This is a genomic window from Kordia sp. SMS9 (assembly GCF_003352465.1).
In the GTDB taxonomy this organism is placed as follows: domain Bacteria; phylum Bacteroidota; class Bacteroidia; order Flavobacteriales; family Flavobacteriaceae; genus Kordia.
Genome location: NZ_CP031153.1, coordinates 3,304,281 through 3,361,951 on the forward strand (window position 1 = coordinate 3,304,281; position 57,671 = coordinate 3,361,951).

At 35.1% G+C, this 57,671-nt stretch carries 29 protein-coding genes (2 of these 29 cut by a window edge); 27 read left to right on the plus strand and 2 right to left on the minus strand.

Features of this window, described 5'->3' with window-relative positions; translation table 11 throughout:
- A protein-coding gene (locus KORDIASMS9_RS14230; RefSeq protein WP_114903479.1) for a non-ribosomal peptide synthetase crosses the window boundary here: on the plus strand, positions 1-569 show its 3' end. It extends 5,455 nt beyond the left edge of the window; only the last 569 of its 6,024 coding nucleotides appear in the window; its start codon lies beyond the left edge, outside the window; it ends in the stop codon at positions 567-569.
- A gap of 10 nt (positions 570-579) precedes the next feature.
- A complete protein-coding gene (locus KORDIASMS9_RS14235) occupies positions 580-1,257 on the plus strand; it encodes a hypothetical protein (RefSeq protein WP_114903480.1) in 678 nt (225 codons plus the stop codon).
- 325 nt (positions 1,258-1,582) lie between these two features.
- On the opposite strand, the gene KORDIASMS9_RS14240 is transcribed toward KORDIASMS9_RS14235, so the two are convergent.
- Positions 1,583-2,602 carry a LacI family DNA-binding transcriptional regulator gene (locus KORDIASMS9_RS14240; protein WP_114903481.1) on the minus strand — a complete coding sequence of 340 codons (1,020 nt, stop codon included), beginning with the start codon at positions 2,600-2,602 and terminating at the stop codon, positions 1,583-1,585.
- 159 nt (positions 2,603-2,761) lie between these two features.
- Here KORDIASMS9_RS14240 and KORDIASMS9_RS14245 point away from each other — a divergent pair, with 159 nt between their 5' ends.
- The 8 genes from KORDIASMS9_RS14245 to KORDIASMS9_RS14280 all read left to right on the plus strand — a co-directional run bounded on the left by KORDIASMS9_RS14245 (position 2,762) and on the right by KORDIASMS9_RS14280 (position 14,841).
- Positions 2,762-5,380 (plus strand): TonB-dependent receptor, encoded by a 2,619-nt coding sequence (locus KORDIASMS9_RS14245; RefSeq protein WP_114903482.1) that lies wholly within the window; start codon positions 2,762-2,764, stop codon positions 5,378-5,380.
- A gap of 87 nt (positions 5,381-5,467) precedes the next feature.
- Complete coding sequence (locus KORDIASMS9_RS14250) at positions 5,468-5,821, plus strand: glutaredoxin family protein (protein ID WP_114903483.1); 354 nt, start codon at positions 5,468-5,470, stop codon at positions 5,819-5,821.
- Position 5,822: 1 nt separating this feature from the next.
- Positions 5,823-7,139 (plus strand): MFS transporter, encoded by a 1,317-nt coding sequence (locus tag KORDIASMS9_RS14255; protein WP_114903484.1) that lies wholly within the window; start codon positions 5,823-5,825, stop codon positions 7,137-7,139.
- On the plus strand, positions 7,136-8,311 hold the full coding sequence (locus tag KORDIASMS9_RS14260) for a glycoside hydrolase 100 family protein (RefSeq protein ID WP_114903485.1): 1,176 nt from the start codon (positions 7,136-7,138) through the stop codon (positions 8,309-8,311). The genes KORDIASMS9_RS14255 and KORDIASMS9_RS14260 overlap by 4 nt, the downstream gene beginning before the upstream one ends.
- Positions 8,311-9,249, plus strand: a complete 939-nt coding sequence (locus KORDIASMS9_RS14265) for a carbohydrate kinase family protein (RefSeq protein WP_240321186.1) — start codon at positions 8,311-8,313, stop codon at positions 9,247-9,249. The genes KORDIASMS9_RS14260 and KORDIASMS9_RS14265 overlap by 1 nt, the downstream gene beginning before the upstream one ends.
- A gap of 602 nt (positions 9,250-9,851) precedes the next feature.
- Positions 9,852-11,870, plus strand: coding sequence for a fibronectin type III domain-containing protein (locus KORDIASMS9_RS14270; protein WP_114903486.1), 2,019 nt, complete (start codon positions 9,852-9,854; stop codon positions 11,868-11,870).
- A gap of 373 nt (positions 11,871-12,243) precedes the next feature.
- Positions 12,244-13,509, plus strand: coding sequence for an O-antigen ligase (locus KORDIASMS9_RS14275; RefSeq protein WP_205317994.1), 1,266 nt, complete (start codon positions 12,244-12,246; stop codon positions 13,507-13,509).
- Between the two features lie 243 nt (positions 13,510-13,752).
- Positions 13,753-14,841 carry an SDR family oxidoreductase gene (locus tag KORDIASMS9_RS14280; RefSeq protein ID WP_114903488.1) on the plus strand — a complete coding sequence of 363 codons (1,089 nt, stop codon included), beginning with the start codon at positions 13,753-13,755 and terminating at the stop codon, positions 14,839-14,841.
- A 1-nt stretch (position 14,842) separates the two neighbouring features.
- Here the strand turns inward: KORDIASMS9_RS14280 and KORDIASMS9_RS14285 are convergent, their stop codons facing one another.
- Positions 14,843-16,459 carry a C25 family cysteine peptidase gene (locus tag KORDIASMS9_RS14285; protein ID WP_162819968.1) on the minus strand — a complete coding sequence of 539 codons (1,617 nt, stop codon included), beginning with the start codon at positions 16,457-16,459 and terminating at the stop codon, positions 14,843-14,845.
- A 289-nt stretch (positions 16,460-16,748) separates the two neighbouring features.
- Between KORDIASMS9_RS14285 and KORDIASMS9_RS14290 the strand changes: the two genes are divergently transcribed.
- The 17 genes from KORDIASMS9_RS14290 to KORDIASMS9_RS14370 form a co-directional block, all read left to right on the plus strand.
- Positions 16,749-17,123 (plus strand): hypothetical protein, encoded by a 375-nt coding sequence (locus KORDIASMS9_RS14290; protein ID WP_114903490.1) that lies wholly within the window; start codon positions 16,749-16,751, stop codon positions 17,121-17,123.
- A 20-nt stretch (positions 17,124-17,143) separates the two neighbouring features.
- On the plus strand, positions 17,144-18,034 hold the full coding sequence (locus KORDIASMS9_RS14295; protein ID WP_114903491.1) for a T9SS type A sorting domain-containing protein: 891 nt from the start codon (positions 17,144-17,146) through the stop codon (positions 18,032-18,034).
- A gap of 9 nt (positions 18,035-18,043) precedes the next feature.
- A complete protein-coding gene (locus KORDIASMS9_RS14300; RefSeq protein WP_114903492.1) occupies positions 18,044-18,796 on the plus strand; it encodes a hypothetical protein in 753 nt (250 codons plus the stop codon).
- Positions 18,796-19,665, plus strand: coding sequence for a matrixin family metalloprotease (locus KORDIASMS9_RS14305; RefSeq protein WP_114903493.1), 870 nt, complete (start codon positions 18,796-18,798; stop codon positions 19,663-19,665). The genes KORDIASMS9_RS14300 and KORDIASMS9_RS14305 overlap by 1 nt, the downstream gene beginning before the upstream one ends.
- A 181-nt stretch (positions 19,666-19,846) precedes the next feature.
- The gene (locus KORDIASMS9_RS14310; protein ID WP_114903494.1) at positions 19,847-20,707 is read left to right on the plus strand and encodes a hypothetical protein; all 861 of its coding nucleotides are present in this window, start codon (positions 19,847-19,849) and stop codon (positions 20,705-20,707) included.
- A complete protein-coding gene (locus tag KORDIASMS9_RS14315; protein WP_114903495.1) occupies positions 20,704-21,498 on the plus strand; it encodes a hypothetical protein in 795 nt (264 codons plus the stop codon). The genes KORDIASMS9_RS14310 and KORDIASMS9_RS14315 overlap by 4 nt, the downstream gene beginning before the upstream one ends.
- A 78-nt stretch (positions 21,499-21,576) precedes the next feature.
- Entirely contained in the window at positions 21,577-21,840 is a 264-nt protein-coding gene (locus KORDIASMS9_RS14320; RefSeq protein ID WP_114903496.1) for a PqqD family protein, read from the plus strand.
- A 1-nt stretch (position 21,841) separates the two neighbouring features.
- Positions 21,842-22,279 carry a S24/S26 family peptidase gene (locus KORDIASMS9_RS14325; protein ID WP_162819969.1) on the plus strand — a complete coding sequence of 146 codons (438 nt, stop codon included), beginning with the start codon at positions 21,842-21,844 and terminating at the stop codon, positions 22,277-22,279.
- Positions 22,263-23,333 carry a nucleotidyltransferase family protein gene (locus KORDIASMS9_RS14330; RefSeq protein WP_114903498.1) on the plus strand — a complete coding sequence of 357 codons (1,071 nt, stop codon included), beginning with the start codon at positions 22,263-22,265 and terminating at the stop codon, positions 23,331-23,333. The genes KORDIASMS9_RS14325 and KORDIASMS9_RS14330 overlap by 17 nt, the downstream gene beginning before the upstream one ends.
- Positions 23,330-24,922: an ABC transporter ATP-binding protein gene (locus KORDIASMS9_RS14335; RefSeq protein WP_114903499.1), complete on the plus strand. Its 1,593-nt coding sequence runs from the start codon at positions 23,330-23,332 to the stop codon at positions 24,920-24,922. Before KORDIASMS9_RS14330 ends, KORDIASMS9_RS14335 begins: the two co-directional genes overlap by 4 nt.
- 6 nt (positions 24,923-24,928) lie before the next feature.
- Positions 24,929-26,305, plus strand: a complete 1,377-nt coding sequence (locus tag KORDIASMS9_RS14340) for a glycosyltransferase family 2 protein (protein ID WP_114903500.1) — start codon at positions 24,929-24,931, stop codon at positions 26,303-26,305.
- A complete protein-coding gene (locus KORDIASMS9_RS14345; RefSeq protein ID WP_114903501.1) occupies positions 26,295-26,810 on the plus strand; it encodes a hypothetical protein in 516 nt (171 codons plus the stop codon). Before KORDIASMS9_RS14340 ends, KORDIASMS9_RS14345 begins: the two co-directional genes overlap by 11 nt.
- Positions 26,807-27,724, plus strand: a complete 918-nt coding sequence (locus tag KORDIASMS9_RS14350) for an endonuclease/exonuclease/phosphatase family protein (RefSeq protein WP_162819970.1) — start codon at positions 26,807-26,809, stop codon at positions 27,722-27,724. Before KORDIASMS9_RS14345 ends, KORDIASMS9_RS14350 begins: the two co-directional genes overlap by 4 nt.
- A gap of 549 nt (positions 27,725-28,273) precedes the next feature.
- A complete protein-coding gene (locus KORDIASMS9_RS14355) occupies positions 28,274-31,570 on the plus strand; it encodes a non-ribosomal peptide synthetase (protein WP_114903503.1) in 3,297 nt (1,098 codons plus the stop codon).
- A gap of 2 nt (positions 31,571-31,572) precedes the next feature.
- Positions 31,573-49,149 (plus strand): non-ribosomal peptide synthetase, encoded by a 17,577-nt coding sequence (locus tag KORDIASMS9_RS14360; RefSeq protein WP_114903504.1) that lies wholly within the window; start codon positions 31,573-31,575, stop codon positions 49,147-49,149.
- Between the two features lie 10 nt (positions 49,150-49,159).
- Positions 49,160-50,749 (plus strand): MBL fold metallo-hydrolase, encoded by a 1,590-nt coding sequence (locus tag KORDIASMS9_RS14365; RefSeq protein ID WP_114903505.1) that lies wholly within the window; start codon positions 49,160-49,162, stop codon positions 50,747-50,749.
- Positions 50,750-50,772: 23 nt separating this feature from the next.
- Positions 50,773-57,671, plus strand: partial view of a non-ribosomal peptide synthetase gene (locus KORDIASMS9_RS14370; protein WP_114903506.1) — the 5' portion only. 193 nt of this gene lie beyond the right edge of the window; the window shows 6,899 of its 7,092 coding nt (coding positions 1-6,899); the start codon lies at positions 50,773-50,775; the stop codon falls past the right edge of the window.

Below are 57,671 nucleotides of genomic sequence, written 5' to 3' on the forward strand. Positions count from 1 at the left end.
GAGTTTGGGGATATCTACTATCAAAGTACAACGGCACAACTGATGTAGTTTTTGGAACATTAGTTTCGGGTAGATCTGATGAAATTTTTAATGTAGATAGCATCATAGGATTGCTAACAAATTTAATACCTGTTAGACTTTCTTATACAGAAAAAGACAAGCCTTCCGATATATTGAAAGCTTTGCAAAAATCTTGGATACATAGTTTATATCACCATCACATAGATTTTTCAGAAATAGAAAAAACAGTCGCTACAAATAATACGCTAATAAACAATGTATTGACATTTCAAAATTTTCCAACAGATGAAATTTTTGCAGAAGAAAGTCAAACTCAAACCAATCAAGAAGCGACCAATGCTGAAATCGAATTGACCAGCGCTTATGAGCGTTCTTCTTTTGATTTTAACATAGAAATAAAACCCACAAAAAACGAAATGCTTATAGAGTTTAGTTATGACGGGATCGTATATAATTCAGGAGAAATACAAAATCTCATTCACGATTTCGAAGATACTATAAAGCATTTTGTTCAAAATTCAACAAGTCATTTAAAAGTAAGAAACTAATAAAAAAACAATGGAAAAAGTATTTCAAGACATCACAGACTTTGAAAGAAAAAAGCAAGACTTTAAAAAAATAGGATATATAAAGTTTACTTCTTTTTTTATGAAAGAAACATTTTCATCCTTGTTAAAAGAGTCAAACACATTACTGGAATCGCATGCAAAGCGAAAAGACTTTCAAATGGAAGAAACGAACAATTCTCCTAGAAAAATTAGTACAGTCTCAGGGCATGTAATTCAAGAAGAATCTAAATTTATAACAGAATTATATAACAACGAGTCACTTATTGAATTCCTTGAAGAACTGTCGGGAGTTAAGTTATACATTACGCCCGACATTTCAGACAGACACGCAATTCATAAACTACACAAAAAAAATGATGTACATGGAGGTCATATAGATACCTATCCGTTTGTTTTAATAACATGTTTGGAAGCGCCTACAGAAGATGGAGGAGGAGAATTAGAATTTGTTCCGTACTCAACAAACTTAGATGATTTAGGAACCAAAAAATCAATTATAGATGCTATAAAAACAGGCGATAGTTACTTTATGCATGCAGGAATGTCGGTACATCGTGTTTTGCCTTTGCGAGAAAATACAAATAGAACCGTACTGGTTTTTACCTATGCAGATGAAATTTCTAAAGACATAAAATTATCATATTCTACAGATCAGCTTTATAATTAATTAAAAAATACTACGTTTGGAGCTTACCGTAATGGAATAGCTATAACTTGAGCTAAGTGAAAAGTAAAAATCAGCACATAAAAACACTTAAAAAAACGAATCTCAGACTTATATAATACCAATTTTACTATAAGATGCGATTTAAGAAGCGAAGTTACTTTGGCAGTATAGAATGCTGTGAATGATTTGCATAGCCGTAGCTACGGAAAGTATTCGCAAAGAACTAAACTGCAAATGAACGAGCTTATAAACATCATTTTATGTGTAAATTGGTATTACATCACAAATTGAAGGTACGTAGTAAGTAAAAAAGCTCAAAAGAAAATCATTTCGTAGAATTACGCTTCACCAAACTCGTTTCCAACTCAATAATTTTAGGAATGCGATCCTTTTTCTTTTTCTTAGCTTTTAGTTCTTTGTATAATTGTTTAAATGCCATTTTACCCATTTCAACCCCTGGTTGATCTATAGTAGTTAACGAAGGCGTAATGGCTGAGGACATAAACCAATTGCTAAATCCTACAATAGAAATATCTTCAGGAATATTAACACCTTTTCTATTAAACTCCGTAATAGCGCCAATGGCAACCAAATCGGTATTTACAAAAATTCCGTCCACATCAGGATGTTCTCTCAATATTTTTTGCGCAAACATTTCTCCAACTTCAAAGGTCATGTGGTCAAAAATATACACCAACGAAGGATCATACGTCATTCCATTGTCTTCCAAAGCTTTCTTATAGCCTAAAAAACGATCAATTGAATTCTGTGGTAACAACGGACCTCTAAAATGTGCAATACGTTGGCAACCTGTATCAATTAAGTGTTGTGTTGCCATATACGCCGCTTTTCGATCGTCAATAATCACTTTCGAACAATTCACCAGCTTGGCAATCTTATCAAACATTACCAACGGTTTTCCTTGATCTATCACATCGTTTAAATGTTTAAAATCTGCCGTGCCGTTTGCTAACGAAATCAAAATGCCGTCTACACGCTTATTCATCAACAAATCTATTTGCTTCTTTTCAAGTTCGTACGATTCGTTCGATTGTAAAATAATCACCAGATAGCCTTTTTTCTCAGCCTGACTCACAATGCCTTTAATCACATTCGAAAAAAAATGATGTACAATTTCGGGAATAATCAATCCAATCGTATTGGACGTTTCCGTTCGTAAATTCACTGCAAAAGCATTCGGTTTATAATTCAAGGTTGTTGCCAACTCCTTGACCAAGGCTTTTGTCTTTTTACTGACATCTGGATAATCTTTCAAAGCTTTTGAAACGGTCGTAACTGAAATCCCTAAATGTTCAGCAATATCTTTTAAGGTAACTGGTTTCATAAAAACGAATGTAACTTTTTTATTTAAAGAAAGTACAAATTACGAAATCGAAAACGTTTTCGGTAAAATCGAAAACGTTTTCGATGAAAAAAATGCAAAAACATATGCCTAGAAATATAATTTAGTGAAAAATTAATCCCAAAAACTATTAATAATACAATGAAAAACGATACTAACTTAAAGAGACTTTGTACATTTTTGCTGTTTTTTATAGCAACGGTGTCATTTGCTCAAACCAACATTTCAGGTACTGTTAATGACCAAAAAGGAATGCCAATTCCTGGCGTAAATGTTGTGCTAGACGGAACAACTAAAGGCGCAGTTTCAGATTTTGATGGAAAATTTACCATCACCAATGTAGAAGATGGTTCGTACACCTTAAAAGCTTCTTCTATCGGATATGCAACGTACACGCAATCTGTAACAGTAGCAGGAAGCGAAGTGATTTTAAAAATTACCATGGCGGAAGATACAGAGTCACTAGACCAAGTAATTATTACAGGTGTGGTAAATCCGCGCTCAAAAATTGAATCAAGTATCTCGGTAACTAGTATGCAACCTGCAACGATAAAACAATCGGCACCGAGAACCACAGCAGAAATTTTTAGAACCATTCCTGGGATACGAGCAGAATCTTCAGGTGGAGAAGGAAACGCAAACATTGCCGTACGTGGTGTGCCAATCTCATCTGGAGGATCTAAATATGTACAATTGCAAGAAGATGGTTTGCCAGTATTATTATTTGGAGACATCGCTTTCGGAACCGCAGATATTTTTACGCGTTTCGATTATAATGTAAAAAGAATAGAAGCCATTCGTGGTGGATCGGCCTCAACACTAACATCCAACGGTCCAGGTGGTATCATCAACATCATTAGTAAAACTGGAAAAAATGAAGGTGGTGCTATCGGAACAACGTTCGGAGTTGACTTTAATTCGTTTAGAACCGATTTCGATTACGGAACACAAATAGGAGAAGGATTGTATTTACATACTGGCGGATTTTACCGTGCAGGAGAAGGCATTAGAGAAACTGGATTTACAGCAAACAATGGAGGACAATTAAAAATGAGTCTAACAAAAGAGTTTGAAAATGGTTCGGTTCGTGTGTATGCAAAATACCTAAACGATAGAGCAGCAGCATATTTGCCAATGCCAATCCAAGTAACAGGAACCAATAGCGATCCAGATTGGAGCAATGCACCTAATTTTGACGCTACTAGAGGTTCATTACACAGCGCAAATTTAACACAAACATTGAGCTTAGGAGCAGATGGGCAACGTCGTCGTGGCGATGTAACCAATGGAATGAATCCAATCTCTACTTCGGTAGGAATTCAAGCAAATTTTGACTTAGGAGACGACTGGAAAGTTGCTAATAATGGGCGTTTCTCTTCAAATCGAGGAGCGTTTGTATCGCCTTTTCCAGCGGAAGTTGCTTCGGCTTCTGCGATAGCTGATTCTTTTGGAACGGGTTCAACATTGCAATTCACGGACGGATCTGCCGTAGCAGGAAACAGTCTCGTAGCAAGAATTCACATGTTTGATGTAGAATTGGACAACTTCAATAACTTTATGAACGATTTAAAACTTTCAAAATCGTTTGACAATGTCGACGTAACGGTTGGATACTTTAAATCGATTCAAGACATTTCAATGTCGTGGTTGTGGAACTCGTATTTGCAAGAGGTAAATGATGACAATGCACGTTTAATTGATGTATTTGATGCAACCAACGCACCATTGAGTGAAAACGGATTGTACGCGTATGGTGTTCCTTTTTGGGGGAATTGCTGTCAGCGTAACTATGACACGCAATACAATGTTTCAGCTCCTTATGTAAATGTAACGTTGGAAGCTTCTGAAAATTTTACCGTAGATGCAAGTTTACGTTATGATAGTGGACGCGTTTCAGGATCATTCACAAACAGTGTACAAACGGTTTTTGATGTCAACAACGATGGAGTTATTTCCGCACCAGAACAAAGTGTTTCTACCATTGACAATGCAAATCCTACTGCGGTCGATTATGATTACGACTATGTTTCGTATTCCTTAGGTTTAAACTATAAATTAAACGACACACAAGCTGTTTTCGGACGTTACAGTCGTGGTGCTTCTGCCAAAGCCGATCGTATCTTATTCTCAGGATTAGACTATTTAAACGGCGATCGTATCAACGCTTTAGATTTCATCAATCAGGCAGAAATAGGATACAAGCGCGGTTTTGAAAACGGAGCTATTTACGCAACAGCATTCTACGCAAAAACTGAAGAAGAAGGCGGATTTGAAGCTTCAACCAATACGATCATAGAAAACGATTACAAATCATTGGGTATAGAAGTAGAAGGTTTCTACAGATTTGATGATTTCAGTTTACGCGGAGCCGTAACTTGGACAGATGCAGAAGTTGATTCCGGTGACAACGCAGGAAACACACCAAGAAGACAACCAGATTTCATCTACAACATCATTCCAGCGTATGATTTTGGGAAAGAACGTCAAAACTCTGTTGGATTGAGTTTCATTGGACAATCAAAAGCTTTTGCACAGGACAATAACGAATTGGTAATGCCAGGATTCTTAATTGTAAACAGCTTTATCAATGTAGGAATCACAAAATCACTAAACGTAAACTTAGCGGCAAATAATATTTTTGACTCTTTGGGAATCACAGAATCAGAAGAAGGAAGTATTGTTGAAGGACAAACAAATATTGTAAGAGCAAGACCACTTCCAGGAAGATCGATCTCTCTTACATTACAATACAAGTTTTAATTATTTGAATACCATAAGTTTTTTAATTAGTTTAAAAGAGTTGATGTCAATCGATATTGGCTCTTTTTCTCATCAAATACGCATCACATGAAAAACCTACTTTTTACTATAGTTTGTATCACTTTTGCGTATGCAAATACTGTAAAAGATATTGTTAAGAGTGATGAAAGCAAACACAAAATCACAAAAACTATTATTGTATATGGAAGTGATACCTGTCATTTTTGTGTAGACACTAAACAATTTCTAAAAGATAAAAAGGTAACTTTTACGTACTTTGATGTAGATGTGAACAATGAAAAACTACAAGAAATGTTACAAAAACTCCGCAAGGCAAACATACCAGTTTCAAATTTGAGTTTACCCGTAATAGATAAAAACGGAGAAATTTTTACCAATAGCGAACCTTTTGAAGCATTTCTTGAAAAAATAATACAATAGCATGACGTTTAAGAAACCCAAGCTAAGTTTTTGGCAAATTTGGAATATGAATATTGGATTCTTCGGAATTCAATACAGTTTCGGATTGCAACAAAGTGCCGTAACTCCCATCTATGACTTTTTAGGAGCCGATCCGTCAGAAATTCCAATACTACATTTAGCAGGACCTGTAACAGGCTTGTTAGTACAACCTATTATTGGTGCGTTGAGCGACAAAACTTGGCATCCAAAATTTGGAAGAAGAAAACCATATTTCTTTATTGGTGCAATGATATGTAGTATCTGTTTGTTAGCATTCCCATTCAGTAGTTCGTTGTGGATGGCAGCAGGTTTACTCTGGATTTTAGACGTAGGAAACAATACCGCTATGGAGCCGTATCGTGCCTTTATTGCCGATAAACTCGATGCCGAACAACAACCTACAGGCTTTCAAATGCAAAGCTTTTTTACAGGTTTGGGACAAGTATTATCAAACGTATCACTGTTCATATTCCCAATGATTTTTATTGGAACCACAGGTGCATTACCAACGTGGGTATATGCGTCGTTCTTTTTAGGTGCTATCTGTTCCATTGGTTCTATACTTTGGACGATGAAAACAACGTCCGAAATTCCACCAACGGAAGAAGAATTGGCAAAATTAAAAAGTGAAAAACGAAGTGTATTTCAACCGTTTATAGAAATATATGAAGCCATTGGCGATATGCCAAAAGTAATGTGGCAATTGGCGTTAGTATATCTATTTCAATGGTATGCTCTGTTTTGTTATTGGCAAAATTCCTCTAAAAGTATTGCACTTTCGGTTTGGAATGCCACACCAAAAAGCAATCCTGAAGCGTATGAACAAGCCGCGAGTTGGACAGGTTTGGTAAACGGTTGGTACAATGCAGTGACGTTCTTAGTAGCATTTGCCTTGGTAGGTTTTGCCAAAAAATACAGTCCAAAAATGGTACATGCAAGCTGTTTATTGCTTGCTGCGATCGGATTTTTAATATTTCCGCACATTGGCGATAAAAACCTATTATTCTTTGCCATTACTGGATTTGGAATTGGTTGGGCAAGTATCATGGGAATTCCATATTTAATGGTGGTTCACGACATTCCAAAAGAACGTTATGGCGTGTATATGGGAATCATAAACATGATGATTGTCATTCCAATGATTCTTCAAACGGTATCTTTTGGCTATGTGTTAGAAAACTTTCTAGGAAACGATCCGCGAAATGCGATTACGTTTGCAGGTGTTTTGCTCATCATTAGTGTGTTCTGTACGTTATTAATCAAAAACAAAGCAAAATCTAACCTTGCTACGGAATGATGAATTCATCTAACATACAAGCGAAAAAATTACTCTTTAAAGCGCGTTCGGAAAGAGGCTTTTTGGCGAGTGCCGAAAATATTACGAATTACAAACGTATTTGGGCGCGTGATGGCGTTATTTGTGGATTGGCAGCTTTGTTAGATGGAGATGAAGAATTGATAGAAACGTTCAAGAAAACGCTACAAACGCTGGCAAATTATCAACATGCGTTGGGACAAATTCCTTCGAATGTATATTTTAAAGAAACAAACGAAGTTGAACTAAGTTTTGGCGGATTGGCAGGTAGAGTCGATACCATTTCTTGGTTCATCATTGGTGTGTGTAATTATTGTTGGATGCAGAATGATGATGATTTTCTATCAGAAGTATTTCCCAACATAGAAAAAGGCTTGCAACTGCTTGAAGCATGGGAATTTAACAACAACGATTTGCTATACGTGCCACGATCAGGAAATTGGGCAGACGAATACATTACGGAAGGACATACATTTTACGATCAAGTGTTGCGTTTATGGGCGTTGCGATGTGTGCAAAAATTACGTCCATCAGCAAGCTATCAATCCAAAATAGATTGCATCACAGAAAAATTAGAAGGAAACTACAGAAAAAACGATTATCAAACACCATTTCATCCAAAAGCCTATCAAAAACTCTCTGCGACTTCGTATTGGATGGCTTCAGTGAATCCGTCAGGATATCAGACCATGTTTGATGCGTTTGGAAACTCCATCGCACAGTTACTAAAATTGGGCGATTCTACATTTCAAAAACGATTGACAAATTATACAGAAACCTTGCGAGAAAGTTTGCCATTACAATTGCTGCCTGCGTTTTGGAAACCAATAAAAGAAGCGGATGACGATTGGAAATTGCTTGTGAATAATTGTAAATATGAGTTTCGAAATCATCCATACGAATTTCATAATGGCGGAACGTGGCAAATGATCAATGGTTTTTATGGAATGAGTTTGGTAAGTCAAAACTATGTGGAAAACCCAAAGCACGTATTAAAAGCCATACAACGCTTAAATGCGGAAGAAAATGATGGGTTTTATGAAAATTTCAACACGAAAACGGGAAAAGCGATCGGAGTGCCGCAATGTACTTGGAGTGCTGCAGGAGAATTATTGTTAGAACAATACATTAACGGAAAAAGATTATTAGTTTGATCACACAAAAAAATATAGACATACTCTGCATAGGAGAAGCGTTGATTGATTTCATTGGACATCAAGATGATGTTTTGATCAACAATACGCGTGATTATCACAGATACTTAGGTGGATCGCCTACCAATGTTGTGATGAATACGGCGCGTTTAGGACTAAAATCAACCCTAGTTGCTACGATTGGCGCGGACGGATTGGGAAGTTACGTGTTGGAACGATTGCAAGAAATGAACATTCAGATTGCATATGTAAAACAAATAACGGAACATCCAACTTCCGTAATCTTCGTATCTCGATCTAAAGAAACACCTGATTTTATTCCGTACAGAAGTGCCGATTTTTTAATTACGGAAGATCAAATTCCTACACGTTTATTACAACAAGCGAAAATATTCCACACTACGTGTTTTGCATTGAGTAAAAATCCTGCACAGACAACCATCATTAACAAAGCAAAAGAAGTTTATGATTTGGGTGGTAAGTTAAGTATTGACATTAACTATTCTGAAAAAATTTGGAAAGATAAAGAAAATGCACTGGAAATTTTGACCAAATATTGCAGCTACAATCCATTAGTAAAAATTAGCGAAGACGACATTGCTCGGTTGTTTGGTAAAGAAACTTCTCATGATGAAGTATTTACTTTTTTTCATAACTCAGGCGTTGATATAGTATGTTTAACCCTCGGAAAAAATGGTGTAAAGCTTTCTCAAAGGAATAAAGAACTTATTGTAATGCCAGCCATAAAAATTAATAAAATAATGGATGCTACTGGCGCAGGCGATGCTTTTTGGTCAGGATTTTTATTTGCATATTTAAAAGAAAATTCAATTCAAAAGTGTTTGCGTATTGCCTTGCAACTTGCAGCTTTAAAACTTCAAAATGTAGGTAGGTTGCCTAATAACATCAATATACTCTCTGAATTATTGAAAAAATAGACGCATAGCGCATTGTTTAAGCGTTTTGATTTTGATAGAAATTGATAGTTTTTTTATACTCTTTATTTTTCAAATCATTGACAATCAGTATTGGTATAAGCGAGTTTTTGTGTTTAAAACTTTCTTTGTAATTTGAAATGTAGGGACAGAAGTTTATACTGAGTATAGACGAAGTGAACTCAGTTTTTCATCCATCACATAACTTTTTTTAAAATGAATGAGTTATGTCGTTTTAAGGACTTTTTTATTTTTAAAAAAAATACTGTTTTTGGCTAGGACTGCCTGTATTAAGCGATTTAGTCGCTGAAAATATTTACATCGTCATCAAGTAGCATCAAATGTGTAGCTTAGCTTTTCTAAGTACTTGAATTGTAAAATTCTATCCGTATACACTCACATAACTACTCTTTTTAACCTGTTGATAGTACTAGAAAATCATTTTCATCATTAGAAAGTTTTGAATCGTAGTGTATTTAGAAATCATGACATTTTTTTGGGTAACAAAACTTTTATGTGAACACTTACTAATGAATCGATTCATATAGGCAAAACCTGAAGCCTATTTACAAATTAAGTAAGGAATAACATTTTAAATTAAAATTATGAAAAAAAGCCATTTGTATGTATTGCTATTAGCTTTCTCTTTGATCATACAAGGATGCCAAGAAGAAGAAATTTTACTGGGCTCATCTCTTGAGAAATCAGGAAGAAGCGACAACGCAGATATTTCTAAGAAGTATTTGGATTACGGAAATAGGTTGACCAATGTGTTAACTAGTTTACTGAAAGACAAGAAAACGCTTTCCGAAGTGTTAGGAGCAAATTCTGAAAAGAAGAAAGGAAAAACTGAAATGTTAGTAACCGACCTTTTCCAAGCTAAAGTTGACGATGGGAGAGCGACAGGTATGGATGCATTTGCATCAGAATTATCTCGAATGGAAAAAATTTCCCTCAAAGATGCAAAAGAGTATTTATTGTCAAACTCGCGGATCATGCCAAATGTTATTGTAGCGGTACGAAATAATATTTCTTCTCCGACTGACGCATCTTCCGTAGCTTCTTCGATTACTCCAGATCAATTGACATTAGATAAAGTTGTTTTTGTCGATGGCAATCACAGAGTTGGGAACCATCTTTTTGGATATGACAGTTCTTCAACTAGAGTAGAAGTCATAAATGAAGTTTTTTTAACGGTACAAATTAGTGAACGACACGACAGTCAAGGGAATTCACTTATGCATCACGATAACCCATTTTTCTTTGATCCATCGGGTCCAGTAGGTCCTTTAGGATTTTTAACACCATCACAAGTTTGTGACGTAGACGACATTCCTGAACCAGACGGTCCATGTGATACGCCAAGTGTACCGACTAATTTTACGGTAACCATGCAAGATGGTTTTATACAAATTACATGGAATGGCGATTTGGAAGAAGCAGGAACTTGGAATCGGTATGTTCTTGAGCGACGCAATCCAGTAACTGGTGAAATAAAACTATTTCCTATTTATTCTTGTGGATATACAAGCAGTCAATACCTTGTAACAGATACTGATTTAACTCCAAGTACAACCTATATTTACAGAGTACGAAGTGTTAGAATGCGAAAGTTCCCTTTTGGCTCACCAGAAGATTACTGTCGTTCAGAGTGGACAAATTCTATAACGGTAGCTACAGATGCTAGTTTAATTGTAGACCCTGTTGCTAATTTTGAAACGAGAAACTTTAACGAAGGAACTATCGACTATTTTTGGAGTCCACCAGAAAGTTATCAATCTACAGGATATAAAATTGAAGTATCCGTAGATGGATCTAACAACTCTTGGTCAAATATTGAAGACATACCGGATCTTCTCACAGTAAGTCATTCGGAAGGACATCCGAACAGTTGGAAAGGAAATCGTCAACATTTTAGAATTCGAAACAAATTAGGAGCCAATTTTTCGTTACCAGTATACGACGTTGTGTATCCTGCATGGAGAAGTAGTGGCGATCGCGTACGAATTAGCGAAATAAATATTCCAGATATTACGGTGTTTGAATTACCAGAATTAGGAAATCCAGAAATCTTTGTGGCTTCAACTATTGCAACAGATGAAGACTCAGGAACTAAAACATCAGAAGCCTTAGTTGGTTTAACACCAAAACTTGCTGAGCTTATTAGCCTTCCTCCACCGTTTGATTATTTTCAGATTATTATACCTTTTGGTAATGATTATGTTCCATCAGTATCAAACCCTATCTATGCGCATCAAATTCCATATGCAGCAAACATTCTTTTAATTCAAAACTCAACACCAATAACATTGATAAACAATTGGTATGGAGATTATTATAACAAAGTACTTTTTGTAAATATTTCAGAAACAGATACAGGAGAAATTGTCACAGAAACCTCTACAGTATCAAAGGAAGTTGAAGCAAAAGGAACGTTTAAAATTGGAAAAAAAGATGTGTTTGATGTAGGACTTGATATTGGCGCTAAGAAAACAACCGATGTTACGTTTGATTATCCAGATAGAACCTTATCAATGGGATCTTTCGATTTATTCTTTTGGGAAGAAATTAATAGAAATTACGGGTTGCAAGGCTCAAATATTGTTATACGAATTACAAACTAACGTACTAACAACTTAAAAGTATACAATGAAAGCACAATCTATAGTTCATACTAATTTCACAAATATCATACTGTGTATTGTGCTTTCATTTTTTATAGTGCTGAATCCACTTTGGAACACAGTCAATATTTCATACTTTATTATTGGTTTGTTGTGTGTTTTTTTATGCTTTGTAAAAAGCACTAGATATAGTACAACTGAAAACATATTTCTTTATATTTCATTTGGAGTTTCGTTACTTTTACTATATGTAAATCAATATACTGATATACTAGGAATTTCACTATTTCTATTTTTTTCAATACTCATTTGCAAAAAAATAAGTGCAAATCTTTTGTTGCTATTATTGATTCCAATCGCTGCAATATTGCTATTGAAATCTGTTTTTTACATTCAGATTAATGGTGTTTCTACCCTAAACGGATTCTATGTAAATGCTTCACTGTTAATTATTTGTGTGTCGATTTTAAAGAGAGAAAAAATCAATCTAGCTACCACAATTGTCTTGCTTATTTTTACAGTTGTATTCATCATTATAAAATCACGTTTGGGTTTTATTGCAACTTGTAGTTTGTTGCTTTTTAAAATTTTCACACATTATAAAACAGTACGTTTTAGAGTGATAAGCATTGTCATTTTCGTATCAGGATTAATTCCGCTTTTACTTACTAAACAGATATCTATTACAGGTAGAATGCACATCAATACCTTTATTTTAGATCATTTAGATACCGTAAAGTTCTTTGATTACAATCCGTTTACCAATTGGTATAATCATACGATTATCAATCATAATGCACGTGAAATGAGTCAACTAATTGGTGAAGTATACAATGTTGCTTTTAATGATTATTTACAAATACTCATTCAATATGGAATCATTCCCTTTGGTTTGTTCGTAGCACTTAACCTCTATATATTCTATATTTTATTAAAAAGAAAAAAAGGATTGTATGCCGTTTGTTTTCTCATCATACACTTAATGCTGCTTACTAGTTACCCTTTGTTTATGCCTGCTAGTTTCTTCTTTTTACTGCTGTTTTACATTGAAATTGGAACAAAAGAGAAGGTATTCAAACTAAATATTCTTCCTAAAAACACACTATTTACAAATGCTAGTGCACTAAAGTTGATCACAATTTTCTTGTTTATTGCATTAAGTGCTGTGTATTATTACCCAAAATATGTTTTGTTTGAAAATGTACAAAAAGGAGTTTCTTTAAATAATTTACTTGATTCTAAACTCACAAAACATGCTTTTAAAAATAATGAAATTAAATATTGGGTAGCAAAAGAATATATAAGTAAAGATTCCAAAAACGCAAAACGTATATTTTTATACTTACATGATAAGTGTCTTTCTTATAACATGCTCTTATTAACAGGTGAAGTTTTTGAGCATTTGGGAGCATATGAAGAAGCTGTTACCTATTATGAAAAATCGCATGTGGTACGACCTTTTACCTTAATGCCCATTTACAAACAACTTTTAATCAACGATCATTTAAAGAAAAAAAATAAGGTAGATGAGTTAGTAAATTTTTATAAAAAGATGCAATTAAGAGTCGATAATGACCAAACTGACATCATGAGAAAAGAAATTAATGGAATCCTTAAAAAGTATGCCTTTTATGAATGAAAATATGATCTTAACAATAGAAGTAGTACCTAGATTAACTGAAATTAAACATTTTTCGAACTCCTTTGGTTTTTCAAACAACTCATATTCAAAAGTATACGTTAGAAGCTTCTTTCGTGGTATTTAGTAAAATGGTTAAAAAAAGTTTTGAGAATACAGCCGCAAAATAAAGAATATTCACAGTTGTGCATTCGTATTTGATTTATTTATTGTAAATTAAATTTTACAAAAAAATATCAGTAAATGAATATTATTCTCACAGGAGTTACAGGAACCCTTGGCTCTCAAATTTTAATACAGTTATTAAAACAGGAAAAAGTGAAAAATTGTTTTCTTTTGGTTCGAGAAAAAAATGGAAAAACACCGCAGGATCGCATACAGAATATTTTTCATGATATTTTTCAAAATGACTCAAATGATGAAATGCGGTCAAAAATTAAGATTTTTAATTCATCCGATTTTTTCACACCTTCTTATCTTACTAAAACAGCGATTAACTATTTTATTCATGCTGCGGGATATGTCAATTTATCTATTGACATTCGAGAAAAGGCAAAAATATTTGAAGAGAATTTAGCGTTTACAAAAAAAATATTCCAAACATTTTCTCCGTATCTCACGAAGTTTATTTATATAAGCACAGCCTTTTCAATAGGTGACGTAGGTGGCTTTATAGGCAATGATTTTCACAATGGCATCACGCCAAAGTATCGTAATTTTTACGAAGAATCAAAGCATCAATGTGAAAAATATCTTCTTGAAAATGAGCAGCAAAGCAATGTTTCCATCCAAATTTTACGACCAAGTGTATTAGGTGGAAATATCAGTGAAGAACCAAAGTATTTTATATCTAAGTTCATGGTGTATTACCTTCTTGGGAAATTCTTTTACAAGAGCCCGCTAAACGGTGATATTGTCAGAATTGTTGCAAACTTTAACACCGGATTGAATATCATTCCTGTAGATTATGTTGCACACGTAATTTCGGAAGCCATTCATAAAAATATTGCACAACTCAACATTACACATTCAAAATGTACAGGTCTTATTCCTGGAATGACTAGAATTATAGAAACCGCAGGCGCTTCTAATTTTACCTTTGTCAACTCAGTCGATATACAAGGACAATTGCGGGATAAGAACAGAGTGGAACAGTTTTACTATAACTCATTAGGAATGCATTTAAATCCTTATTTAGTATCAGCCCCGTATGAATATGATACCGAAGTATTGGAATCTATAGTGCCGATGCCAAGTTATAATTTGGTGGATTACTTGGAAGATACAATCTCGTATGCAAAGGAAAAAAAGTTTAGAAATAAGCGTTGGTAATTCAATAGGTCAATGTTGGGATTCCAATTAAATTATAGGCATGCAAATCATCCAAAGATATTTTATTTTGTTTGAAAAGTTCTTTCTTCAATTGCTTTAAAACATTACCGATGGGTTTTCCTCTTTTAGAAACGAAATATTCTGTTATGGAGTTGTAGTTATCAATATGTGTATATCCAGATGCGGAAATGGATACAATAGCTCCTTTATTGTCCATTTTGAGGAGGTTTTCTGCAAAGCAATCTCTTTTGTGATACGCAAATGTACCAGTCCAACAAGATAAGTCGATGAGTACGAACATATTTCCAGAAGTTAGACTTTCCATATCATCAATAGCTACTTTCTTATTTTTACTCCAACCCGTATACGAAGCATGACCTACAAACTGAAAAACGGAAGGATTTTTGTCATTGATGTAAGAAGGAATGGTATGCATTCCTAGATATTTTTTGACTGAATTTTGTTTTTCGTACGAAGTATAAAAAACATCCAGTTTGGAAGTAATGATAGAAATATCATCATATATGGCATACGCTGATTTTTTCTTTTTATCTAAAAAAGTAGTTACTTTTTGGATGTATGCATTCAATTCTGAAGATGTTTTAAAGGGAAGTCGTCCAACAGAAATTTTTGGGCTAGACGGATCATTCAAATACGAATACGGATAATCTGTTTCTACTCTGGTAAAGTCCTTATCTTGGATGTAATAATGTGTAGGAATTAAATCGCCTTCATCTTCTTTTTCACTGGCGTCTCCTAAAAAAAGAACATGCTTAGGCAGTACTTTATGAATGTGTTTTTTTATCGCTTTTGCAGAAGGACTACTGTGTGAATAAGCGTTGTAAATTTCTTGTGAATCTACAAATACGTATGACAAATTGGGATCAATTCGTTTAAGAAGTTTTGTGAGCAATGCGAGGTCATTTGCATCAAAATGGCGCGCATTATACACCACCAAAAAATCATGATATGTATTGCTAGGAATTGTAGATGGATATAGCGCAACTTCTTGAATAGTGGATGCTTTTTGAAAAATTAAATTCTTGATTTTCTCATCATGTTCAACTTTTTTGAAAGTAGCACCATCAAAGGTCGCATACGCATACGCATCTTCCATCTTTTGTATGGTGTTGAAACTACGGAACACATACTTTTCAAAATCATTACTCAATAATAAGCGTTTATCCTCAAACAATTTCATTTCAATATGTTCAATACCAACTTCATAGAAAAATGAGGAAACTTCTATATCCACATACTTTTCGGTACTAATTACTGGAACTGAAACAGTAAACTCGCCATACGGAACACTGTAACGATATTGTTTTCCATTGATTTTGACAAGAATAGGCGCATCTGATTTTTTAAAGTTGTACAGCTTCAGTTTCACATACTCTTTTGTGTTTTTTACGGGAATTCCTTTAAATAGTTTCTTTCGGAAGGGATTGTCTTCAGAAATAATAGCTAAAAACCAGTGAGAGCTATCAAAGCTATTGGGCAGTGAATATTTATAGTGATTTCGTTCTTCAATTTTTAAAACTTTGGGAATAGAAAAAACGGTATTAGCTTCGTTAAAATGATCTGCTATTTGGTAAAACCCTTTGCTTGGGCAGTACATATATCCGTAATTATCTTCAACAAAAAGTTGATAATAAGTATTCCCAAAAGAGACATAAAGAGGTTTGTCTTTTATACTTTTCGGAATTTTAAACTTATATATTCCTTCAGTTTCTGTACTAAAATAATAAGAACTTGAATTCGCAAATATGCAGGTTGAAAGTAAAAAAAAAAGATATTTAATATAACTTCTCATAAAATTTTGTGATAAATATAAGGAAATTATTAAAATCACTTTATTTAACAAAATAAAAATCTTACATTTGATGTAATCGCTTATGAAACATGGCATGAAAAATAGTTACTATTTATTTTTATTATTCTTTTGTTTTAGTTGTAGTGATGACGACACGTCCAATGTCTTACAAATAAGGGTAATCAACGCAAGTGAATTTGACTACAAAAATATTGTAGTAAATACTTCTGGTGGTGAACAAAATTATGGGGATTTAGATGCTGGACAAACATCTGTGTACAAAACATTTGATTTCGCTTACCGATTTGCTTATGTGGAACTACAAATAGATGATGACATATTTATTTTTCAACCAATTGATTACATAGAAGAAAATTTGATAACTTCTGGGAACTACTCCTATGAAATTTCTGCAAATGATTCTAATGATCAATTTTCAAGATTGAACATAAACTTACGAAACGATTAATTTAAAAAACCAAACAAACCATGAAACAAAAACACTTTTTAATTGGAGTTTTGTTGTTCATATCGTTTTCTGCGTTCACAACATATACGATTGTGACTGGAGAATATTTAACAACAGCTCCCGAAGATCCTTCTTTTGGCGTTATGATTGTTGATCACGATGATGAAATCAACTCATTAGAAAATTATTACACAAATGTTGCGTACAACCCTTCTGTAGTGAATGATCACAACAGTCTTATGAGTGACTTTGAGAGTGTCATTGTTACGCAAAGTGACTACATGACTGAGAACAACCTCACATTTGAACAAGTTCGAGAAAATCCATCACTTTTACCGCCCAACTTTATATTTTCTAATCAACAACATTCACAAGCACTGAATGTTATCAATACAACAATGCCTGTTGCATCTCCTGATTTGCAACATTCATTAAGTGCCCTTCGTGAATACATTGATTTAGCGAGTCAAGTGAATTACTCCGTATTAGAAATTTATGACGATTCTTATGGAGGTGGTATTCACATGGGAATAGGTGATGAAGCAATGCACTTAGGAGGCAAACAAGCAAATCAAGGATTGCAGTCCAAGGAAGCAATTAGAAAATTAAGAGATTTATTAAAGAAAGATTTATTAAACCTTACCAAAGAACAGTTTACGATCTATCCAAATCCTTTAAGTAATACGTCTACAATTTCTTTCTTGAACAGTATCTCAGGGAAATCCCAATTTGTCCTTTATGATATTAAAGGTAGAATGATTACTTCTGCTCAAAAAAATCTTGAAGAAGGAACCGCTCATATTCAAGCAAATGAAATTTTAGATATCCAAAGCCTGTCTAAAGGAATTTATATCTTGAAAATAAATACCACTACGGGTCGTGAAATGTCTAATAAATTAATCGTAAAATAATTAAGCCACATGAAAAAAGTTGTACAATTATTTTTGTGTTCTTTAGTGATTTTGTTTTCTACAGAATCTTTTTCTCAAGTATCTAAAGAACAAAGCAAATTAACAGGAAAGCAGCTCGCTAAGCACAAAGCAGAGTATGCTGCAAAAGTAAAAGCACTCGGGATGGCAGTACAGCCTGAGTATTTCTACAAACTTAAAATTGATATCAATAAAGTTGATGAATTCAAATCAGTTGGAGTTGACTTAGTTGAGTTGGGAAACAAAGCTGGAGAGTTTACATACAAAGAATACACACTACTAAGTAATTATGTAGTACAAGGTGTTGTTGTAGAACGCACGTATAGCCAAGACAAACAAGATTTTTTCCACACAACGTATAAAATAAAAGTTGAGTCATCTTTAAAAGGTGGCATTTCGGATGAATATATTTATGTGAAAACAGAATCAGGGTTGATAGGAGAAGACTCTTATGTGCAAAGTTCAACAGAACCAAGCATATATTTAGGAGAAAAAGTGCTATTAATGTTGAATAGAGTAGACGTAGCTGCTGCTGAAGCAGCAAGAGAAAAAGGATTTTTTGACAAAACGTTGAATGCTACGAGTAATGACTTTACGATCAATGGTAAATTTACGTTAAAGCAAGAAACTTTCTTTGATTCACACAAGCACTATATAGGAAATAAAGATGAAGTGTTTTCTAACATTGGTCAAGTTCAAAGTATTAACAAAAGAGAAACGTTTCACACTAAAAAATTTAAATAATGAAAGCAAAGAAAATTAAAATATATGCATCTTTGATAGTAATATTTGTTACTTTTAGTTCCTTCGTTTTACTATCAACAACCTTACAGGACAGAACCGCAAATTATGTAATTCGTCACAATAGCACAGTTCCTGCTGCCTTTATTCCGTTATTACCTACAACCATAAATCAAATGTCTCCATCAGCACATGTCAATAATGCACCTACCATGGTACATGGTGGCTTAACAGGTGGAACGCAATCTACGTTCACACAAGACGGTAACATTGTAGTATTTCAAGGATTTTCTTCCAATACTGGCGTATTAGCTTCCGTATTAAGACAATCAATAAGTGGAAGTATTCATACGGAGTTTGACCTTAGAATCAATAGTAACTTTTCAGGTACCTTTTCAAATGGAGCAACTGGTGGTGGACATGACAGAGCTACCGTTTTAAGACACGAATTTGGTCATGGAGTTGGTCTTGATCATACAGGAACCGCTTCTCGTCTTATGGGAGCAAGTTTAGGTGTAAACCAAGTGAAAAATATTGGTCAAGATGAAATACGTGGATACAATTGTATCTATAACAACATTTGTACAGGACAAGAAGGTGGAAGTGGAAATTTAGAATTTTCAACGGATATTGTCGCTGATGATCTTTTCAAAACATTAAAATGGTCTGTTGAAACAGATAACAACGATTTACTTGGTTTCAATGTCTACAAAAAAGAATGTGACGGAAGTTTGATATCAGTTAATTCAGAAATGATTAAATTTAGAAGCAATCAAGCAGAGTATACATTTCAAGTAGACGACACTAAAGATACCTATTATGTAGAAGTAGTAGGAGAAGCTCAACTTGATAAAAGAATGTTCAAATTTTAAAAACATAATGTAATGGAAGAAAATAAAAAAACATATACGGCTCCTAAAATAATATACCAACAGCCAATGGAAACAAGAGCTGGAAGCTCTGGTGGTGGGCCAAGTTAATACAATTATAAAACTTTAAAACAAAATAAAGAAGGTCATCATATGTTGACCTTCTTTAATTTTAAACCAACGCATGCTGTCATTTTTTAAAGAACGAAAGAAAAAAATATCTACCCTTTTTAACGACGCTCCCAATACTTTTAAGTATTCGTTTACAATTCAAGTAAAAGATGTAGTATTTGGAATACATACCAATCAAACATCTTTAGGGAATTACATCAAACAAACGTATCAAGAGTTTATCGTTGATAAACCAGCCGATTATGTGTTCAATTTTCATAATCATACCAAAAGTGTAGTGATTGATGTTTCAGAAAACGAATCCTATACCTATGATTTTATACAGTTCTTTGATACCTATTTTTATTACAGATATGGAAAACAGGAACCCATCGTAGATATTGCACTGCCTAGCAAATTTGAATTTTGGGAATTTGAAAACTTTTTCAAAATATTTATTTCTAGCATCTCGCTAAAATTCAATGCGTTATTGATACATGCAAGTGCTGTTGTAAAGGATAATGAAATTATTTTGTTCTCTGGGCAATCTGGAGCCGGAAAATCTACCATTGCAGGATTATCAGGATATCCCATCATTCATGATGACAATATTTTGATTTCACATCTTGGAGACGGTCTTTTTGAATTAGAAACGATTCCTTTCAAAATACCTTATAAAAAGAATACATTTACAGGTAAGATAAAAGGATTTTATAGACTTTTTCAACACGATGAAACGTTTATTCGTGACATTGAAAAGAACAAGCAACTCACACATCTACTTTTTGGACTTTGGGCATTTGACCATTTTGGAAACAAAAATACCATGCAGTATAATGCGAATGTGATGAAATATTGTACTGAAATTGTACCACATTTAAAAATCAAAGAGTTATATTTTACCAAAACTAATGACTTCCTCAAATTAGTATGACACAACATATTACACTACACATCGCAGATATTTATATACATATTGAATCTGAAATAAATGGTGTTATTGGCAGATTTCAAGAGTTTTACAGGCATTTCAGCACTAATGAATCGGCACATTCAGATTATTCCATTGTCATAAAACAGGAAAAAATGACTGTTTCCGTTACAGGTGAAGAAGAAGGTTTTAAATTTCAAGGATACGCGTTCAAACAATTTGAAAAACACGCAATTTTACTCATACCATCCTTAAAAAACGCATATCAATATGCGGAAGAATTCTTGTTGTTTATTTTCTCTGAATTATGCATTCAAAAAAATAAACTCATATTTCATTCTGCCTCTTTGATAGACGATCAGGACAATGCATACATATTTTTTGGACCATCGGGAATTGGTAAAAGTACCATTAGTAGAAAACTAACTGATTTTACTGTTTTTTCTGATGATATGATGGTGATGGAGAAAACCAACAACGGCTATCTATTACAAAAAACACCTTTTGAGCGCAACAAGCAACGCAAACCCGCTGTTTTGGTAAATATAAAAGTGGTATTTAGGTTGGTGCAAAGTGATGTAGTAAAAATAAACTCACTAAAAAAGAGCAATGCTTTCAATGTATTACTATCCAATCTTTGGTTTAGTGACTATCAAAAAAAGCAAGTAGAAAAATATGCAGAGATACTTCAAGATCTTATGCAAAATACCACGGTGGCAGAACTTCAAATTGCTAAAAATTCTCAAAAAGAAGCCATTGTTGAATGTATCAAAAATTATGAAATGACTTGCTGAAATTCTCTTATAAAACAATAAAAATGATTAAATTATAGGTGAATTTACACGTTGAGATTAAAAACTAAATCATAACCAATGAAACCATTAAAACTAGCAGAAGATGTATTAGTTCAAAATATTGATAATGAAGCTGTTATTGTGACACCAACAGGAGGAATGATTACTACTGTGAATGAAACAGGTGCTTTTCTTATTAACTTTTTGAAAACACATGAACAAAGTGATGAAACAAGTCTTGTAAATGCACTTATGAAAGAATATGACATTTCAAAAGATGCTGTGGTAGATGATGTGAAAGCGTTCATAAAAGAAATGAAAAATAACCAAATAATTAGCTAATTTGATACTTACGGTAAAAGGAAATAGCATGTGGCCTTTGTTGAAAAACGGAGATAGTATCGCTATTTCTGAAGTTACCTCTGTTCAAAAAGGTGACATTATTACGGTACAAAATATGTATAATAGAATCCTTACGCACCGAGTTATCCACGAAGAAGATCTTGTCACAAAAGGAGACAATAACGTATTTCCAGAAAAAGCTCTTGCTGGAAAAAATTTTAAGATATTAGGGAAATTAGATTATGTCATAAAAAACGGGAAACACATCGACATCAATCACTACAATACTGTTTTTTACAAATATTCCAAAGCGGAAATGAAAGTATATGCTTTCATCAAAAAAATAATTCCTGTAAATAGTATTATTTACTTCCTTAAACAGATGACGTACCCAATTTTCATTTTCATTTTAAAACTAAGTTATGGAAGGGATTATTAAATTTAAACAACAATATTTAGAAAATTCTTTCCCTGCGTTCTTTGAAGAATTCAAACAAAAGGAAAAAGCATATCAACGGGCATTTATTGCACATTTGAAAACCATAAACCTAGATCTTTTTTTTTACCAAGCTTTAAAAAAACATCAATTTTTAAACGATCTTGATTCTGAACTCATACAACCACTAAAACAAGAATTTTTACTGGAAACAGGCAGAGATGAGTTTTACAAAAAACAATTTTTCACATTTGTAGATACGTCTCACTTCCCAATTCTTCTCTTAAAAGGATGGCAGTTAAGAGAGTTGATAGGAGCAAACCTCTACAAAAGAAGTTGTGACGTTGATATCTTAGTGCTCGAAAACGATTTTAAAGAAGCCATTTCTGTGCTAGAAAAAGAATTCAATTTTTTCCAAAAACCACAGTACATTGCTTATGGACAACAATGTATGCTGAACGAAAATAGCATGTGCGTTGATTTGCACAAAAAACTAATTGCCTTCAAAGCATTTGACACTATTTTTAACTTGAGCGCTGTCGAATTATTCAAAGAATCTGAAGAAGTAACACATCAGAACGTACAGTATTATACCTTCAATATAGAAATGGAGTTTGTGCATCTGTGCATTCATTTCTTATTGCATCATGAAGGATATGGCTTTCTGTTGGTGTATGAGTTAAAAAGTTTTTTAGAACGCCATCTTTTAACGATGCGTACAGACAAACTTTTGGCAATAGCAAAAAAACATCATTGTGTAGAAATCGTGATTTACACGCTTTTAATTGTTGAAAAACTCTGTGTTTTTGATCAGAAACTCAAAGATTGGATACAAACCTTCGTGACAACACATGATGTAAATTCAGCAGTCACAGACTCGTTTCACAAAGAGTTTCACAAAGAAAATTTTTATCAAAACATCGGTATTTCCAATGAGGTTTTAAAAGAATTATTACTAAATGATTATTCTGATAAAATTACCTTTGTAAAAGCACAAATTAGTTTCAAAACCTACTGCTTCTTTCGATCATTAGGAAAAACATTAAAGATCGTATGATACAAAAAATACGCTCTCATAAACGTTTTTTAAAATTACTCAAAGAGAGTATAGGCGATTTCAAAAATCAAGTAATTGCGTTGCTATTTTTTATATTGATCATTACGATTATCAATATCTATATTCCTCATTTATTTGGAACATTGACAGATTTGTACATGAAAGATCAGTTAGAAAAAACACTCATACTGCTCATCATTTCAATTTATATCGTAAAATTGATCATTCAATATTTTGTTTCTTTCTATACCAATTACTTTTCAGGCGCTATTTCACTAAGGTTAAAATCCTTATTGATTGAGAACTATATTCACGCAACGAACATTCACACAGAATTTATAAAAACAGGCGATTTTCACCAAAGAGTATTCAGTGAAACAGGAATGGTACAAGGAAAATTGATCTTTGGAACCATTTATTTTTTTAAAGACATCATCTTCTTTATATTACTGCTCATCAATATCTTTTTAATTTCTCCATTATTATTTTTTGACCTTTTATTTTTCTCTGTACTGTTATATCTATTTCATACCAAAATAAGTAATAAAGTAGAGTTTATCAACCATGAGCGACAAGCCGAAAATGCAAATCTTTCCAGTTTTTTTCTCGAAATACTCCAAGGAAAAAATGATATCATTATTTTCAATCTGCTACATAAAGTGATCAAAGTAGTGTCTAAAATTGCCGTAAGAATCAAAAAACAAATACGCTTGAGTGCCATTTATCAAGGACTGACAGATGTGTTTTTAGAAGTGTTAATTCTTCTATTTATGATATCTATAGTGGTTATTTTATTATGGCAAAACATGGAAATTCCAACAATCGTAACCACGCTAGGGTTTGTCCTATTTTTACTGTGGCCACTCAAAAGTATCAATGCCTATCTCATGTCGCTTCATATTGTGTTGCCTTCTATCAGTAGGGTTGAGCAAGTACTTGAAAAAATGGAGGCAACAACTTTAAAAGGCACGCGAAAAATTATTGAAACTACAGAAACGCCATCGCTTACGCTAGAAAATATTTCTTTTGGTTATGAGGATCAATCTATTTTTAACAATGCAAACTTTCGCTTTGTCAAAGGTGTGTATTTAGTATCTGGTAAAAATGGTTCGGGAAAATCAACACTGGCAAATATCATTCTCGGAATTACTTCTCCAGATGAAGGAAACATTACAATTAAAGTGCAAAACCGTGAAAACGCGTTAGGTTTAGTGTCGCAAACTCCTTTTTTATACGACAATACGATTGCAGAAAACTTGATGATTCATGACTCAATTACCAAACAAGAATTGACTGAAATTATAAAACAGTACAAATTAAAAGAAACATTTGACTTCGATTTGGACAAAAATGTTGGAGAAAATGGTAAAAATCTCTCTGGAGGAGAAAAACAAATTATCAGTATTCTCAGAGGATTGCTAAAAAATCCTGACATTCTCATTTTAGATGAAATCACAAACAATCTTCCCCTAAAAGTCTATGAAAAATTGCTTGAAAAAATAATCTCAAAAAGAAAAAATAAAATCACAATTATAACCTCACACCATCAAATTGCCCCTGAATTGTTCGATGAAGTGATCAAAATTTGACAACCTATGAAACTATTTTTTGGTATCGTATTCACGGCCGTTATATTGGGGTATGCTTTGCATTTGCTACTACAAGCTATCAAGCAAAAAAAAATAGTACCACTTGCTATATTTTTAGGAATATTAGGAATGTACACGCTGAGTTTTTATAACGAACTTGCGTTTTATATATGTTGGAGTATCTTCCTCATTCCACAAATTTTATTTGTAGTGTACGTTTTCATCTTTATGATTGTGTCAATCACTAGAAAAAAAACAAATACGCTTTCTGACAAAAAAATCCGTGATGAGGAGTTGAAATTTGTGTCGATCGTAGTCGCAGTTCATAATGAAGAAAATGTAGTCGAGGATACCATACATAATCTTTTACAACTCGACTATCCCAAAGACCACTATGACATCACCTTTATTGACGATTTTTCTAAGGATAACACTTTGGAACTGTTGCTGAAATACAAAGATCAAATTCAAGTAATTGACAGGTCTCAAAATGCAAGCAGTACACAACTAAAAGGAAAACCTGCCGCAATTAATGAAAACATCGATAGATTAAAAGGCGAACTCATTTGTATTTTGGATGCGGATTCTGTTATCGAAAAAGGATTCTTACAACGAATAGTGCCCAAATTCAAAAATCCGAACTTAGGAATTGTGCAGGCACGCAATATTTTTTACAACAAAGATAAAAACATCGTCACACGATTAACCGCATTAGACATCTATTCCATGCAACATACCATATACATTCCTGTAAGTAAACTAGGTTTTGGGATGTTTGAAGGAAGAGCAGGCGTCTTTCGAAAAAAAATATTTAAAGACATTCAAGGGTTTGACCCAGCTTTACCTGGGGAAGATTTCGATTTTGCATACAGAGTAGGCTTGTCAGGTTATGATGTACACTATGAAGACACCGTGTTTTCCAAAGAACAAGTAACGGAAACGATCAGTGAATGGTACAAACAACGAAAAAGGTGGCTTGCCAACCATGTGCTGTCTTGTTTTAAAAACTTAAAAGGCTTATACAAAACGGAAAACTTAACCCTTTCTCGAAAAATTGCCGCGCTATTTTTTATGTTAAATCTAGCATACGCGTTTTCATTCAACTTTTTAGGGCCGCTCATGCTCATCAATGAATTTAGATACGAATCCGTTTTACCTTATGTTTTTATCATCTCATTTAGTCTAACCGTTGTTTTTTTCTGTTGCTCATACATTTTACGAACCGGAAAACTTTGGCTGCTGCCACTAATTCCAATCATGATCATTTACTATTGGACATTTACGGTAATTCAAACGTGGGTGCTCATCAATGAAAAATTAATCAACATAAAACTATCTTATAAGAAAGCTTATCATAGAAAACCACTATCAAATGAAGTTTAAAATTCTCTATATAGCGCTATTTAGTTCATTAGTTGGATTCTCTCAAGATGTCAAATGGGATGTCAATCTTGAAGGAATTTCAACAACGAAAGGAATCTTTAGTTATGCGGCTGTTGGTATGAATTTCAACAAAATCAAAATTCAATCTGGAATCTTACTAGGACAAGACTACATCAATAACGAAACTGCGTTAGGATGGCAAGCAGATGTCCTGTATTTTCCAAATGGAGTCAACACAAAAGCATTTAACTTTCTGTTTACAGCAAGCCTCAATTACTTCAATACAAAAGTATCCTTAAACTTTTCAGAAGTAAAAACCAACTTCATTCAAGGAACTTTAGGATATGGATTTACCTATTTTTTCCATGAAAAACTAGCTTTAAAAAGTACTGTAGGACTCGGAATGCTGTTAGAAAATAGAAGTTTCAATTTCAATACAAACGATCCTGCCAATACATGGGGATTTGCAGGAATCATTTCATTAGGAATAACGTACAAGCTATGAAAAAGTTTTGGGCATTACTATCCATCATACTCTGTATCACATCTTGTGAAGATTTTGCCATTCTAGAAAAAGATGGAGAAGCAATTGTATTTTCACAAAACATAGTAACTTCGCCCACATACAATGGAAATTTAAGAGCTGCGACGTTCAATATGAAATTGGGTTTTTGTCAACAATGCGATCCTTTTTCTGGTGATTTGGGCGGCGATCATGAACACCTGGATAAAATAGTAACGCTCATCAACGATATGAACTTAGACATCATTACGCTTCAAGAAGTAGGCTATAAATATGATACTTCCATCGTTGAAAATCAACTGCAATACATAGCAGATAGAGTACAAATGAATTATGCGTACGGAATGGGAAGAGCGCTACAAACAGGAAACAATCTATTCTTACGCGGATTTATTGGAAATGCGGTACTTTCAAAATATGAAATTGTTTCCACTGAAAATCATCCGATTCGATACATTGACTATTACAATCAAAATCACGCACTTAAAACTACAATTAAACTGAGTGATCAACAAGAAATCATAGTTGTAAGCACACATTTTGAATCTGGAAGCACTTCGGATGAAAAAATAATACAATTCAACGAACTCATCGCAGTCACAAAAAATGAAACACCACCTGTCATCATTGGCGCAGACTTTAACATTCCATACACCGAGAACAATTCGTTTCTATCAGCATTAACTACTGATTTCTCAAACTCTTTAGAAGCGATTCCGACTTCTCAACAATCCTCAATTCTAAATACAGGAACTTTCATAACAGGAGCCACATTAGATTATATCTATACTTCTAAAAATGATTTTACGATTGAAACCGCTTTTTTGGTTCCTGAAATCTACAGAAATATCTCAGATCACTTTATGTATATCTTAGAAATACAAATAGTGAATTAATGTGAATTTGACCTAAAAACCCCAGCTTTACTCCTAAAATAGGTGCGATCAATTATGAATCAGTTTGCGTAGTATCAAAATTATACCAATTTACATTTAAAATGGTGTTTTGGATACGAAGTTGCTTTGGCAGTATAGAACGCTGTGAATGTTTTGCATAGCCGTAGCTACGGAAAATAGTCGCAAGGAAATAGAATGCTGAATGAACGAGTTTATTTGTTGCATCTTATAGTAGAATTGGTATACGTATCTAATTTTGATAAAAAATCATATTAAAATAAAAACGTATATACATTTTACTAGTTTTTTACGTTCATAAATAATAGCATAAGTAACGGAATATTTGCAAATAGTTTTACCTTAATTTATGTATATTTGGTTCCCCCCGTATAGCATAACTTTCTAAGAGTTGCATAAAAAAATCAAAAACCTTTTGTAAATAATACATACAAACCTTGTCACAGCGTATGATGATGACTAGCGGAAAAGTTGTAAAAGGTGATTTTGAAGAATTTTTGATATAAACTCAGAGATAAACTAATTATAAAAATGGAATTATTTGTAAAGCTTAATGATTTGGGGATTCAGCTTCAAGTTGAACAAGGAGATTTAAAAATTAAAGCGCCAAGGGGCGTCATAACTCCTGATATTGTGTCCGAAATTAAAGCACATAAAAGTGATTTAATTACCTTACTTTCTGGTGCAGAAATGAGCATTCCTATAGCAAAAAATCAACGTTCATATCCATTGACTTCAGCTCAAAAACGAATGTGGATTTTACATAAAATGCAAGGAAATAGTGCAGCGTATACCATTCCGAGGTCTTTTGAAATTGTTGGAGCTTTAGAAGTTCAAGTATTAGAAAACGCTTTTCAACAAATGAGGTTGCGTCATGAAAGTTTGCGTACATATTTTAAAACGGAAGCGGACCAAGAAATACGACAATATATTGGAGCAGAAGATGAGACAGCGTTTTCGCTAAAAATCACTCAAACTGACGAAGCCAATGTAGCGCAGTTAATTTCAAACTTTTACACCTATTCTTTTTCGCTATCGGAAGCGCCTTTGTGGAAAGTAAACGTATTTCAATTATCTAAAGAACGTTACATCGTTTCTCTCATCATACATCATATTATAAGCGATGGCTGGTCTGTAGAGCTTTTCATCAATGAAGTATTCCAAATATATGCACAGCTAAAAAATAAGCAATCTGTCAATTTGCCAGCATTGCCTATTCAATACAAAGATTACGCAGTTTGGAGTGAAAAACAACGTGTTACTGATGCTTATAAAAAAGCTGCCGAATATTGGAAAACAACATTTACGGGCGAATTGCCAAAACTTGACATGCCTAGTTTTGTGACAAGACCAAGTGTAAAGACCTATAACGGCGAAACACTAACACATAATTTCTCGTCAACACTGACGAAAGGACTAGAAAAACTGGCTGTTAGTGAAGAAGTTTCGCTATTCATGGTATTAATGACAAGTGTCAATATAGTATGTTACAAATACACCAATTCAACCGATATTACAGTAGGAACACCGATGGCAAACAGAGATCGTTCTGTGTTAGAATCGCAAATTGGATTGTATTTAAATACCTTAGCAGTTCGACTTACATTTGAAAAAACACATACCATTCGTGAATTATTAGCGATTCAAAAAAATAAATTACTGGAAGCCTACACGCATCAAATATATCCTTTTGATGAATTGGTATCCGAACTTCCACTTGCCCGCGACGTATCTCGCTCTCCATTATTTGATGTAATGGTAACGCTACACAATCAGGAAGAATTATTAGCACAACCGTTTCAACAAATAGATGACATTACCGTAAATTCATATCATATTTCAGGCAAAAAAACGAGTCAACTCGATTATACATTCGATTTTTTAAACGTTGGGAATCTTCAATTACAACTCACCTATAATACAGATATTTATGAAGCGTCTCAGGTGCAACGTATGCTGCTGCATTTAGAGCATATTTTAGGTGAAATGTTGGCAGATCCTTCACAAGAACTAAAGGATATTAACTATGTGTCTGAAAGTGAAACAAATCAAATTTTATACGACTTTAATCCTGCGAAAAGTACGTTTCAATCATCAGAGACTATTATTTCTTTATTTGAAAAACAAGTACAAAAAACTCCCGATGCAACGGCTCTTGTATATAAAGATACCAGCTTAACGTATCAACAACTGGATGAAAAAGCCAATCAATTTGCACACTTTTTACAATCAAAAAACATACAACAAAATAACCTTGTTGGCGTACAATTGGATCGCACGCATTGGACACTAATAGTATTGTTGGGAATCTACAAAGTAGGAGCTTCGTATGTACCTTTAGATGTGCATCATCCGAAAGCTCGTACTAACTTGATCATTGCGGATGCCAACTGTAATATTGTGATTAATGAAGAAGTACGCAAAGAATTTCAAGAGAAAAACTATGCTAGTGATGCTTTCACAATACAAACTAAGCCAGAAGACTTGGCTTATATCATATACACATCAGGCTCTACAGGAATCCCAAAAGGAGTTATGATTACTCATAAAAACGTAGTGGCAACCTTAGATGAACTAACCACACAGCTAGGCTATGCGCACTTACAAAAAGTAGCACTCTCTACAAATTTGGTATTTGATATTTCAGTATTAGAAATATTTGGTACGTTGTGTAGTGGCAAACAAGCCATTATGTTTGACACGCCATCACTTTCAAATCCACAACATTTCATATCCGAATTGCAAGCAAAAGAAGTGGAAGTATTGCAAATAACACCATCAAGATTATTATTACTGGAAGAAGCACTCTTACAAAAGTCGTTGCCTTCTTTGCAATTACTCATTGTTGGTGGCGAAGCGTTTCCAAATCATATTTTTGAAAAAAGAGAAGCTATTGGGATTCCAATAGTAAATGTGTACGGTCCAACAGAAACCACCATTTGGAGTAGCTATTGCAAGCTGAGCGAATCTGAAATCGTATCCATTGGAAAACCGTTAAAAAATGATGAAATCTACATTTTAGATGCTGATCAACAGATACAGCCAATAGGTGTTACGGGTGAAATTTGTATATCTGGAGCATGTGTTGGAAATGGGTATCTAAACTTGACCAAGCGTACTTCGGAGAATTTTATTCCCAATCCGTTTAATCCTACTAAAAAACTGTACCGAACAGGTGATTTAGGAAGATGGAATACAAATGGAACTGTAGAATTTATGGGAAGAATAGATGCGCAGGTAAAAATAAGTGGATATCGTATAGAACTTGGCGAAATAGAACAGGTGTTACGCAAGCATGCTCACATAAAAGAAGTTGCTGTGATCACCACATCATTGCAAGGAACATTAAAAATTATTGCTTATATAGTACAAAAAGAACCATTGAATGTTGCTGAATTGCGAGACTACACCGCGCAAAAATTACCAGCATACATGATTCCTTCACACTTTATGAGAGTATCGGAATTGCCATTAAATGCAAGTGGAAAACTAGATAGAAAACGTTTGCAGGAATTAGAGCTACAACAAACACCTTCCATAACCTACAAAGCTCCTGAAAGCGAAGTAGAAAAAAAACTAGTTACATATTGGCAAGAGTTGCTAAACGTAGAAGAAATTGGAGTAAAAGACAATTTTTTCGAATTGGGCGGAAACAGTCTGCAAGCCATGCAACTCTTAGGGTTAATTCACAAAGAGTTTAATGTGGAATTGAATCTCATGAAAATGTTCGAAAAACCCTTTATCGATTTCATTGCTATCGAAATTGAAAACATAGCTTGGCAAAAAAATTACAATCACAACGAGAATACTAAAAAAATCACACTATAATCATGGCATATATACATCTTTTAATACAGCAACTTCGAGAAAAAAAAATCGGATTGCAGCTAAAAGAGAATGATTTGGAATTATCGATACCAGATGATGTGACTTTAGATACGGAAACCATTGAGCGTTTAAAAAAACACAAACATGACATTGTTGCGTACCTCAAAGAAATAGACAAACAAATAGCTTTTGAAGCTATTGAAAAAAGTCCCGTACAAGAAAAATATCCTGTGTCATCCTCGCAACATCGTTTTTGGATTGTGAGTCAATTTGAAGATGCTAATAAAGCTTACACCATCTCAAATGCATTGCGATTGGAAGGTCGTTTAGATATTTCCTTTTTAGAAACTGCCTTTGCGTATGTACTAGAAAGGCATGAAAGTCTCCGAACGTATTTCAAATCGAATGCTGATGGAGAAGTTTTCCAATACATACAACCATTTGCTTCAGTAAATTTTCAATTAGAAAAAATTGTTGCGACAGCTACAGCAGAAGAAACCAACGCTGTAGCAGCTTTCCATGAAACAACTTTTAATTTAGAAACAGCACCGTTGCTGCGTGTATTGTTGATTCAAACAAAAACCGACAGTCATATTCTATTATTAAAAATTCATCACATCATTGGCGATGGTTGGTCTATGCAGGTATTGGCAAATGAAATTATGACGGTTTACAATCAACTCATAAACAATCAAGCAATAGCTTTGCCAGTACTTCCAATTCAATACAAAGACTATGTAGTTTGGAACAAAACCGCAAAAAAACAGCACGCATTACAACAACAAAAATCCTATTGGGTTTCACAATTTTCGCAAGAAACACCAGGCATTCAACTACCATTTGCAAAAAAACGACCAAGTGTCAAAACATTCAATGGAGCTGTTTCAAAATATATACTATCAAAAGAAGTACACACGCTACTAACTGAAGGTGCCAAAAACAATGGGTACACCTTATTTATGCTGTTAATGGCAGGATTAAAAGGAATATTCCACCGATATACAGGACACAATGATATTACTTTTGGAACACCAATAGCGGGCAGAGAGCATCCTAGTGTGCAACGACAAATAGGACTTTTTATAAATACACTAGCCATTAAAACGGCACTAGATGCAGAAATGTCTTTTCATCAATTGATCGAAAACGAAAAACAAACACTTCTCGCGGCATATAAACATCAAGAATATCCGTTTGATAGCTTGCTTGAGGAGATCGCTGTAAAAAGAGATGCATCACGTTCGCCTTTATTTGATTACATGGTTGTGTTGCAAAATCAGCAACAAGTTCAAGATGATGATACACCGCATAATGAACTTGAAATGTTTCTATATGAGGGCAATCATTTGACTGTAAGTCAATTTGATATCACATTTATATTTCAAGAAGTTGAAGGAAGCATTCTATTAAATTTAGAATACAATACAGATATCTATGAGCAATCGTCTTTAAATACATTTATTGACCATTTTCAACGCTTCTTACTATCAGGATTAGAAACACCTACGCAAAAACTACACGAAATACAATTTCTATCAGATCGTGAAAAATTACAATTGCAAAGCGACTTGTCTGGTGAACATGTCGAAATCAACACTAACGTAGTTTCCCTATTTGAAGCACAAGTGAAAAAAAGTCCCAACGCAATTGCACTATCACATATAGATTCAAAATTGACCTACAAACAGTTGGATGCGATGTCGAACCAATTGGCACACTATCTACAACACAAAGGTGTACAAAAAGATACTTTAGTTCCTATTTGTGTAGAAAGGTCATTAGATATGATTGTCGGAATTCTGGCAATAATCAAAGTAGGCGCAGCGTATGTTCCTATAAATCCCAACACACCAACATCTAGAATTGACTTTATTGTAAAGGACACAAATGCCAGTATTATGCTAACGCAACAACATTTGCTAGATGCAGAAATCCGTAAAAATAACGCGTTAGACATTATTTATTTAGATACTGATGTTCCTAAATGGCACCAATTCACAACAGAAAAAGTTCAGAATTCCATCACGCCTACACAAATAATCTATGCTATTTACACATCGGGAACTACTGGAAAACCCAAAGGTGTTTTGGTCACACATCAAGGAATTGCAAACTTTACACTATGGAGTATTTCATACCATGGATTTAAGAGTGATGATATTTTTGGGAAATATCTCAATTTTGCTTTCGATGCTTCCTTAGAAGAATTATTTCCAGCATTACTCTCAGGAGCTCAAATTAAGATCATTCCAGAAGAAATACTACTAGAAACAGCCGCTTTAAACGCGTATACCGAACAACATCAAATTACGGTATTGGTGATTCCTGCCATAACGGCTTTGGTTGATGAATTCATTCAGTACAACCATAGCATACGCCTATTAATTTGTGGCGGAGACAAACTTCCATACAAAACAAGTCCGTCGTTTACAATATACAATCATTATGGGCTAACGGAGACTTCTGTAACAAGTCTTGCATACGAATTAAAATCAGGAAATAGCAGATCGTTTGCGCCTATTGGGACACCAATAACGAATACAGAAGTATATGTTTTAGATACCAATTTGAATAGGGTTGCCAAAAGTGTTGTAGGCGAATTATATATTGGCGGTATCGGAGTCGCAAAAGGATACTTGAATCGACCTAAGTTAACAGCAGAACGATTTATTGAAAATCCATTCAAAAAAGGAACTTCCCTTTATAAAACAGGCGATTTGGTGCGCGTGTCAGAGGACAATACTATTGAATTTTTAGGAAGGCAAGACGATCAAGTAAAACTCAATGGATATCGAATAGAATTGGCTGAAATAGCCTATGAACTACAACAAATACCAGCTATTGATGCGGCAATTGTCATCGCGCAAAAAAGCAACATTACACATAATGAATTGGTAGCGTACTACACTGCAAAACAAACGCTTGATAGTACTGAACTACAAGAAAAACTAGCGGATCACTTGCCAAGTTACATGATTCCTTCAATATACATGTATGTGGAAGAATTTGTATATACCGCCAATGGGAAAATTGACAAAAAATCACTTCCAACACCAGACAAATCTCAGCATGCAAAGCGAAAATATACGGCACCTGTAAGTGAATTGGAAAAACGCTTGGCTACAATTTGGGAAGAAGTATTGGGGATAGAAAATATCGGAATTCACGATAACTTTTTTGATAGTGGAGGCGATTCCATAAAAGCGATTCAATTAGTAAGTAAAAGTAAAATTCACGCCATATTTTACGATGTACGTACCGTTTTTACTCAGCAAACCATCGCGAAAATTTTAGAAAACTTAGAAGAAGAAAAAAGGTATCTCAAAGAAACGGGAATACTTTCGGGAGCATTTGGGTTGCATCCCATTCAACACACTTTTTTCAATCAAAAATTTGCGGTAGAAAGTCATCACAATCAAGCTGTTTTACTCACACTATCAAAGTCAATTACTGAAACACAACTTTCAGAAGCATTGTCAATACTAGTCAAACATCACGATGCACTTCGGTTACAATTCTATACAGATAAAAACACAAATAGCATACAACAAGCGTATGGCGATCAGTACACAAATCTTACAGTAGTTCCTATTGACGACCTAAAAACCATTGGGGAAAAGTGTACAAAGTACCAAGCTGACTTAGACATATACAAAGGCGATATTGCACGTTTTGTATTATTTCAAACACATACAAGCGAAACATTTAATCGTTTATTCATAGGCGTTCATCATTTAGCAGTAGACGGAATTTCATGGCGTATACTCATAGAAGATTTACAAACAGTCCTAGCATCTGGCACGTTGCCTGAAAAAGGAACTTCGTACCGTCAATGGATACAACGATTGGAAAAATACGCGACTTCTGAAGAGTTGCAAGCAGAAATTGGCTATTGGAAAAAAGGACTGTCAAAAATACCATCATTCCCCGTAGATTTCCCGTCAGGAAAAAAGAAAACACAGCATACAATAGCGAGCACAGAGCTTATTTTTAATAAAAAGTTGACGGCAGATCTATTGACATCAGTACACCAAGCATACGGAACTGAAATCAATGACATCTTACTCAGTGCCTTGGTAGCAGTACTCTCTAGTTGGACGGCAAACAAAACAACGGTCATCGCTTTAGAAGGACACGGAAGAGAAGCAATTTTTGACGATGTAGATATTCATAGAACGCTAGGTTGGTTTACTTCTTTATTTCCAGTACACATAACAACTGACGATGATTCTCTTGAAAATATAATTGCAACGACTAAAGATACATTGCGCGGAATTCCAAACAAAGGAATTGGTTTTGGCATCCTAAAAAATACCGTAAAAACTCCTGAAATGAAGCAGGCATTTGAGCGAGAATTTACACAGGTGCTTTTTAACTATTTGGGAAGTTTTGATACTACTGCAGCCACTGTTGAAAAGGCAGTTGCAGAAAAAAGTACGCTAGGTTTTGCTCCTGAATATGCAGGCGATAATATTGCGGCGGAAAATGAAATTAACTATGGAATTGCGATCAATGGAATGTTGGTAGCTGGCGAACTGCGTTTAACTTGGAGTTACAGTTCGGCATTGTACAAAAAAGAAACGATTCAGCACCTTTCCAACGCGTATGAAACATCTTTAAAAAACATAGTTTCACACTGCAAAAATGTATCAAAAACGATTGCAACTCCGAGTGATTTCAAATTACCAACAACCATTACCCATCAAGCATTACAAGAATTTAAAAAATCTGACCAACATAAAGACTTACTAATTGAAGATATAGTAATGCTAAGTCCGTTACAAGAAGGATTGCTGTATCATGACATATATGATGAAAATGCAGCCGCCTACACGGTACAATTTTCATTTGAAATGAAAGGCGCATTCCATCAAAATGCTTTCAACAAAACTTGGGAGACATTGGTAAAAAGGCATACCATTTTACGGACAATATTTTTCCCGTTCTCGTTATTAGAACCTGTACAATGTGTCTATGAAACTGTAAAATTGCCAGTAACCTATGTAGATTACAGTGCGTTAAGTATTTCAAAAAGGCAAGAAACAATAGCCGATTATCTAGTAAAAGACAAAGAAAAAGGATTCACTTTAGCAGAAGAATTACCGTTTAGAATCAGTGTTTTAGCCGTTGATGATGACACAAAACACATCGTATTTACAAATCATCACATTCTGTGGGATGGTTGGTCGTTTTCATTACTCATGAAAGAGTTTACAACGCTGTATACTGATTTCTGCGCAAGCAAAAAAGCACCTAAAACAGCAATAGATAATTATGGAAATTATGTCAGAAAACTCAAAGAAAAACATACTGCTAAAGGGAAAACATTCTGGAAAGAATACCTCAAAAACATAGAAGCACCGACTTATTTACCATTTATAAAAAACACAAATGAACGAAATAAAATTTTTGGAAATAGTGAGCAACATATCCAATTAGAGGAAACACTAAGCAGTCAAATAAAAGCATTTGCAGAAAAAAACCGACTCACATACAATACGGTTTTTCAAGGTGCTTGGGCGTATTTACTATCGAAATATACTGGAAACAGAACTACAAATTTTGGGGTTGTAATTTCGGGAAGAGACGCAAAAATAAACGGTATTGAACAAAGTGTAGGTTTGTACATTAACACCATTGTATTGTGCAGCACCATTGAGCCAACTACGGCAATCATTTCATGGTTGCAAGATGTACAAAAAAATCACCTAATTGCCCGCGAAGAATATGCGTACTTGCCACTAAATCAGATAGAAGCAGCAAGTCCGTTACAAAGCAATTTATTTGATAGTTTGTTAGTTTTTGAAAACTATCCTATAGAACAAAGCATTCCAAAAACTTCAAAAAAAGAAAGTACATTTACGGTTGATAACATACAAATTAGTGAGCAAACGAATTATTCACTATCGTTGAGTTTATCTGAAACCAAAGAGGCTTTCACGTTAAAAATGATGTATCATAACGATGTTATATCTGACGGCAGCATACAAAGAATTACAGGGCATTTACAAGAAGTACTAAAAAGTATCACCAACGGAAGTGAAAAAATTGCTGAAATTAACTTTTTAACAAAAGAAGAAACGGCACTAAGTTTATTCCAAACGCAAGTAGAAAAAACGCCGCATAACAGTACAGTTGTTCGTGAAAATATGCACACCACATACCAAGAATTAGATGTGCTTTCAAATCCTGACATTTTGGTAAAAGACTTGGTAAAACTCACCGCAAACGATAAAAAAAATATAGTCGCTACTTTTGATAAAACCCAAGTTGCTTTTCCAAAAGAAGAAACGATCGTTAGCTTATTTCAAAAACAAGTTGAAAAAACGCCAAACAACATTGCTGTAGTATGTGAACAAGAAGAAATTACATATAAAGAACTAGACGCGCAATCAAACCAGCTTGCACATTATTTGCTAAGTATTGGAGTGCAAAACGAAACGTTAGTTCCAATTTGTGTAACACGTACTAAAGAGATGATTGTAAGTATACTGGCTATTCTAAAAGCAGGTGGCGCGTATGTTCCTATTGATCCGAAAAATCCGATCTCCAGAATTCAATTTATAATACACGATTGTAACAGTGCAATCTTCATTACAGATGATAATGTACTCAAAGAAAAATTACAACATCAAGAAATAAAGATAGTTTCCATAACAGAAAACCAACCGCATCCTTGGGAACAATTTGCGGACAAACGCATAGCGAAACAAATCAGTCCAAAACAATTGGCGTATGTGATATATACATCTGGAACTACAGGAAACCCAAAAGGAGTACTGATAGAACACCAAAATGTAGTGCGTTTATTTTTTACTAAAAAAGCGCTATTCAACTTCAGCGAAACCGATGTTTGGAGTATGTTTCATTCCTATAACTTCGATTTCTCGGTTTGGGAAATGTATGGCGCATTATTTTTTGGAGGAAAGCTCGTCATCATTCCTTCCGAACAAACCAAAGAATTACACAGTTTTGTAGATACCATTCTAACACAAAAAATTACTGTACTAAACCAAACGCCATCAACTTTTTATGTTGTAAAAGAACTCTTATTAGCCGCAAACATTCCAAATGCAATACGTTATATCATCTTTGGAGGAGAAGCGTTACAGCCGCAAATGCTGAGTGATTGGTATGCCGAAAATCCGAAATGTAAACTCATTAACATGTACGGAATTACCGAAACAACAGTACATGTTACCTACAAAGAAATTGGCTCCAAAGAAATAGAAGAAAATGTAAGTAATATTGGAGTTCCTATTCCAACATTAGGATGTTTTATTTTAGATGAATCCTTACATCTATTGCCGCCAGGAGTTGTAGGAGAATTGCATATATCTGGTGCCGGATTGGCAAGAGGCTATCTGAACAATGCCGAACTAACAGCAGAAAAATTTATAAAAAATCCATTTGTAGAAGGAGAACGACTCTACAAATCGGGCGATCTCGCGAAAGTAAATCAACATGGCGAACTTGAATATTTTGGACGAAAAGATGATCAAGTAAAAATACGAGGATATCGTATAGAACTCAAAGAAATAGAATCGCAACTAGAAACCATTCCAAACATAAAACAAGCGGTGGTTTTGGTAAAAGAAGATTCTCAAAAAAACAAGCAATTACGAGCCTACTACAGCAGTGAAACCTATAAAAATCCTGAAGATATACAAAAACAGTTGCGTTCATTATTGCCTGCATATATGGTGCCCAAACGATACCAATATCTGAAAGAATTTCCATTAACCGCAAATAACAAAATTGATAAAAAAGCATTGGTTGCACTAGATGAAACCGTATTGCAGCAAGCTAATTATGTAGCGCCAACAACCCCAAAAGAAACAAAGTTGGTTGCTATATGGAACACGTTATTAGAACTCGAAAATGTGGGTACAGAAGACGATTTCTTTGATATTGGAGGCGATTCTATTAAAATTATCAGACTCATTTCACACATTAAAAAAGCATTTGATGTCAAAATTGGATTGATAGACTTTCACACCAACCCAACAATAAAAGGAATTGCAGCACTATTAGAAAAAATGTCTGGTGAGGAATTAGCATCTTCAGCACAACTCCAACAAGACATACGAACGGAATTAAAAGAATTAGAACAACATGTGATTGCTCATCCTAAATTTCAATTCAAAAATATGCCCGTTGACATCTTACCGATGAGCGACATTCAAATTGGAATGATGGTAACAAGCGAAATGATGCGCGAAAGAGGCGAACTTGCCATATATCATGACCAAATGGTTGTGGAATTGGCAACATTAGATATTGACATCGTTACACAAGCATACAAATTACTCATACAAAAACATGAAATTTTCCGTACGACGTTTAATCTTTATGACTTTGACAAGCCAATACAATTTATTCATAAAGAAGGAAACAGCGAAATACTATTCGAAGACATCACAGAACTTTCCTCAGAAGCAAAAAAAGAATTTATTTCAAATTTTTTACGAGAAGAACGCGAGGAGAAAGCCTTCATACTAAACAAAGATTTCCTATATCGTTTGGCTATATACAAAGTCTCTGAAACGAATATGATACTAATTTTTCAGTTTCACCATGCTATCTTAGATGGTTGGTCTGACAAAAGTTTTCGTTCAGAATTGCTTGAAACATACTTTAAACTCCAAAAAGATGCAAACTACAAACCTGCACCTTTACACATAGGATTTCGAGAAAGTGTCATAGCAGATAAAATAGAAGCAAACAATGAAGCAAATAAATTATACTGGAAAAAAGAACTGCAAAACTACAAACGCTTAGACATTTTAAGTACCAAAGTAGTACAAAACGAAAAAGTAATCATATATCCAAACACACTGCACAAAGCGGTCATTGCACAATGTAAACAAGATAAAATTGCTCCAAAATCGTTCTTTCTTGCGACCTATTTATATGCGCTGCAATTATTTTCTTCCGAAGAAGAAATAACCATTGGGTTGGTGTCTAATCGCAGACCATTAGAAAAAGATGGCGATAAGTTGCTAGGATGTTTCTTAAACACAACACCTTTCAGGTTTTCCATAAACACACAAAAAAGGGAACCGCTACGTAGGTATGTGCAAAATGTGCATGCAAAACTCAATGAACTCAAAGGAAGAGATCGTTTCTCGTTGGTTGACATCTCTAAATTGCATCAAGAAAATCAAAACGAAAACCCGTTTTTTGATGTATTATTTGATTATGTAGACTTCCACGTTGTAGACAATCTCTTAGAAAGTGACGATTTGCAAAATCACATACAAACCAAAAAAAGTGACGATTTGGGCATTGATGAATTTGCCAAAACAAATACATTTTTTGACTTGGTAGTCAGCACAACGGCCGATGATTTAATTTTAAGATTCACACAAAATAGAGCGCTAACATCAAATCGTACCTTAACAGACTTCATTGCATATTACAATACGTTCATTGAAAAGTACATAGAAAATGCCAATTACAAGCTCACCAATGCAGTAATCATTTCCAAAGAGGAAAAAGAAGAACTCGTAGCGGTACATCATACAATTTCAAAAAACGAAACACTACTAGATGCATTTGCAAAACAAGTACTAAAAACACCCAATGCAATAGCAATACAAGACGATACACAGCAACTATCTTACAAAGCACTAGATGAAAAATCAAATCAAATTGCGCATTACATACAAAATAATTACGAAACAGCCGAAGGTGATTTAATAGGAATCATGCTTTCAAATTCAGTAGAAATGCTTCTGGGAATTCTAGGAACATTAAAAGCTGGACTCGGCTACATTCCAATAGATATTGCGTATCCTATAGAAAGAAAAGAACGTATCATAGAACATGCGGAACTAGAAATCGTACTCACAATGATGAAAGATTTAGATCCTTCTATTTTAATGTTCGATATAGACTTAATTGATTTAGAAGATGAAACCATCTATGAAGAAACTACAAGCAACATTCAAAACACACTGCAACCAACCGCAACTTGTTATGTAATATACACATCAGGTTCTACAGGAACTCCAAAAGGTGTTGCCATCACACATGCCGCATTGTACAACTATGTTTCATGGGGCGCTTCCTATTACGCAGGCGACAAACCAATACACTTTCCGTTATTTACGTCTATTTCATTCGATTTAACCATAACAGCCCTCTTTTTGCCAATAATAACGGGCGGAACCATTGTTGCTTATCAAAATGCAACTCCTTTTGAAACCTTGATAAAAATTGTAGAAAATCCTATTCTCAATGCTATCAAATTAACACCTTCGCACTTACAAATCTTAAAAGAAATAAACGATGTAACACAAAGTGCAATCACTACAATTATTGTGGGAGGCGAACAATTAGACGGTTCTTTAGCAGAAGAAATTACGCATAAATTCAATTCGAATGCTACCATCTACAATGAATACGGACCTACAGAAGCAACCGTAGGCTGTTCGGTACATATTTTTGAACCAAACAAGCAAACAAAAGATGCACTAGGCGTTTCCATAGGAAAACCAATAGCAAATACCAATATCTACATTTTAGACGAACAATTAGACATAGTTCCCAAAGGAGTTCTTGGCGAACTATGTGTAAGTGGCGCAGGACTGTCCAAAGGCTACCTGAACCAACCAGAACTCACCAATCAAAAATTCATAGACAATCCATTTCAAAAAGGATCCAAACTCTACAAAACAGGCGATCTAGGAACATGGAATGCGGATGGAAATTTGGAATTTCATGGAAGAAAAGACGATCAAGTCAAAATAAGAGGCTATCGTATTGAACTAGAAGAAATTAAAAGTCATTTAGAAAATATTGCCGAAATAAAACAAGCCATCATTCAAGTCGTTGGAGATGCTTCTGAAAATAAAGAATTGGTAGCGTATTACACGTCAAATGAAGTGCTTGAAGCGGAACGTTTGCGAGAAAAATTAAGCGCCGTATTACCACAATATATGTTGCCAAGACTGTACATATATGTAAAAGAATTTGTGCTAACGATCAACGGAAAAATTGATAAAAATTTGTTGCCAACGCCCAATTTGCAATCAAACACATCCAAAGAATACAGCGCGCCTACAACGGAAATTCAAAAGCAATTGGTAACTATTTGGCAACGCTTTTTAGAAGTTGATACCATTGGCATACAAGATAATTTCTTTGATTTAGGCGGAAATTCAATCACAGCAATTCGCATGGTTTCTGCCATTGAGCAAGAAATTGGATACACAATTGGAATCAAGGATGTTTTAGAATCCCCTCGTATAGAAAACTTAGCCAAAATAGTAGAAAACACCTCAAAAACTCCCGCAACAACCATATCAAAACAACCATATCAAAAAAACATCCCTTTATCATTTGCACAAGAACGATTATGGTTCATAGACAAACTTCACGGAAGCATAGAATATCATATTCCATACATTCTTGAATTCAAAGGAAAATTAGATCCTAAACTCGTAGAAACATCATTAAAACACATCATTCAACGACATCAAACACTAAGAACCATCTTCAAAGAATACGATGGCATTGGATATCAAGAAATACAAAGTGAAGCCGCTTTTACCATCACAAAAGTGCAATCACAGTTATCAGAAAAACAGCTAGAAAACTATATTGCCGAAGCAATAGCGCAGCCATTTAATTTAGCCAAAGACTACATGTTGCGTTGTAGCATATATAGTAAAAATACAGACAATCACGTCATCATTTTGGTCATGCATCACATTGCGTCTGATGGTTGGTCGTTGCCAATTTTCATCAAAGAATTTGATCACATATACAATGCGTTGCAAAAAGGGAAACCAATTGCGCTGCCAGAATTGCCTATTCAATACAAAGATTACAGCATCTGGCAACGAACACAATTATCAGACGAATTACTAAAGGAGAAGCTCTCGTTTTGGAAACAACAACTAAAAGATACCGAACCTTTAGCGTTTCCGACAGACTTTGCAAGGCCCAAAATTCAATCCAAAGCAGGCGAAACCTTTGCGTTCCAATTCTCTATTGAATTAAGTCAAAAACTACAACAATTCGCTAAAAAACAAGAAACAACCTTGTTTACCATATTATTGTCGCTCTATAAAATATTGCTGCACAAATACACAGGACAATCAGATATAACTGTAGGAACTCCGGTAGCCAATCGAAAAGAAAAAGAAGTATTTGACCTCATAGGATTCTTTGTAAATACGCTTGTAATCAGAAACCAAATTGCGCCAACGGATACCTTTGAAAGTATTATTCAAAATGTAAAAACGACTTCCTTAAATGCGTTTGAAAATCAAGAAGTTCCTTTCGAAAAAATTGTAGAAGAACTTGTCATAGAAAGAGATACGAGCAGACATCCATTATTTCAAACCATGTTTATACTTCAAAACAATGAAGTGGTAAATGACTTCGCTGTGGGAAATACTGAAATGAATATGTTGGAAACGCATCAAACAACGACAAAGTTTGATCTAACGCTAAACAGTTTAGAATCTCAAGATAGAATTTCCTTTATATTTGAATATGCAACAGCGCTATTCAAAAAGGAAACCATACAGCAAATGGCGACTCATATTGAAAGTTTGGCAAACATACTGGTAGATGCCGCAACTACAAAAATAGAAACCATCTCATACCTGCAAGAAACCGCTACAAAAGAACTGCTTGAAACTTTCAATAATACAAAAAAATCCTATCCAACGAACACGACGTTCCTAACACATTTTGCCGAGCAAGTACAAAAAACACCGGATGCAATCGCGCTTATTTTTGAAGCAGAAACGATGACATTCAAAGAATTAGACATTCGTTCCAATCAACTAGCACGACATTTACAGAACAAAGGCGCGAAAGAGAATACGTTCATTCCTATCTGTACAGAACGTTCTATTGAAATGATGGTCGGAATCATAGCAATACTAAAAACAGGCGCCGCGTATGTACCTGTAGATCCAAACTATCCAAAAGAACGAATTCAATTCATTATAGAGGATTGTAATGCCACACTAATACTCACGCAGAAAAAAATAGCACAAAACAAACTACATGCCATTGATGAGGTAACTTGTATACCACTAGATGAAACACACCTTTGGGCGCATGAAACTGCTGAAGCATTACACAACAACTACGCATCAGAAACAAATCTATATGTCATTTACACCTCAGGCACCACAGGAAAACCAAAAGGAGTTATAAATACGCATAAAGCTGTCATAAATCGTCTTTTTTGGATGAAAGAAGAACTAAAAATTGACAACAAAACGGTAGTACTACACAAAACACCGTATGTGTTTGATGTATCTGTTTGGGAACTACTAATGCCACTCATCACAGGATGTACACTAGTAATTGCCAAACCAGAAGGGCATAAAGATCCGCAGTATTTATCCAATACGATTCAGAAGCATGCAGTACATCTAATTCATTTTGTTCCTTCAATGTTAGCTGTTTTTTTAGAACATGCAAACAATATTGAACTGCCTTCATTACAACATGTAATTTGTAGCGGAGAAGCACTATCTGCATCGCTCAAAAATGATTTTATAACAGCGTTCAATAACATCAACTTATGGAATTATTACGGACCTACCGAAGCCGCGATTGATGTAACAAGTATCAATATCTCATCGTATGCAGATACAGAAATAGTGCCTATTGGAAAACCTGTTGCAAATACATCGATATACATTTTAGATGCGAATATGAAACTAGTTCCCAAAGGTGTTCGAGGCGAATTGTACATAGGTGGAATACAAGTAGCAAAAGGATATTTAAATAGACCAACGCTCACGGCAGAAAAATTCATTGAAAATCCATTCCAAAAAGGAGCGCGGATCTACAAAACAGGCGACATTGTAAAATGGAGAACTGATGGTACCATCGAATTTATTGGTAGAGCAGACAATACACAAGTAAAAATAAGAGGATTTAGAATAGAACTAGGCGCCATACAAACCAAAATACTACAACACAAAAATATACGAACATGTGTAGTATTGGCGAAAACAATTGCAGCTTCTCAAGAATTAGTTGCCTATTACGTAGCAGACATACCAATAACTGCGGCAAGCTTGCGCGAACACATTGAAGAAAGTTTACCGCAATACATGTCACCTTCCTATTGCATACAATTGCCAAACATGCCGCTAAATACAAATGGTAAAATAGACACAAAAGCGTTGCCAAATCCGAATGTAGAAACTTCACAAAACACACAGCATTTCAAAGCGGCTGAAACAGCCATAGAAAAACAAGTAGTCTCGATATGGGAAGACGTTCTACAAAGAAAAGAAATTGGAATGCATGATGACTTCTTTGCCTTAGGAGGACACAGTTTACGTGCAATTCGACTATTAAACAAATACCACAAAGAATTTGAAATACGATTAGAGCTGAGCGATTTATTCTCCGAAACAACAGTGGCTTCACAAGTGGCATTGCTTTCTGCGTCGGACACTAAAAACTATGAAGAAATTCCAGTATTAGAAGCGCAAGCAGACTACGCCGTCTCGTCAGGGCAACATCGTTTGTGGATCCTGAGTCAATTCAAAGAAGGTTCGTTAGCCTACCACATGCCAAATTTTGTATACTTGGAAGGAAACCACGATGTCACACTATTTCAAAAAGCAGTGCATGCCGTGGTGGAACGTCATGAAATCTTACGAACAATATTCAAACAGCAAAAAACGGGCGAAGTACGTCAGCACATCATTCCAACAGAAAATTACAACTTCACCATTGGTTTTGAAGATTTCAGCAATCACGAAAACAGTGAAGTAGCTTTTGAAAACTACCGAAAACAAGATGCACAACTTGCATTCGATTTGGAAAATGGACCTCTATTCAGATGTTGTCTGATGCAACTCTCAGAAAAGCAATATGCTTTCTACTACAACTTGCACCACATCATTAGCGATGGTTGGTCTATGGACGTATTGCGTGAAGATGTGATGAAATACTACCAATATTTTCATCAAGAAACCGCAATTGATATTGCACCATTGCGCATTCAATACAAAGATTTCAGTCAATGGCAATTGCAGCAAAGTGAAAGTGAAAATCAGCAAGCAGCTCAAACATATTGGACAGAAAAATTTCAAGGAGAACTTCCAATATTGAACTTGCCAACCACCAAACTGCGTCCAAAAGTAAAAACGTACAACGGGCAAACCTTAGAAACCTCTATTTCTGATACAAACTATCGGGCAATTCAAAAGTTTGTCAGTGAACACGGCGGAAGCACATTCATGGTTCTTTTAGCAAGTTGGCAAGCAATATTCTATCGTTATTCAGGATTAAAAGATCAAATTATAGGAACACCAACTTCGGGAAGAACACACAAAGAGCTAGAAAATCAAATTGGGTTTTACATCAACACGCTGGCGTTGCGAAACACACTAGAAAAAGGCGATTCGTTTGCAACATTCTACGAACGCATCAAACAAAATACGCTGGAAAGTTTCAACCATCAAGCCTATCCATTTGATCGTTTAGTGGAAGATTTAAAACTCAATTACGATACCAGTAGAAGTGCGTTATTTGATGTATTACTAACGTTAAATCAATCTGATGAAGCTTCTGAATCGCGCAAAAACTCAAATACTATTGTGGAACTTGGACAAACGATGGCAAAGTTTGACATTGAAATCTCATTCCAGGAAACTGACGGACAATTGTCGTATGTATTCATCTACAATGAAGATGTGTACGATCAAAGCATCATGAAGCAACTCATGCAACATTACCAGCAATTATTAGGGGAATTAGTTTCAAATGCAACCACAAATATTGATCACATTGCATATTTGAGCGCAGTAGAAAAAGAAGCACTAGTTCATCATAAACCAGCAATTGCAATTGAAGATAATTTACTATCCGATTTTACAAAGCAAGTCTTAAAAACGCCTGAACACACAGCAATCATTATTGATGACGTTTCACTAACGTACCAAGAAGTAGAAGCATTCTCCAATCAATTTGCACACTATCTCATTCATACGTATCAAGTTGCTACAGAAGAACGTGTAGCACTCAAACTAACACGTTCAGAATGGATGCCGATTGCCATATTGGGAATTTTAAAATCGGGTGCAGCGTATGTGCCAATCGATCCAAACTATCCGCAAGAGCGAATAGATTACATAGCATCTGATAGCAATTGCAAGGTCAGCATCGACGAAGCAGAATTAACCAAGTTCAAAGAAAACAAAGATGCGTTTGCCAAAACAACGTTGACAATTCCAATTGTAGCAGCCAATTTAGCGTATGTCATCTATACATCAGGCTCCACAGGAACACCAAAAGGCGTTATGATTGCACACAAAAACGCGGTAAGTATGTTGCAATGGGCACAAAAAGAATTTGCGAAAACGGCTTTTGATATCATGTATTTTGTGACATCTTATTGTTTCGATTTATCCATCTATGAACTATTTTATCCGTTAAGCACGGGAAAAACCATTCGGATTCTCGAAAATGGATTGGCAATAAAAGATCATCTCGAAACAGACAAAAATATAGCCATAAATACGGTGCCTAGCGTGATTGAAACGTTACTAGCACAACAAGTAAACTGGGAAAATGTAGTGGCAATCAACATGGCAGGCGAACCGATTCCGCAACAAGTTTCCAATGCGTTACCGTTCAGTCGTGTGGAAGTGAGAAACCTATATGGTCCATCGGAAGATACTACGTATAGTAGTTGTTATCGCATTGAAAAAACCTTTGAAAATGATGCCATTCCCATGGGAAAACCGATTGATCAAACACAATTTTACATTCTGTCGGAAAGCATGCAGTTGCAACCCGATTATGTAGAAGGAGAACTGTATATTGAAGGTGCCGGACTCGCCAAAGGTTATCTAAATAAAGAAACATTAACTCAAGAACGATTCCTGCCAAATCCATTCAAAAAAGGACAATTACTATACAAAACAGGCGATGTTGTCAAACGTTTGCACGATGGAAATTTAGTCTATTTAAGACGATTAGATCATCAAATAAAACTCCGAGGCTATCGTATAGAATTGGGTGAAATAGAACAAGTAATTCAGAAATATTCAGCTATAAATCAAGTAGTTGCTGAGGTAAAACAAGTCAAAAGTGAAGCCAGTTTAGTAGCATATTTTACAACTGAACATACGATTGACAAAGCGTTGTTGCGCAGTTTTATTTCAGAACAATTGCCAGAATATATGGTGCCTTCGTATTACTTGCAACTAGAAACATTGCCAAGAAACGCCAATGGGAAAATTGATCGGAAACAGCTCCCAGAAATTGACGATTCGGCAATTGTCAGAAACATATATGTAGCTCCAGAAACGGAAGTACAGAAAAAACTGGTCACACTTTGGGAAGAACTGTTAGGAATTGATACCATTGGTATTGAAGACGACTTCTTTGAATTGGGCGGAAACAGTATCAAAGCCATGCAACTTATTACCAACATGCAAGCACTTTTTCAAGTCACAATCGACATATCAAAAGTATTTCTCACTCCAAATATTACACAATTGGCAACGGAAATAGAAAAATCATTATGGTATCAAGACTCTTTTGACGAAGACGAAATTATAGATTCAGAAATAATATAAAAAACATACAATGGAAGTATACTTAAAATTAAACGTAGTGCTAGAAGCTTTAATCGACCGATGGTATGCGTGGTCGCATCTCGTATCGCCAGCAACGGCAGCCATGAACATCAAAGATCGTCACTTAAAAATAATGCAATCGTATCTAAGAAATCCAAAAATACACGCGGCGGCTGTAAAAAAACCTGAAATGTTGGGCGGACCGTTTATTGATTACGATGGTGGACGTGTAGACGAAATCAAAGCACTATTTGAAGAAACCAAAGAAAAAAGAGCGCCATTACTAGCACTTTGTGATGCTATCAATGAACTCAATACGCTATTGCAAACAGAAGCCACAGGATATTCACTAAACGATTTGTATGAAAAAGTGCCAGCGCCACTGCAAGGTTATGTAGAATTGTATTATGACCTAAACAATCATCCAAACTTCCGATTCTTTGAAAGCTTGCTGTACAAAAGTGAATACTATGATGAAAGTACGCAATCAATCTCTTTGCAAATGATTGATGCCGATGATGCACGCTCGTTTGTACTGAGTACTCCACGTTTAGACGATGAACTTATGATTCATTTAAACATTCCATTTAAAGAAAATATCATTGAAGAACTCTTTAAAATGAAGCGAATTCCAAGTTCGTATGAAGCCATCAAGGAAAAACTCAACATTCCGGAAGACAAAGAAGCATTATTCAAAAGCTTTTTCACCACGGAAGCGCCCACAACATACATTCCGTATACGGGAACAGGCATTCGTACGCGGTATTTCGGACATGCATGTGTATTGGTAGAAACGGACGAAGTATCCATCTTGGTAGATCCTGTAATTAGTTATGATGGTTACGAATCTGACGTGAATAGATACACAATTAACGATCTTCCCGAAACAATAGATTATGTACTAATTACGCACAATCATCAAGATCATATTCTGTTGGAAACCTTATTGCAACTCCGACACTGTATCAAAAATATCATTGTGCCTTCTAGCGGAAAAGGAAACTTACAAGATCCAGGATTAAAACTCATGTTCAACAATATCGGGTTTCACAACATTATAGAATTGGATGATATGGAATCCATCACTTTGGACAAATGCACCATCACAGGATTGCCGTTTTTAGGCGAACATTCAGATTTAGATGTACGAAGCAAACTCTGTTATCACATCAAACTGCACAATGACTTTAGCGTATTATTTGCTGCCGATTCTTGCAATGTAGAACCCAAAGTATACGAACGTGTACAGCAAATTGTTGGAAACGCCGATGTTATATTTTTAGGAATGGAATGCGATGGCGCGCCACTTTCATGGTTGTACGGTCCGTTAATGCCCAAAAAATTGCAGCGCGACAAAGACAACTCAAGGCGTTTGGCAGGTTGTAACTATGAACAAGCAAAACGATTCATCAACATCTTCAACCCGAAAAATGTATTTGTGTATGCGATGGGACTCGAACCTTGGTTAGAATTCATCAGTTCGCTAAAATATACAGACGAATCGCGTCCTATCGTAGAATCAAATCTGCTATTAGACGATTGCAACCAACGCGCAATTGTAGCAGAACGATTGTTTGGAGAAAAAACAATTGAATATTAGTAAATTCATTCATTACAGCATACGTGGAAAACATAACAAACATACTTTCTGAATTACAAAAAGAAGGCATCAAGCTGAAACTAAAAGGTGATGGAATTCAAGTGATTTCACTCAAAAAAAAGCTTGCGCCAGATACAATTCGCACAATAAAAGCGAACAAACAGGCATTGATCAATCACTTGCAAAAAATGCAGGAATCTCAAAAATTCTTGCACATTCCCAAGCTGGAACCGCAAGAAAACTATCCACTTTCTCCAGGACAGCAACGTATTTGGATTCTCAGTCAATTTAAAGAAGGCATGTTGGCCTATCACATGCCGCAATTTGAATATTTATCAGGAGAAATCAACCTTACCAACTTTCGTCGTGCAGTAGCAGCCGTTATTGCGCGTCACGAAATACTAAGAACTGTTTTTAAGCAAGATGAAAATGGTATCGTACGCCAGTGGATTATTCCCGTAAGTGAATGTTCGTGCGAATTGGGATACCTAGATTTTAGCACAGAACTATGTCCCGAAAAAGTATTTGAAACCTACCGAATTATTGAAGCAAATCAGCCATTTAAACTTGAGGAAGGTCCATTATACAGAGGAAGTGTCATTAAATTGTCTGAGTCAAATTTTGTATTCTACTTAAACATACATCACATCATTGGCGATGCGTGGTCGTTAAAAGTGTTTCGCGATGATATCATGAGCTACTACCAGCATTATCAATTTGAAACGCCTTTGCAACTAACACCGTTGCGCATTCATTACAAAGACTACAGTGCTTGGCAAATTTCATTGCAAGAAAGCGAACGTTACAAATTGCATCAAACGTATTGGAAAGAAATTTTTAACGATGAAATTCCAGTATTCAATCTTCCCACACGGAAAAAACGCCCAAAAATTAAAACCTACGATGGTACAGGTTGGGAAGCAAAACTTCCCACAAGTTTGCACAACGCGATTCAACAATTTACAAAAGAGCAGGGCGGAAGCGCATTCATGGTTTTATTAGCCGCTTGGAATGCCATAAGTTATCGCTATACAGATGCAAAAGATCAAATTACAGGAACGCCCGTTTCTGGCAGAGTACACAAGGAACTGGAAAATCAGATTGGGTTTTACATCAATACTTTGGCATTGCAAAACAAAATTGAAGATGCTGATACTTTTCAAACTTTGTACAAACGCGTCAAAGAAAATACGCTAGAAGCTTACAATCATCAAGAATATCCTTTTGATAAATTAATGGACGATGTATCGTTGCATTATGACGCGAGTAGAAATCCACTATTTGATGTGCTTTTTACGCTGCATCAAGCAGAAGAACCAACGCAAACCTCAGAAATCACTACGGAACTAAAGGAGATATATACAATTCCTATAAAATTTGATATTGAATTTGCGTTTCATCAAGCAGAAAACCATACGCGTTACACGTTTTTATACAATGAATATGTGTATGATGCTAGTACAATGCAGCAATTTGTACAACATTATTTTCAATTCCTTGAAAAAGCACTCACACAGCCAACGGTAAAAATACGTGAAATAGACTATGTAACAGAGTCAGAAAAAACGCTTTTACTCGAAGGTTTTCAAGGTAAAATAGTTCCGTATGATCAAACGGAAACGCTGATTTCACTCTTTCAAAAACAAGTTGCCAAAACGCCCAAAAATACGGCGATTGTTTACAATACTATTGAACTTACGTATGAGGAATTAGATGCTGCATCCAATCAATTAGCGCAGTATTTAGTAGAAACCTATCAGATACAAGCTGACGAATTAATTTCATTAAAATTAGCACGCAGCGAATGGATGATTATCACCATTTTAGCAGTATTAAAAACAGGTGGCGCGTATGTACCAATTGATCCTTCCTATCCGCAAGAACGCATTCAATACATAGAAGCTGACACCAATTGCAAGCTAAGTATTGACGCTGCTGTGTTGGAAAAATTCAAAACACAACAAGCAAATTATGCTAAAACCTATGCAGGAATTCACCCAAAACCAACCGATTTAGCATACATCATTTACACTTCCGGATCAACAGGGAAACCAAAAGGCGTCATGATTGAGCATCGTTCTATCAGTAACTATTTGCAATTCAATACCAAAGTATATGGTTTCAATGAAAATGATGTTACATTATTAGTGTCTACCTATTGTTTTGATATTTCGTTAAATCAAATATTTAACACCATTTTGACAGGTGGAAAATTGATCGTTTCTAACTTTGGCTACAACGAACTTGATCAGCTCATTCAAAAACATCACTTAACGTGGTTGGATGGCACTTCTTCCATGTCTGAATTTATTCCTGCTGAAAAATCATCACTTCAAAAAATATTTCTCGGTGGCGAACCTTTAAAAGATACCGTTGTTGAAAAATTTAAACACCAACAACTCTACAACGGATATGGTCCTACAGAATGTACGGTAACGACTTCCAGAGGCGAAATTCACAAAGGAAAACCCATCACTATCGGAAGTCCTGTACACAATACTAATTATTACGTATTAAAAAACGAAGCTTTATGTCCCATAGGAGTTGCGGGCGAATTGCACATTAGTGGAATTGGCTTGGCGCGCGGCTATCATAACAAACCTGATTTGACTGCGGCAAAATTTGTAAATAATCCTTTTATGCCTGGCGAACGCATGTATAAAACGGGCGATTTGGTACGATGGCTTCCAAATGGAACGATTGAATTTTTAGGCAGATTGGACGATCAAGTGAAATTGCGCGGCTATCGTATTGAATTGGGCGCGATAGAAAAATCGTTAGTTTCACATGCTTCCATCAGCGAAAGTGTCGTCTTAGTCAGAGAATTGACAGGACAGCAAGAATTGATTGCATATTACGTAGCTAATGAACCTATAGACGCTGCTCAATTGCGTGCACATGTAGCAACGAGTTTGCCACAATACATGTTGCCATCGTATTATGTACACATATCACAAATGCCACTAAATACCAATGGCAAAATAGCAAAAAAAGAATTGCCAAATCCAACTGTAGACGCTACAGAAGTTGCATCTTTCCGAGTGCCAGAAACAGACTTGGAAAAGCAGGTTGTTGCTATATGGGAAGATATTTTAGGAAGAGAAAAAATAGGCTTGGACGATGATTTCTTTGTGTTGGGCGGACACAGTTTACGCGCAACTCGATTGCTCAATACATATCACCAAGAATTTCAAATACGATTGGAATTGGGCGATTTATTCTCAGCAACAACAGTGGCTTCACAAGTGGCTTTACTTTCCGCGTCCGACAACGAAAACTATGAAGAAATTCCAATACTACAACCACAAGCAGACTACGCCGTATCATCTGGGCAACATCGTTTGTGGATTTTAAGTCAATTCAAAGAAGGTTCGTTAGCGTATCACATGCCAAATTTTGTGTATTTGGAAGGAAGTTATAATGTAGCAGATTTTCAAAAAGCAGTGTATGCCGTGGTGGAACGTCATGAAATCTTACGAACGGTTTTCAAACAACAAACATCGGGTGAAGTCCGTCAGCGCATCATTCCAATAGAAAATTACAACTTCACCATTGGTTTTGAAGATTTTAGCAATCATGAAAACAGTGAAGTAGCTTTTGAAAACTACCAAAAACAAGATGCGCAACAAGCATTTGATTTGGAAAATGGACCTTTATTCAGATGTTGTTTGATACAACTTTCAAACGATTACTTTGTGTTTTATTACAACCTGCATCACATCATTAGCGATGGTTGGTCTATGGGCGTATTGCGTGATGACGTAATGAAATACTACCAACATTTTCATCAAGAAACGGCAATTGATATTGCACCATTGCGCATTCAATACAAAGAATACAGCCATTGGCAACAGGCACAACAGTCAGAAGCCACATGTGTAGCACAAAAAAATTATTGGCAACAACAGCTTTCGGGCGAATTACCATTGTTAGATTTGCCAACCACAAAACTCCGTCCGAAAGTAAAAACCTTTAACGGATATGCTTTAGGAACACAATTTCCAGAAGAAATATACACGCTCATACAAGATTTTACCAAACAACATGGCGGCAGTACATTTATGGTGCTTTTGGCAAGTTGGCAAGCGATTTTCTATCGTTATTCAGGTGTAAAAGATCAAATTATAGGAACACCAACTTCTGGAAGAACGCACAAAGAGTTGGAAAACCAAATTGGATTTTACATCAATACGTTGGCTTTGCGAAATACGTTGGAAGAAAATGATACGTACAAAACATTTTACGAGCGTGTCAAACAAAACACGTTGGAAAGTTTTAAACATCAAGACTATCCATTTGATCGTTTGGTAGAAGACGTACACACAGATTATGACACGAGCAGAAGTGCTTTGTTTGATGTATTATTGAGTTATGATATTTTGAAAGATGGCGACGAAGGAGCGTCTTTTGGATGCGACATTCAAGATTTTGGAGAAGCTGTCGTTAATTTTGACATCCGAATTGAAGTACAAGATCAAGGCGATCAACTCAATTACAAGTTGGTCTTTAATCAAGATGTCTATGACAAAGCGTTGATGTTGCAATTAATGAAACATTACATGCAATTGCTCAACGCATTGCTTACAAATGAAACAACCGCCATTTCTAAAATGGAGTATCTAAACGAAGCTGAAAAATTAAGCTTGCTAGAAACAACAAGCGCAGCAGAAGTGTATGATACTTCGCAAACTGTAGTTTCTTTATTTGCTGCACAAGTAGCAGCATTTCCAGCACGAACCGCGATTAGCTATCAAGGAAATAGTTATACGTACAAAGAATTGGACGAACTCTCCAATCAATTGGCAAACTATCTGTGTGAAACTAAAAAAGTACAATCCAACGATTTAATCGCAGTAAAATTGGCACATGACGAATGGCTCATTGTAACAATTTTAGGAATCTTAAAATCGGGTGCCGCGTATGTACCGATTGATCCAAATTATCCGCAAGCGCGTATTTCTTACATAGAGTCAGATACCAAATGTAAAATTAGTATGGATGCTGCCGAATTGGACACATTTAAAGCGCAACAATCCAAATACTCAAAAACATACACAGGCATTCCTCCAAAACCAACCGATATAGCATACATCATTTACACTTCGGGTTCTACAGGAACACCAAAAGGTGTCATGATTGCGCATCAAAACCTAAATCATTTGTTCCACAATGCTACGCAGCAATTATTTGATTTTACCGAAAAAGATGTGTGGTGTTTATTTCATTCCTACTGTTTTGATTTCTCCGTTTGGGAAATTTTTGGCGCATTGCTCTCAGGAGGAAAATTGGTGATTCTGCCTAAAAAACAACGTATAGATTACGAAAAACTCACTCAAATATGCATTGAAGAAGGAATTACCGTATTCAATCAAACTCCAACTTCTTTTCAAGCGTTGCAGGCTAGTTTCATAGAAAAAGCAGCAAAACTACAGATTCGCTATTTAATTTTTGGCGGTGAGAAACTGGAAAACACCTTACTAAAAAACTGGAAACAAAACTTTCCAACCTGTCGTACCATTAATATGTATGGAATTACGGAAACTACAGTACACAATACCTTCAAAGAATTGACGAACGAAGATGTTCAAATAAGCGGAAGTACAATTGGGCAATCAATTCCTGGGATAGATATACAGGTATTGGATGCGAATTTTCAATTGGTGCCGTTTGGCGTTACGGGAGAAATGTTTGTCACTGGCGCAGGATTGGCAAGTGCCTATTTCAACAGACCAGCAATTACGGAAGAACGATTTTTAGAGTTAACGATCAACCATCAAACAAAAAAATACTACAGAACAGGCGATTTAGCAAAGCGATTACCTCATGGAGAACTGCAATATATTGGAAGAATTGACGATCAAGTAAAAATCAGAGGACATCGTATTGAAGTAGCTGAAATTAATGTGGCACTAAACGCTCACGAACACATCAAAGAATCCATTGTCATTGCAGAAAAATCTTCGGTTCATGGCGCTATGGAGTTGACTGCGTACTACGTGTTGCATCAAAACACACAAGAAACGGAACAAGCATTGCGAGCTTATTTGGCTAGTCTGTTGCCAGCATATATGGTGCCAACATTCTTTATTTCGTTAGCGGAAATGCCATTGACGGTGAATGGGAAAGTTCATAAAAAACAATTGCCGAAACCAAACTCAATCGAAGTTGCTTCGAGTGAAACGACTGAAGTGGAGCTTTCTGATACAGGAAAACAAATTCTGCAACTTTGGGAAGAAATACTGCAAAAGAAAAACATCGCCTTAACGGATGATTTCTTTGAATTAGGAGGTTACAGTCTCACTGTAGCATTAATGCTCAAAAAACTCAAAAAAACCATAGGAATTGACATTCACATTGTAGATTTCTACGAAGAACCTACCATTGAGAACATTCTAAATCACACACAAGAAACGCAAAAAACGCCCGAAAACTATACTCGATTGTTAAGTTTAAGTGATGGAAACCATCCAAAAAGTATCTACTATTTGCCATTATCGCATGGAATCGGTTTGGTGTTTAAAAATATAGCGGACTATCTCAGCGATACCTATAACAATTATACCTTTCAAAGTTTGGGCATGCATGGCGATGAATCTGTAGCGGAAACGTTTCGACAAGAAGCAGTAGTCTATGCAAATCTCATCATAGAAAACTCGCAACATACTGAAGCCATCTTGTTTGGGTTTTCATTTGGCGGTTATATAGGATTCGAAACGGCAAAAATTTTAGATGAAAAAGGATTTACAAACTATAAATTACTCATTCTTGACGTAATTCCAAACTTTAAAAATAGCATTGACAAAAACACTGAACTTAACAATTTGAAGGAATATGTGGAAGCATTTGGGCATACATTTGATCAAGATTTGGTACAACGAAGTGTACGCGTTGCAGAAAACAATTTGAACATACTCACAAACAC

Coding starts and splice junctions, on each gene's coding strand:
- KORDIASMS9_RS14235 (WP_114903480.1), top strand. CDS start 580: ATGGAAAAAGTATTTCAAGACATCACAGACTTTGAAAGAAAAAAGCAA.
- KORDIASMS9_RS14240 (WP_114903481.1), bottom strand. CDS start 2,602: ATGAAACCAGTTACCTTAAAAGATATTGCTGAACATTTAGGGATTTCA.
- KORDIASMS9_RS14245 (WP_114903482.1), top strand. CDS start 2,762: ATGAAAAACGATACTAACTTAAAGAGACTTTGTACATTTTTGCTGTTT.
- KORDIASMS9_RS14250 (WP_114903483.1), top strand. CDS start 5,468: ATGAAAAACCTACTTTTTACTATAGTTTGTATCACTTTTGCGTATGCA.
- KORDIASMS9_RS14255 (WP_114903484.1), top strand. CDS start 5,823: ATGACGTTTAAGAAACCCAAGCTAAGTTTTTGGCAAATTTGGAATATG.
- KORDIASMS9_RS14260 (WP_114903485.1), top strand. CDS start 7,136: ATGATGAATTCATCTAACATACAAGCGAAAAAATTACTCTTTAAAGCG.
- KORDIASMS9_RS14270 (WP_114903486.1), top strand. CDS start 9,852: ATGAAAAAAAGCCATTTGTATGTATTGCTATTAGCTTTCTCTTTGATC.
- KORDIASMS9_RS14280 (WP_114903488.1), top strand. CDS start 13,753: ATGAATATTATTCTCACAGGAGTTACAGGAACCCTTGGCTCTCAAATT.
- KORDIASMS9_RS14285 (WP_162819968.1), bottom strand. CDS start 16,459: ATGTACTGCCCAAGCAAAGGGTTTTACCAAATAGCAGATCATTTTAAC.
- KORDIASMS9_RS14290 (WP_114903490.1), top strand. CDS start 16,749: ATGAAAAATAGTTACTATTTATTTTTATTATTCTTTTGTTTTAGTTGT.
- KORDIASMS9_RS14295 (WP_114903491.1), top strand. CDS start 17,144: ATGAAACAAAAACACTTTTTAATTGGAGTTTTGTTGTTCATATCGTTT.
- KORDIASMS9_RS14300 (WP_114903492.1), top strand. CDS start 18,044: ATGAAAAAAGTTGTACAATTATTTTTGTGTTCTTTAGTGATTTTGTTT.
- KORDIASMS9_RS14305 (WP_114903493.1), top strand. CDS start 18,796: ATGAAAGCAAAGAAAATTAAAATATATGCATCTTTGATAGTAATATTT.
- KORDIASMS9_RS14310 (WP_114903494.1), top strand. CDS start 19,847: ATGCTGTCATTTTTTAAAGAACGAAAGAAAAAAATATCTACCCTTTTT.
- KORDIASMS9_RS14315 (WP_114903495.1), top strand. CDS start 20,704: ATGACACAACATATTACACTACACATCGCAGATATTTATATACATATT.
- KORDIASMS9_RS14320 (WP_114903496.1), top strand. CDS start 21,577: ATGAAACCATTAAAACTAGCAGAAGATGTATTAGTTCAAAATATTGAT.
- KORDIASMS9_RS14330 (WP_114903498.1), top strand. CDS start 22,263: ATGGAAGGGATTATTAAATTTAAACAACAATATTTAGAAAATTCTTTC.
- KORDIASMS9_RS14335 (WP_114903499.1), top strand. CDS start 23,330: ATGATACAAAAAATACGCTCTCATAAACGTTTTTTAAAATTACTCAAA.
- KORDIASMS9_RS14340 (WP_114903500.1), top strand. CDS start 24,929: ATGAAACTATTTTTTGGTATCGTATTCACGGCCGTTATATTGGGGTAT.
- KORDIASMS9_RS14345 (WP_114903501.1), top strand. CDS start 26,295: ATGAAGTTTAAAATTCTCTATATAGCGCTATTTAGTTCATTAGTTGGA.
- KORDIASMS9_RS14350 (WP_162819970.1), top strand. CDS start 26,807: ATGAAAAAGTTTTGGGCATTACTATCCATCATACTCTGTATCACATCT.
- KORDIASMS9_RS14355 (WP_114903503.1), top strand. CDS start 28,274: ATGGAATTATTTGTAAAGCTTAATGATTTGGGGATTCAGCTTCAAGTT.
- KORDIASMS9_RS14360 (WP_114903504.1), top strand. CDS start 31,573: ATGGCATATATACATCTTTTAATACAGCAACTTCGAGAAAAAAAAATC.
- KORDIASMS9_RS14365 (WP_114903505.1), top strand. CDS start 49,160: ATGGAAGTATACTTAAAATTAAACGTAGTGCTAGAAGCTTTAATCGAC.